The organism is Brevundimonas intermedia (assembly GCF_004614235.1).
Classification (GTDB): Bacteria; Pseudomonadota; Alphaproteobacteria; order Caulobacterales; family Caulobacteraceae; genus Brevundimonas; species Brevundimonas intermedia_A.
Window position 1 is genome coordinate 840,559 of the sequence record NZ_SPVH01000006.1, and the last position, 53,544, is coordinate 894,102.

Annotated in this window: 61 protein-coding genes, 1 other RNA gene and 1 pseudogene (1 of these 63 only partly in view); 28 read left to right on the forward strand and 35 right to left on the reverse strand. The window is 67.2% G+C overall.

The window, feature by feature from the left end; translation table 11 throughout:
* Nucleotides 1-88 precede the first annotated feature (88 nt).
* A complete protein-coding gene (locus EGY25_RS10390) occupies nucleotides 89-790 on the reverse strand; it encodes an HAD family hydrolase (RefSeq protein ID WP_135194898.1) in 702 nt (233 codons plus the stop codon).
* Between the two features lie 41 nt (nucleotides 791-831).
* Here EGY25_RS10390 and EGY25_RS10395 point away from each other — a divergent pair, with 41 nt between their 5' ends.
* Both EGY25_RS10395 and EGY25_RS10400 read left to right on the forward strand, forming a co-directional pair.
* The gene (locus tag EGY25_RS10395; RefSeq protein ID WP_135194899.1) at nucleotides 832-1,542 is read left to right on the forward strand and encodes an SDR family NAD(P)-dependent oxidoreductase; all 711 of its coding nucleotides are present in this window, start codon (nucleotides 832-834) and stop codon (nucleotides 1,540-1,542) included.
* 61 nt (nucleotides 1,543-1,603) lie between these two features.
* Nucleotides 1,604-2,890 carry a S41 family peptidase gene (locus EGY25_RS10400; protein WP_245159432.1) on the forward strand — a complete coding sequence of 429 codons (1,287 nt, stop codon included), beginning with the start codon at nucleotides 1,604-1,606 and terminating at the stop codon, nucleotides 2,888-2,890.
* Between the two features lies 1 nt (nucleotide 2,891).
* Here the strand turns inward: EGY25_RS10400 and EGY25_RS10405 are convergent, their stop codons facing one another.
* The 7 genes from EGY25_RS10405 to tkt form a co-directional block, all read right to left on the reverse strand.
* A complete protein-coding gene (locus tag EGY25_RS10405) occupies nucleotides 2,892-3,128 on the reverse strand; it encodes a YbdD/YjiX family protein (protein ID WP_135194900.1) in 237 nt (78 codons plus the stop codon).
* Nucleotides 3,121-5,208, reverse strand: coding sequence for a carbon starvation CstA family protein (locus EGY25_RS10410; RefSeq protein WP_135194901.1), 2,088 nt, complete (start codon nucleotides 5,206-5,208; stop codon nucleotides 3,121-3,123). Before EGY25_RS10410 ends, EGY25_RS10405 begins: the two co-directional genes overlap by 8 nt.
* A gap of 258 nt (nucleotides 5,209-5,466) precedes the next feature.
* Nucleotides 5,467-6,663 (reverse strand): formate-dependent phosphoribosylglycinamide formyltransferase, encoded by a 1,197-nt coding sequence (purT, locus tag EGY25_RS10415; protein ID WP_135194902.1) that lies wholly within the window; start codon nucleotides 6,661-6,663, stop codon nucleotides 5,467-5,469.
* A gap of 5 nt (nucleotides 6,664-6,668) precedes the next feature.
* A complete protein-coding gene (locus EGY25_RS10420; protein WP_135194903.1) occupies nucleotides 6,669-7,061 on the reverse strand; it encodes a VOC family protein in 393 nt (130 codons plus the stop codon).
* Nucleotides 7,058-7,909, reverse strand: coding sequence for an alpha/beta hydrolase (locus tag EGY25_RS10425; RefSeq protein WP_245159433.1), 852 nt, complete (start codon nucleotides 7,907-7,909; stop codon nucleotides 7,058-7,060). The genes EGY25_RS10420 and EGY25_RS10425 overlap by 4 nt, the downstream gene beginning before the upstream one ends.
* Nucleotides 7,906-8,682 (reverse strand): hypothetical protein, encoded by a 777-nt coding sequence (locus tag EGY25_RS10430; protein ID WP_135194904.1) that lies wholly within the window; start codon nucleotides 8,680-8,682, stop codon nucleotides 7,906-7,908. The genes EGY25_RS10425 and EGY25_RS10430 overlap by 4 nt, the downstream gene beginning before the upstream one ends.
* Nucleotides 8,682-10,673, reverse strand: a complete 1,992-nt coding sequence (tkt, locus tag EGY25_RS10435) for a transketolase (RefSeq protein WP_135194905.1) — start codon at nucleotides 10,671-10,673, stop codon at nucleotides 8,682-8,684. Before tkt ends, EGY25_RS10430 begins: the two co-directional genes overlap by 1 nt.
* Before the next feature lie 95 nt (nucleotides 10,674-10,768).
* On the opposite strand from tkt, the gene EGY25_RS10440 reads away from it, so the two are divergent.
* The 7 genes from EGY25_RS10440 (at nucleotide 10,769) to EGY25_RS10470 (ending at nucleotide 13,798) form a co-directional block, all read left to right on the forward strand.
* The gene (locus EGY25_RS10440; RefSeq protein WP_135194906.1) at nucleotides 10,769-11,032 is read left to right on the forward strand and encodes a hypothetical protein; all 264 of its coding nucleotides are present in this window, start codon (nucleotides 10,769-10,771) and stop codon (nucleotides 11,030-11,032) included.
* Nucleotides 11,032-11,352 (forward strand): cell division protein ZapA, encoded by a 321-nt coding sequence (locus EGY25_RS10445; protein WP_135194907.1) that lies wholly within the window; start codon nucleotides 11,032-11,034, stop codon nucleotides 11,350-11,352. Before EGY25_RS10440 ends, EGY25_RS10445 begins: the two co-directional genes overlap by 1 nt.
* 71 nt (nucleotides 11,353-11,423) lie before the next feature.
* Nucleotides 11,424-11,586: non-coding RNA, 6S RNA (gene ssrS, locus EGY25_RS10450), on the forward strand.
* Between the two features lie 145 nt (nucleotides 11,587-11,731).
* Nucleotides 11,732-12,289, forward strand: coding sequence for a 5-formyltetrahydrofolate cyclo-ligase (locus tag EGY25_RS10455; RefSeq protein ID WP_135194908.1), 558 nt, complete (start codon nucleotides 11,732-11,734; stop codon nucleotides 12,287-12,289).
* Between the two features lie 7 nt (nucleotides 12,290-12,296).
* Nucleotides 12,297-12,557: a type II toxin-antitoxin system VapB family antitoxin gene (gene vapB, locus EGY25_RS10460; protein WP_280643949.1), complete on the forward strand. Its 261-nt coding sequence runs from the start codon at nucleotides 12,297-12,299 to the stop codon at nucleotides 12,555-12,557.
* A 3-nt stretch (nucleotides 12,558-12,560) separates the two neighbouring features.
* Nucleotides 12,561-12,980: a type II toxin-antitoxin system VapC family toxin gene (locus EGY25_RS10465; RefSeq protein ID WP_245159434.1), complete on the forward strand. Its 420-nt coding sequence runs from the start codon at nucleotides 12,561-12,563 to the stop codon at nucleotides 12,978-12,980.
* A complete protein-coding gene (locus EGY25_RS10470) occupies nucleotides 12,977-13,798 on the forward strand; it encodes a TIGR00282 family metallophosphoesterase (RefSeq protein WP_135194910.1) in 822 nt (273 codons plus the stop codon). Before EGY25_RS10465 ends, EGY25_RS10470 begins: the two co-directional genes overlap by 4 nt.
* Before the next feature lie 4 nt (nucleotides 13,799-13,802).
* Here EGY25_RS10470 and EGY25_RS10475 read toward each other — a convergent pair whose 3' ends face one another.
* From EGY25_RS10475 to purL, 9 genes and pseudogenes are all read right to left on the reverse strand, one after another.
* Nucleotides 13,803-14,879: a glycosyltransferase family 4 protein gene (locus tag EGY25_RS10475; RefSeq protein ID WP_245159435.1), complete on the reverse strand. Its 1,077-nt coding sequence runs from the start codon at nucleotides 14,877-14,879 to the stop codon at nucleotides 13,803-13,805.
* 63 nt (nucleotides 14,880-14,942) lie between these two features.
* The gene (locus tag EGY25_RS10480; protein ID WP_245159436.1) at nucleotides 14,943-15,515 is read right to left on the reverse strand and encodes a tyrosine-protein phosphatase; all 573 of its coding nucleotides are present in this window, start codon (nucleotides 15,513-15,515) and stop codon (nucleotides 14,943-14,945) included.
* Nucleotides 15,512-16,102 carry a COG4705 family protein gene (locus EGY25_RS10485; RefSeq protein WP_209308031.1) on the reverse strand — a complete coding sequence of 197 codons (591 nt, stop codon included), beginning with the start codon at nucleotides 16,100-16,102 and terminating at the stop codon, nucleotides 15,512-15,514. The genes EGY25_RS10480 and EGY25_RS10485 overlap by 4 nt, the downstream gene beginning before the upstream one ends.
* Nucleotides 16,103-16,154: 52 nt before the next feature.
* Nucleotides 16,155-16,298: pseudogene (locus tag EGY25_RS16955) on the reverse strand (hypothetical protein); the annotation flags it as partial.
* Nucleotides 16,299-16,357: 59 nt separating this feature from the next.
* A complete protein-coding gene (locus EGY25_RS10490) occupies nucleotides 16,358-17,752 on the reverse strand; it encodes a cytochrome P450 (RefSeq protein WP_135194912.1) in 1,395 nt (464 codons plus the stop codon).
* Nucleotides 17,753-17,780: 28 nt separating this feature from the next.
* On the reverse strand, nucleotides 17,781-18,095 hold the full coding sequence (locus EGY25_RS10495) for a type II toxin-antitoxin system RelE/ParE family toxin (RefSeq protein WP_135194913.1): 315 nt from the start codon (nucleotides 18,093-18,095) through the stop codon (nucleotides 17,781-17,783).
* A gap of 5 nt (nucleotides 18,096-18,100) precedes the next feature.
* Nucleotides 18,101-18,358 carry a ribbon-helix-helix domain-containing protein gene (locus EGY25_RS10500; RefSeq protein WP_209308032.1) on the reverse strand — a complete coding sequence of 86 codons (258 nt, stop codon included), beginning with the start codon at nucleotides 18,356-18,358 and terminating at the stop codon, nucleotides 18,101-18,103.
* Between the two features lie 575 nt (nucleotides 18,359-18,933).
* Nucleotides 18,934-19,371, reverse strand: a complete 438-nt coding sequence (locus EGY25_RS10505; protein ID WP_135194914.1) for a DUF305 domain-containing protein — start codon at nucleotides 19,369-19,371, stop codon at nucleotides 18,934-18,936.
* Nucleotides 19,368-21,584 carry a phosphoribosylformylglycinamidine synthase subunit PurL gene (purL, locus tag EGY25_RS10510; protein ID WP_135194915.1) on the reverse strand — a complete coding sequence of 739 codons (2,217 nt, stop codon included), beginning with the start codon at nucleotides 21,582-21,584 and terminating at the stop codon, nucleotides 19,368-19,370. Before purL ends, EGY25_RS10505 begins: the two co-directional genes overlap by 4 nt.
* Nucleotides 21,585-21,694: 110 nt before the next feature.
* Here purL and EGY25_RS16565 point away from each other — a divergent pair, with 110 nt between their 5' ends.
* Nucleotides 21,695-21,835: a hypothetical protein gene (locus EGY25_RS16565; protein ID WP_167762534.1), complete on the forward strand. Its 141-nt coding sequence runs from the start codon at nucleotides 21,695-21,697 to the stop codon at nucleotides 21,833-21,835.
* Nucleotides 21,832-22,083 (forward strand): Tat pathway signal protein, encoded by a 252-nt coding sequence (locus tag EGY25_RS10515; protein WP_135194916.1) that lies wholly within the window; start codon nucleotides 21,832-21,834, stop codon nucleotides 22,081-22,083. Before EGY25_RS16565 ends, EGY25_RS10515 begins: the two co-directional genes overlap by 4 nt.
* A gap of 160 nt (nucleotides 22,084-22,243) precedes the next feature.
* Here the strand turns inward: EGY25_RS10515 and EGY25_RS10520 are convergent, their stop codons facing one another.
* Nucleotides 22,244-23,041, reverse strand: coding sequence for a hypothetical protein (locus tag EGY25_RS10520; RefSeq protein ID WP_135194917.1), 798 nt, complete (start codon nucleotides 23,039-23,041; stop codon nucleotides 22,244-22,246).
* A 74-nt stretch (nucleotides 23,042-23,115) separates the two neighbouring features.
* On the opposite strand from EGY25_RS10520, the gene EGY25_RS10525 reads away from it, so the two are divergent.
* Nucleotides 23,116-23,541 carry a hypothetical protein gene (locus tag EGY25_RS10525; RefSeq protein ID WP_245159437.1) on the forward strand — a complete coding sequence of 142 codons (426 nt, stop codon included), beginning with the start codon at nucleotides 23,116-23,118 and terminating at the stop codon, nucleotides 23,539-23,541.
* A gap of 58 nt (nucleotides 23,542-23,599) precedes the next feature.
* Nucleotides 23,600-23,803 carry a hypothetical protein gene (locus tag EGY25_RS10530; RefSeq protein WP_135194918.1) on the forward strand — a complete coding sequence of 68 codons (204 nt, stop codon included), beginning with the start codon at nucleotides 23,600-23,602 and terminating at the stop codon, nucleotides 23,801-23,803.
* 96 nt (nucleotides 23,804-23,899) lie between these two features.
* On the opposite strand, the gene purQ is transcribed toward EGY25_RS10530, so the two are convergent.
* The 8 genes from purQ to purC all read right to left on the reverse strand — a co-directional run bounded on the left by purQ (nucleotide 23,900) and on the right by purC (nucleotide 28,185).
* Complete coding sequence (gene purQ, locus EGY25_RS10535) at nucleotides 23,900-24,562, reverse strand: phosphoribosylformylglycinamidine synthase subunit PurQ (RefSeq protein ID WP_135194919.1); 663 nt, start codon at nucleotides 24,560-24,562, stop codon at nucleotides 23,900-23,902.
* 33 nt (nucleotides 24,563-24,595) lie between these two features.
* The gene (locus EGY25_RS10540) at nucleotides 24,596-24,826 is read right to left on the reverse strand and encodes a hypothetical protein (protein ID WP_135194920.1); all 231 of its coding nucleotides are present in this window, start codon (nucleotides 24,824-24,826) and stop codon (nucleotides 24,596-24,598) included.
* 37 nt (nucleotides 24,827-24,863) lie between these two features.
* A complete protein-coding gene (locus EGY25_RS10545) occupies nucleotides 24,864-26,072 on the reverse strand; it encodes an MFS transporter (protein WP_135194921.1) in 1,209 nt (402 codons plus the stop codon).
* Nucleotides 26,073-26,124: 52 nt separating this feature from the next.
* Entirely contained in the window at nucleotides 26,125-26,604 is a 480-nt protein-coding gene (locus EGY25_RS10550) for a YbhB/YbcL family Raf kinase inhibitor-like protein (RefSeq protein WP_135194922.1), read from the reverse strand.
* Between the two features lie 96 nt (nucleotides 26,605-26,700).
* Complete coding sequence (gene purS, locus EGY25_RS10555; RefSeq protein WP_135194923.1) at nucleotides 26,701-26,937, reverse strand: phosphoribosylformylglycinamidine synthase subunit PurS; 237 nt, start codon at nucleotides 26,935-26,937, stop codon at nucleotides 26,701-26,703.
* On the reverse strand, nucleotides 26,937-27,221 hold the full coding sequence (locus EGY25_RS10560; protein WP_135194924.1) for a virulence factor: 285 nt from the start codon (nucleotides 27,219-27,221) through the stop codon (nucleotides 26,937-26,939). Before EGY25_RS10560 ends, purS begins: the two co-directional genes overlap by 1 nt.
* Nucleotides 27,221-27,427, reverse strand: a complete 207-nt coding sequence (locus EGY25_RS10565; protein ID WP_135194925.1) for a DUF5397 family protein — start codon at nucleotides 27,425-27,427, stop codon at nucleotides 27,221-27,223. Before EGY25_RS10565 ends, EGY25_RS10560 begins: the two co-directional genes overlap by 1 nt.
* Nucleotides 27,427-28,185 (reverse strand): phosphoribosylaminoimidazolesuccinocarboxamide synthase, encoded by a 759-nt coding sequence (gene purC, locus EGY25_RS10570; protein WP_135194926.1) that lies wholly within the window; start codon nucleotides 28,183-28,185, stop codon nucleotides 27,427-27,429. The genes EGY25_RS10565 and purC overlap by 1 nt, the downstream gene beginning before the upstream one ends.
* Nucleotides 28,186-28,474: 289 nt before the next feature.
* Here purC and EGY25_RS10575 point away from each other — a divergent pair, with 289 nt between their 5' ends.
* On the forward strand, nucleotides 28,475-28,798 hold the full coding sequence (locus tag EGY25_RS10575) for a DUF1476 domain-containing protein (RefSeq protein ID WP_209308033.1): 324 nt from the start codon (nucleotides 28,475-28,477) through the stop codon (nucleotides 28,796-28,798).
* A 184-nt stretch (nucleotides 28,799-28,982) separates the two neighbouring features.
* Here the strand turns inward: EGY25_RS10575 and EGY25_RS10580 are convergent, their stop codons facing one another.
* The 5 genes from EGY25_RS10580 to purB all read right to left on the reverse strand — a co-directional run bounded on the left by EGY25_RS10580 (nucleotide 28,983) and on the right by purB (nucleotide 33,112).
* Nucleotides 28,983-29,615 (reverse strand): fasciclin domain-containing protein, encoded by a 633-nt coding sequence (locus tag EGY25_RS10580; RefSeq protein WP_135194928.1) that lies wholly within the window; start codon nucleotides 29,613-29,615, stop codon nucleotides 28,983-28,985.
* 106 nt (nucleotides 29,616-29,721) lie between these two features.
* Nucleotides 29,722-30,564 (reverse strand): formyltetrahydrofolate deformylase, encoded by an 843-nt coding sequence (purU, locus tag EGY25_RS10585; RefSeq protein WP_135194929.1) that lies wholly within the window; start codon nucleotides 30,562-30,564, stop codon nucleotides 29,722-29,724.
* Nucleotides 30,565-30,576: 12 nt separating this feature from the next.
* Complete coding sequence (locus tag EGY25_RS10590) at nucleotides 30,577-31,080, reverse strand: DNA-deoxyinosine glycosylase (protein ID WP_135194930.1); 504 nt, start codon at nucleotides 31,078-31,080, stop codon at nucleotides 30,577-30,579.
* Nucleotides 31,077-31,808, reverse strand: coding sequence for a 2OG-Fe(II) oxygenase (locus EGY25_RS10595; RefSeq protein WP_135194931.1), 732 nt, complete (start codon nucleotides 31,806-31,808; stop codon nucleotides 31,077-31,079). The genes EGY25_RS10590 and EGY25_RS10595 overlap by 4 nt, the downstream gene beginning before the upstream one ends.
* Before the next feature lie 5 nt (nucleotides 31,809-31,813).
* A complete protein-coding gene (gene purB, locus EGY25_RS10600) occupies nucleotides 31,814-33,112 on the reverse strand; it encodes an adenylosuccinate lyase (RefSeq protein WP_135194932.1) in 1,299 nt (432 codons plus the stop codon).
* 154 nt (nucleotides 33,113-33,266) lie between these two features.
* Here purB and EGY25_RS10605 point away from each other — a divergent pair, with 154 nt between their 5' ends.
* Genes EGY25_RS10605 through EGY25_RS16860 form a run of 3 tightly spaced genes read left to right on the forward strand, consistent with a single transcriptional unit; the run spans nucleotide 33,267 to nucleotide 34,463 of the window.
* The gene (locus tag EGY25_RS10605) at nucleotides 33,267-33,587 is read left to right on the forward strand and encodes a DMT family transporter (RefSeq protein ID WP_135194933.1); all 321 of its coding nucleotides are present in this window, start codon (nucleotides 33,267-33,269) and stop codon (nucleotides 33,585-33,587) included.
* A 30-nt stretch (nucleotides 33,588-33,617) separates the two neighbouring features.
* Nucleotides 33,618-34,274: a glutathione S-transferase family protein gene (locus EGY25_RS10610; protein WP_135194934.1), complete on the forward strand. Its 657-nt coding sequence runs from the start codon at nucleotides 33,618-33,620 to the stop codon at nucleotides 34,272-34,274.
* A gap of 57 nt (nucleotides 34,275-34,331) precedes the next feature.
* Entirely contained in the window at nucleotides 34,332-34,463 is a 132-nt protein-coding gene (locus EGY25_RS16860) for a hypothetical protein (protein WP_280643950.1), read from the forward strand.
* Here the strand turns inward: EGY25_RS16860 and EGY25_RS10615 are convergent.
* Together EGY25_RS10615 and EGY25_RS10620 are read right to left on the reverse strand one after the other, a co-directional pair.
* Nucleotides 34,460-36,145, reverse strand: coding sequence for a lytic transglycosylase domain-containing protein (locus EGY25_RS10615; protein ID WP_135194935.1), 1,686 nt, complete (start codon nucleotides 36,143-36,145; stop codon nucleotides 34,460-34,462). The genes EGY25_RS16860 and EGY25_RS10615 overlap by 4 nt on opposite strands.
* 84 nt (nucleotides 36,146-36,229) lie before the next feature.
* Nucleotides 36,230-37,042, reverse strand: coding sequence for a uracil-DNA glycosylase (locus EGY25_RS10620; protein WP_135194936.1), 813 nt, complete (start codon nucleotides 37,040-37,042; stop codon nucleotides 36,230-36,232).
* A gap of 195 nt (nucleotides 37,043-37,237) precedes the next feature.
* On the opposite strand from EGY25_RS10620, the gene EGY25_RS10625 reads away from it, so the two are divergent.
* The 9 genes from EGY25_RS10625 to EGY25_RS10665 all read left to right on the forward strand — a co-directional run bounded on the left by EGY25_RS10625 (nucleotide 37,238) and on the right by EGY25_RS10665 (nucleotide 50,338).
* Entirely contained in the window at nucleotides 37,238-38,893 is a 1,656-nt protein-coding gene (locus EGY25_RS10625; RefSeq protein WP_135195615.1) for an electron transfer flavoprotein-ubiquinone oxidoreductase, read from the forward strand.
* A 206-nt stretch (nucleotides 38,894-39,099) separates the two neighbouring features.
* Nucleotides 39,100-40,965: a tetratricopeptide repeat protein gene (locus EGY25_RS10630; protein ID WP_135194937.1), complete on the forward strand. Its 1,866-nt coding sequence runs from the start codon at nucleotides 39,100-39,102 to the stop codon at nucleotides 40,963-40,965.
* A gap of 5 nt (nucleotides 40,966-40,970) precedes the next feature.
* Nucleotides 40,971-41,843 carry a 4-(cytidine 5'-diphospho)-2-C-methyl-D-erythritol kinase gene (locus tag EGY25_RS10635; protein ID WP_135194938.1) on the forward strand — a complete coding sequence of 291 codons (873 nt, stop codon included), beginning with the start codon at nucleotides 40,971-40,973 and terminating at the stop codon, nucleotides 41,841-41,843.
* A gap of 208 nt (nucleotides 41,844-42,051) precedes the next feature.
* Nucleotides 42,052-42,972 carry a fasciclin domain-containing protein gene (locus EGY25_RS10640; protein ID WP_135194939.1) on the forward strand — a complete coding sequence of 307 codons (921 nt, stop codon included), beginning with the start codon at nucleotides 42,052-42,054 and terminating at the stop codon, nucleotides 42,970-42,972.
* Between the two features lie 112 nt (nucleotides 42,973-43,084).
* Nucleotides 43,085-43,978 carry a glycine--tRNA ligase subunit alpha gene (locus tag EGY25_RS10645; RefSeq protein WP_432417372.1) on the forward strand — a complete coding sequence of 298 codons (894 nt, stop codon included), beginning with the start codon at nucleotides 43,085-43,087 and terminating at the stop codon, nucleotides 43,976-43,978.
* Nucleotides 43,975-44,355, forward strand: coding sequence for a hypothetical protein (locus EGY25_RS10650; RefSeq protein WP_135194941.1), 381 nt, complete (start codon nucleotides 43,975-43,977; stop codon nucleotides 44,353-44,355). Before EGY25_RS10645 ends, EGY25_RS10650 begins: the two co-directional genes overlap by 4 nt.
* Entirely contained in the window at nucleotides 44,355-46,565 is a 2,211-nt protein-coding gene (gene glyS, locus EGY25_RS10655; RefSeq protein ID WP_135194942.1) for a glycine--tRNA ligase subunit beta, read from the forward strand. The genes EGY25_RS10650 and glyS overlap by 1 nt, the downstream gene beginning before the upstream one ends.
* Before the next feature lie 338 nt (nucleotides 46,566-46,903).
* Complete coding sequence (gene ppdK / locus EGY25_RS10660) at nucleotides 46,904-49,582, forward strand: pyruvate, phosphate dikinase (protein WP_135194943.1); 2,679 nt, start codon at nucleotides 46,904-46,906, stop codon at nucleotides 49,580-49,582.
* Between the two features lie 228 nt (nucleotides 49,583-49,810).
* Nucleotides 49,811-50,338, forward strand: a complete 528-nt coding sequence (locus EGY25_RS10665) for a porin family protein (RefSeq protein ID WP_135194944.1) — start codon at nucleotides 49,811-49,813, stop codon at nucleotides 50,336-50,338.
* 72 nt (nucleotides 50,339-50,410) lie between these two features.
* Here EGY25_RS10665 and EGY25_RS10670 read toward each other — a convergent pair whose 3' ends face one another.
* Entirely contained in the window at nucleotides 50,411-50,671 is a 261-nt protein-coding gene (locus EGY25_RS10670; protein WP_135194945.1) for a hypothetical protein, read from the reverse strand.
* Between the two features lie 144 nt (nucleotides 50,672-50,815).
* Between EGY25_RS10670 and EGY25_RS10675 the strand changes: the two genes are divergently transcribed.
* Both EGY25_RS10675 and EGY25_RS10680 read left to right on the forward strand, forming a co-directional pair.
* On the forward strand, nucleotides 50,816-52,009 hold the full coding sequence (locus tag EGY25_RS10675) for a M48 family metallopeptidase (protein WP_135194946.1): 1,194 nt from the start codon (nucleotides 50,816-50,818) through the stop codon (nucleotides 52,007-52,009).
* Between the two features lie 39 nt (nucleotides 52,010-52,048).
* A complete protein-coding gene (locus EGY25_RS10680) occupies nucleotides 52,049-52,510 on the forward strand; it encodes a DoxX family protein (protein WP_135194947.1) in 462 nt (153 codons plus the stop codon).
* A gap of 3 nt (nucleotides 52,511-52,513) precedes the next feature.
* On the opposite strand, the gene EGY25_RS10685 is transcribed toward EGY25_RS10680, so the two are convergent.
* On the reverse strand, nucleotides 52,514-53,544 hold the 3' portion of the coding sequence (locus EGY25_RS10685; RefSeq protein WP_135194948.1) for a beta-ketoacyl-ACP synthase III. It continues 121 nt past the right edge of the window; 1,031 of the gene's 1,152 nt are visible here — the last part of the coding sequence; its start codon lies beyond the right edge, outside the window — the gene reads right to left on this strand; its stop codon occupies nucleotides 52,514-52,516.

A 53,544-nucleotide genomic window follows, 5' to 3' on the forward strand; every position in this document is an offset into this window, starting at 1 on the left:
GTCCCCGCAGAGCCTGGCCCTGCGACGCTCACGTCTGCTTGTCGGTTAAGCGGCCCGTTTAGAGAGGGAGGGGCGGGGGGGCAAGACCTTATGCGTCCGCGCTCGCCGCGATCCAGTCGGGCAGTTCGCCGATGCGGGCCAGGGAGACGTAGCGGGGCTCGTTCACGGGGGCGTCGGCCAGTTCGTGGGCCCAGGTGACGTGGTAGGGGATGTGGACGCCGAAGGCGCCGGCGGCGATGGCAGGCAGGACGTCGGACTTCATCGAATTGCCGGCCATGACGGCGTCGGCGGGACCTGTTCCGTGGCGGTTGAAGACGCGGTCGTAGGTGGCGCGGTCCTTCTCGGACACGATCTCGACGGCGCTGAACCGGTCGCCAAGGCCCGAGGCGGCCAGCTTGCGTTCCTGGTCCAGCAGGTCGCCCTTGGTGATCAGGACCAGGCGGTATTTCTCGGACAGTTCGGCGATGACCTCGTCCACGCCGGGCAGGGTCTCGACGGGGTGGGCCAGCATCTCGCGGCCGGCCGCCAGGATCTCGCGCACGACATGGGGCGGGGCCTCGCCGCCCGTCAGCTCCATCGCCGTCTCGATCATCGACAGGGTGAAGCCCTTCACACCATAACCATAGAGGCGCAGGTTGCGCTGTTCGGTCTCGGCGAGACGCGCCTCGATGGTCGGCGTGTCGCCGTGATCGGCCAGCAGATCGACGAACCGCGCATGGGTCAGGCGGAAGATCGTCTCGTTGTGCCAAAGGGTGTCGTCGGCATCGAGGCCGACCGTGGTGATGCTCATGCCGCGCCCCTATCATGGGATGAATGCGGAGGGGAGACGCGATGAACGGATCGGCAGTGGTGATCGGGGCGACGGGCGGCATCGGCCGGGCGATGGTCGAACGGATCGTGAGCGGCGGAGCGTTCGAGACGGTCTGGGCCGCGTCGCGGTCGGGCGCGGACGTGGCGGGCGCGCAAGGCCTGGCTGCCGATCTGGAGGAGGAGGCTGGGCTGGCCCGCGCCGCCGAACGGATCGGCCAGGGGGCGGCGCCGACCCTGATCGTGGTCGCGACCGGCGTGCTGCACGACGGGTTTCAGCCGGAGCGCAGTCTGCGCCAGCTCGATGCGGATCACATGCTGCGGGACTACCGGGTCAACGCCGTCGGACCGGCGCTGGCGGCCAAGCACCTGTTGCCATTGATGCCGCGGGATCGGCGGGCGGTGTTTGCGGCCCTGTCGGCGCGGGGGGGGTCGATTTCTGACAATCGGCTGGGCGGCTGGCACGCGTATCGTGCATCCAAGGCGGCGCTGAACATGATCCTGCGCAATCTGGCGATCGAGATGGGGCGCAGCCACCCGCAGGCGGTGATCGCCGGCTTGCATCCCGGCACGGTGGACACGGGTCTGAGCGCGCCGTTCCAGAAGGGGGTGGCCGAGGGGCGGCTGTTCACGGCCGACCATTCCGCAGAGCGGCTGCTGGCGGTTCTGTCGGGCCTGACGCCGGCCGACAGCGGCGGTGTCTTCGCCTGGGACGGGGCGCGGGTGCCGGAATGACGCGCCAATAACGCGCAGTCGTGACTTGAGCCAAAGGGGCGTCTGGCGTCAGATGCCGTCCATGCGCGTCAGAGTTTCCGTCCGGCTTTTCAGCCTCTTGTTGCTCGGCCTGCCGTTGAGCGGGCCGGCAGCGGCCCAGCCGGCCGGCGCTACTGTGTCTATCCAGTCCATGGCCGCGCCCCAGACGCGAGACCGCGCGCGCCTGAACCAGCGGGTGTTCGACCGGGTGTGGAGCGAGGTCCGGCGCGGCTATTACGACCCGACCCTGCACGGCGTGGACTGGAATGCGGCGCGGGTGCAGTTCCGGCCCCAGGCCTTGGCGGCGACCGACGAGCGGGGGCTGTATCGGGTCATCAACGTGATGCTCGATTTGCTGGACGACGGGCACGCCGCCGCCAGTCCGCCGGCTGCGGTTCGGCGCCAAGAGGCCCAGTTCGCGCGGCGCGCCGTCATGGGCCTGACGTTGATGCGGGGCGAGACGCCCGACGACTGGACCGTCGAACGCATCCGGCCCGGTTCGCCGGCCGAGGAGGCGGGGGTGCAACTGGGCTGGTCGCTGAACTCGGTCGATGGTCGGCCCTGGGGGCCGGATGTCGAGACGCACGAAGGACAGCCGGTGCGACTGGTCCTGACGGACGAGAAAGGCCAGCGGCACGAGACCGCCCTGACCCCGCGCGTGATGGACGCGGTCGAGCCGTTCACGGCGGACAAGTCACGACCGGGCGTGCTGGTCCTGCGGGTCGAGCAGTTCGACAAGGGGCTGGGCGCGTGGATGGGCAGCGAGTTGGAAGGCCTGCCGGCCGATATCGACGTGGTGCTGGACCTGCGCGGCAATCCGGGTGGTCGTTTGATGGAGGCCGAGGCCGTCCTGACCTGTTTCCTGCCCGCCAATCAGGCCTGGGCCACGCGGCGGGGACGCAGCGGCCGGGCGGTGGTGCTGCGGGCGGCGGGCGACTGCGGCGATCGACGCGATCCCTTGGCGAACGACGTCGCGGTGCTGGTGGACCAGGGCAGTCGCAGCGCGGCGGAACTGACGCCGGCGGCCCTGCAGGAGGCGCGGCGCGGGATCGTGGTCGGCGAGAAGACGGGGGGATCGGTCCTGATCGCGCAGGAGACCAACCTGCCCGACGGTGGGAAGCTGACGCTCAGCCGGGCGGACTTCGTGACCTCGGGCGGCATGCGGCTGGAGAAGCGGGGCGTCACGCCCGACATCGCCGCGCCGCGCACCGTGGCCCAGCGCCGCGCCGGCGACGACCCCGCGCTGGAGGCCGCCATCGCCGCGCTTCAGGCGGAGGATCGGGATAACCCAGATAGGGCCAGGGCCGACACCCCCGCCAGCGGCATCTAGATCAGCAGCATTTGAAGCCGCCGGCGCCGCCGAAACGGCGCTGTTCGTGCAGGCGGAAGAAGGCCGTCTTGTCCAGCGGCGGCTGGTCGGCGTGGGTCGCGGTCGCATGGGCGACGTAGGCGTCGTAGTCCGGCTGGCCGATCATGGCGCCCGCCGTGCGCCTGACGCCGCGACCCCACCGCAGGGCGGTGTCGCGGCACAGGCAGAGCAGGTCGTCCTGGGTTTGAGGACTAGGCACGGGCGATGTCCGCCGCTTCGTCGGCCGGCGTCAGGTCGTGCGCTTCGGGATATTCGCGCACGGTCGGCCGGTTGTTGCGGTAGGCCTTGCGGCACGCCAGCACGCCGTAGATCACCATGGTGACCACCACGAACAGGAAGCCCGCCGTCAGCGTGGAGTTGACGTAGTCGTTGACGATGATGCGGTGCATGTCGCCGATGCTCTTGGCCGGGGCGATCAGCTCGCCGGCGCCCAGGGCCTCCTGATACCTGCGGGCGTGGGCCAGGAAGCCGATGCGGACTTCCGGGTGGAACAGCTTCTGCAAGCCGGCCGTCAGGGTGCAGATCAACAGCCAGGTCGCCGGGACCATGGTGACCCAAGCGTATCTCTCGCGCTTCATCTTGAACAGGACGACGGTGCCCAGGATCAGGGCGACGGCGGCCAGCATCTGGTTGGCGATGCCGAACAGAGGCCACAGGCTGTTGATGCCGCCCAGCGGATCGACCACGCCGGTGTAGAGGAAATACCCCCACAGGCCGACCGTCAGGGCCGTGGCGACGACGTTGGCGCTCCAGGACTTGGTCTCGCGCATCTTGGGCACGGCGACGCCCAGCAGATCCTGGATCATGAAGCGGCACACGCGGGTGCCGGCGTCGACCGTGGTCAGGATGAACAAGGCCTCGAACAGGATGGCGAAGTGATACCAGAAGGCCATCATGGCCTTGCCGCCGATGACGCTGGACAGGATGTGGGCCATGCCGACCGCCAGGGTCGGGGCGCCGCCCGCGCGCGACAGGATCGAGTTCTCGCCCACGTCTCGGGCCAGTTGCTCAAGCTCTCCGGGGGTGATGTGGAAGCCCCACTGGGCGACCGCGGCGGCGGCCGAGACCGCATCGTTGCCGATGATGGCGACCGGGCTGTTCATGGCGAAATAGACCGCCGGGTCCAGCACCGTGGCGGCGATCAGGGCCATGACGGCGACGAAGCTTTCGCACAGCATGGCGCCGTAGCCGATCAGCGGGATCTGATTCTCGTTCTCAAGCAGCTTGGGCGTGGTGCCCGACGAGATCAGGGCGTGGAAGCCTGAGACCGCTCCGCAAGCAATGGTGATGAACAGGAAGGGGAACAGGGCGCCGGCGAAGACAGGGCCGGTGCCGTCGATGAAGGGGGTGATGGCCGGCATCTGCAGGTGCGGACGCACGATCAGGATGCCGATGGCCAGGGCCACGATCGCGCCGATCTTCAGGAAGGTCGACAGATAGTCGCGCGGCGCCAGCAGCAGCCAGACCGGAATGACCGAGGCGATGAAGCCATAGACCATCATCAGGATGGCCAGGGTCGGGCCGGTCAGGGTGAAGGCCGGGCCCCAGAACGGATCGGCCGCGACATGGCCCCCGCCGATGATGGCCAGGATCAGCAGGACGACGCCGATGACCGAAATCTCGCCCACGCGGCCGGGCCGCAGATAGCGGGTGTACAGGCCCATGAAGATGGCGATGGGAATGGTGGCGGCGACGGTGAAGGTGCCCCACGGGCTTTCCGCCAAGGCCTTGACCACGACCAGGGCCAGAACGGCCAGGATGATGACCATGATCATCAGCACGCCGACCTGGGCGATGATGCCGGGGATGGTGCCCATCTCGGTGCGGATCATGTCGCCCAGCGACTTGCCGTCGCGACGGGTGGACATGAACAGGACGATCATGTCCTGCACCGCGCCCGCCAGAACCACGCCGACCAGGATCCACAGCACGCCGGGCAGATAGCCCATCTGGGCGGCCAGCACCGGCCCGACCAGCGGCCCCGCGCCGGCGATGGCGGCGAAGTGGTGACCGAACAGGACGTTGCGGGGCGTCGGCACATAGTCCAGCCCGTCATTGCGGCGCATGGCCGGCGTCAGACGCGCGGCGTCCAGCTTCAGCACCTTGTTGGCCAGGAAGCGGGCGTAGAACCGATAGGCGATGGCGTAGGTGCAGACGGCGGCGACAACCATCCAGACCGCGCTGATGCTCTCGCCCTGATGCAGGGCGATGACGCCGAGGGACACGGCCCCCAGTATGGCGATGGCGCCGAAAATTATGGGTGTGCTGAGTTTGCCCACGACAGATCCCTCCCGGCCGGCTGACTGCGGCCCTCGCCGTTGGTTTGCACCACAATGCGGGACAAGGCCAATCGACTAAAGTCGTAGAAATGCAGGATCACAAGTCTCCTCCCTGCGGAGCGGGGAGGTGGCGCGGCTCCTTCGCGCCGTGACAGAGGGGTTCTGCGACGCATCACAGGCGTTTGTGGGACTTCAAGAGCCCCTCCACCACGCTTCGCGCGGTCCCCCTCCCCGCAAAGCGGGGAGGAGACGATGGTGCTAAGCCCGGACCACCTTGACCCGCCCGGCCGCTTCGCGCGCCCGTTCGCGGGCTTCATCGACGTCGGCGCCGCGGGCGGTGGCGACGCCCATGCGGCGGCGGTCGAAGGCTTCGGGTTTGCCGAAGAGGCGCAGGTCGGCGGTGGGGACGGAGAGGGCTTCGGCGACGCCTTCGAAGGCGACGCCCTGGGCCTCCAGGCCGCCGTAGATGACGGCGCTGGCGGCGGGTTCGCGCAGGGTGACGTCGACGGGCAGGCCCAGGATGGCGCGGGCGTGGAGGGCGAACTCGCTCATCGTCTGGCTGGCCAGGGTGACCAAGCCCGTGTCGTGGGGGCGGGGCGAGACCTCGGAGAACCAGACCTGGTCGTCCTTGACGAATAGTTCGACGCCGAAGACGCCGAGACCGCCCAGGGCGTCCGTGACCTTGCCGGCGATGTCTTGCGAGGCGGCCAGCGCTGCGGGGGTCATGGCCTGGGGCTGCCAGCTTTCGACGTAGTCGCCCTTGACCTGGCGGTGGCCGATGGGGGCGCAGAAGTCCGTGCGGGTCGACCCGTCGGCGGCGCGCGAGCGGACGGTCAGAAGCGTGATCTCAAAATCGAAGTCGATGCGGCCCTCGACGATGACGCGGGCGCCGGCGACGCGGCCGCTGTCTTGCGCATAGGTCCAGGCGTCGGCGATCTCATCGGCGCTTTCGACGAAGGATTGCCCCTTGCCGGACGACGACATGACCGGTTTGACGAAACAGGGGTAGCCGACGGTTTCGGCGCCGGCCGCCAGTTCCTCGGCGCTGCCGGCGAAGGCGTAGGGGCTGGTGGGCAGGCCCAGGTCCTCGGCGGCCAGGCGGCGGATGCCCTCGCGGTTCATGGTCAGTTGCACGGCGCGGGCGGTGGGGATGACCACGGCCATGCCGGCGGCCTCGATGTCGGTCAGGACCTCGGTGGCGATGGCCTCGATCTCGGGCACGATGAAGTGCGGGGCCTCGGCCATGATCAGGCCGTTCAGCACCTGGGGGTCGGTCATGGGGATGACGTGGCTGCGGTGCGCCACCTGCATGGCCGGGGCGTTGGGATAGCGGTCCACGGCGACGACCTCGACGCCCAGCCGCTGAAGCTCGATAGCGACCTCCTTGCCCAGTTCGCCCGCGCCCAGCAGCATGACGCGGACAGCGGTGTCGGAAAGCGGGGTGCCGAGTTTCATCGCGGTCAGGCTCCGGTAGCGGGTTCGATCAGGTCCCAGGCGTTTCCGTAGAGGTCTTCGAAGACCGCCACCTTGCCATAGGTCTCATGTCGCGGGGTTTCGCGGAAGTGAACGCCGGCGGCAAGCCAGGCGGCGTGGTCGCGCATCAGGTCGTCGGTTTCGAGGAACAGCCAGACGCGGCCGCCGGCCTGGTTTCCGACCTGGGCCTTCTGGGCGTCGGTCGTGGCGCGGGCGAGCAGCAGGCTGGTTTCGCCGCCTTTGGGGGTGACGCGCACCCAGCGTTTGCCGCCGCCCATGTCGGTATCCTCGCTGAGGTCGAAACCCAGCGTGCCGACATAGAAGGCGATGGCCGCGTCATAGTCGTGGACTAGCAGGCTGACGGCGCCGATACGGCTCATGGGGCCGGAACCGCATAGAGGCGGCGGAAGGCGTCCAGCGCGGCGCCGTGGTAGATGGTGGCGTGGGTCTCGGTCGGGCGGGGCGTGAAGCTCCAGCTCAGGCCGGGCAGGGCGTGGTCGCGCAGATTGGCGGTCAGGACGTCCATAGGGGCCTGCATCTCGGGGCCCTCGTCGCCCAGGGTCAGGATCAGGGTGCGGGGGTCGTTCGACTGATCGCGCAGGCGGGCGCCGGACTGACGCGCCAGAACGCCGCCGTCCCACCACAGGCTGGGGCTGACGGCGACATAGGCGTCGAACATCTGCGGTTCCTTGAGAAAGGTCTCGACCACGAACAGGCCAGCGAGGGACTCGCCCATCAGCGCCGTCTCGCCGCTGGTGCGGAAGCGGGTTTCGACGAAGGGCTGGACCTCTTCGGCCACGAAGCGGCGGAAGCGATCCGAATGGCCCTGGGTCGGATAGCGGGCGATCAGGTCGGGATCTTGCGTCGGCAGGGCCAGTTCGTTGCGACGATCCACCGAGGCGATGCCGACCACGATCACGTCGCGGGTCGTGCCGGCGACGGTCCCGAGCTGGGCCAGGCCCGAGATGTGGTGGAAGTCCTGATCCTGACCGCCGTCCAGGACATAAAGGACGGGGTAGGTCTGGCCGCTGTCGGCATAGCCGGGGGGCAGCCAGACGTTGATTTCCCGCGTCGCGCCCATGATGGCCGAGGGCAGGGTGTAGGACCGGCCGATGACGATGGGGGTTTCGGCGGGGGTTGCTTCCGAGGCAGTCTGGGCGAGAGCGATGGTCGGCAGGACGCTCAGGCCCGCCGACAGGGCCAGGGCGCGCAAGGCAAGGGCTATCAAATCGGCAACTCCGAAGAATGAGCCGCCCAACCCCTGTCGCGTTCGGCGGCGTCGATGGCGTCGACCAGTTCGTCGGCAGCGCCCCGTCGGCGCAGTTCTTCGGTCGGCATGATACTGCTCTGGGCGCAGGCGGCGTCTTGCCCCATCAGAGCCGGCGCGATGGCCAGGCCGCCTCGCTCGGCGTCCAGCCAGATGCGAAGTCCGCCCGTTTGGGACTGGTCGAGGATGCGCCCCCCACAGTTCGCGCGTGTCTGGGCGTCCATCGACGCCAGAACATGTTCGGCATGCCAGGCGATCAGCACCTTGGATCGCACGGTGGCCTCGTAGACAAAATCCAGGGTGTCGGCCTGGTCCCGAGGCTCGATCAGTTCCAAGGGCAGAACATTCGACCAGTCGATCGTGTCGCCGGTGGTCAGGTCGTAGGTCATCCGCAGCTCGGTGGCGTTAGGCGGGGCGTCGCTGCAGGACGCGACATCGTGGATCACAAGGCTGGCGAACCTGGGGCCGGACATGGGGACCGAGACGCGGCGCGACCACTGCGACCGTTCAGGCGCGGTCGCCATGCAGTGCGTCCGCTCGGACGCGCCGGTATCGTCCAAAGCGCCGGTCAGGTGTTCGAATTGCCGCGCGGCGCGGTCGTCGCCGGTCAGTCGGGGCAGGACTTCGACGCCCTCGACCGTATCCGGCCGTCCGATCAGGCGGCTGGCGGGGGCCTGACTCTCCGATGCGCCACCGATCAGCAGCAGGAAGGTCAGGCCCGCCGAGGCGATCATTACAGCCGCGCCTTGACCGCCGCGACGACGGCCTCGGCGGTGATGCCGAACTTGTCGTACAGGACTTCGGCTGGGGCCGAGGCGCCGAAGCCGGTCATGCCGATGAAGGCGCCGTCTTCGCCGATGAACCGTTCCCAGCCCTGTTTGATCGCGGCTTCCACCGCAACGCGCACGGTGCCGCGGCCGATGACCGAGGCCTGGTAGGCGGCGTCCTGTTGCTCGAACAGTTCGAAACAGGGGACGGAGACGACGCGGGTCGGCGTGCCTTCGGCTTCCAGCGTCTCGGCGGCCTTCAGGGCGAGGGCCAGTTCCGTGCCGGTGCCGAACAGGGTGGCCTTGGCCTCTCCGTTCGCCGCCTTGATCTCATAGGCGCCCTTGGCTGACAGGTTCTCAGTCGCCGCGACGGTGCGGACGGCCGGGGTCTTCTGGCGCGACAGGGCCATGGCCGAGGGGGCGGTCTTGGTCTCCAGCGCGATCTTCCAGCATTCCATGGCCTCGACCGTATCGGCGGGGCGGAAGACCAGCAGGTTGGGGATGGCGCGAAGCGCCGCCAGGTGTTCGACCGGCTGGTGCGTCGGGCCGTCCTCGCCCAGGCCGATGGAATCGTGCGTCAGGACGTGGATGGCGCGGACGCCCATCAGGGCGCCCAGGCGGATGGCCGGTCGGCTGTAGTCCGAGAAGACCATGAAGGTCCCGGCGTAGGGGATGACCCCGCCGTGCAGGGCCAGGCCGTTCATGGCAGCGGCCATGCCGAACTCGCGGATGCCCCAGTTGACGTAGCGACCCTCATACGACGGCGCGTCCAGGATCGGGGTGCCGGCGACGAAGGTGTTGTTCGAGCCGGTCAGGTCGGCCGAGCCGCCGACCAGTTCGGGGATGGAGGCGAAGACCTGGTCCAGGGCGGCGCCCGACGACTGGCGCGTAGCCTGGGCCGGCTGGGTCTCGATCAGTTCGGCGATCTTGGCGTTCAGGGCGTCGAAGGCGCCCTCGGGCAGGTCGCCCTTCATGGCGCGGGTGAAGTCGGCGGCCTGGGCCGAGGCGGCGAGGCGGGCTTCCCACTTCTTGCGGTCCTTGGCGCCGCGACGCCCGACCTTGGCCCAGGCGTCGGCGATGGTCGCCGGCATTTCGAAGGGTTCGTGATCCCAGGCCAGGCCCAGACGGGTGGCGGCGATCTCGGCGGCGCCCAGGGCCGCGCCGTGGGTCTTGTGGCTGCCTTCCATGGTGGCGGCGCCCTTGCCGATCTTGGTCTTGCAGGCGATCAGGGTCGGCTTGTCCTGACGCGTGGCCCATTTCAGGGCGGCCTTGATGGCGTTCATGTCATGGCCGTCGATGGCCTTGACCGCCCAGCCGGCGGCCTTGAAGCGGGCCTTCTGGTCGGTGGCGTCGGACAGGGAGACCTTGCCGTCGATGGTGATCTCGTTGTCGTCCCACAGGACGGTCAGCTTGTTCAGGCGATAGCGGCCGGCCAGGGCGATGGCTTCCTGGCTGACGCCTTCCATCAGGCAGCCGTCGCCGGCGACGACCCAGGTGCGGTGGTCGACCAGGTCGTCGCCGTATTTGGCGGCGAGGTGACGCTCGGCCATCGCGAAGCCGATCGAGGTGGCCAGGCCCTGGCCCAGGGGGCCGGTGGTGACCTCGACGCCGGGCATGTGGCCGTATTCCGGGTGACCGGCGGTCTTGGAGCCCCACTGGCGGAAGTTCGACAGTTCTTCCTTGGTCGCGGCCTTGTAGCCGGTCAGGTGCAACAGGGCGTAGATCAGCATCGAGCCGTGGCCCGCCGACAGGATGAAGCGGTCACGGTCGGCCCAGTCGGGGCGCGACGCGTCGAACTTCAGAAACTTGGAAAACAACACCGTGGCGACGTCGGCCATGCCCATGGGCATGCCGGGGTGGCCCGACTTGGCCTTCTCGACCCCGTCCATGGCGAGGACGCGGATGGCGTTCGCCATCTGCTCGGGCGTGGCCTTTGGTGCGGTTTTGGCGTCGGTCACGGTGGAGACCTCTGTATGGGACGGCGGAAAAAGGGGGCGCGCCGCTTTACCCCGGCGCGTCCTCGGGTTCTATACGCAATTTGAAGGAGCGACCGATGGCAGACGCCACCACGGCCGCACGGGCGCGTATCGACCGCGCCTTGGCCGAACTGGAACGCAAGATCCTGGAGCTGAAGGCGCGCCCCGCCTCGGCGCCCGCGATTGCGGACGACGACCTGTTCGCGCCTCGTCCTTCGGATTCGGGGGCCGCCGATCAGCGCGTCGCCGAGTTGGAGGCCGCAGGACGCGAGGCCTCCGACGCCCTGGCTCGCGCGGCCGAGGCCGTGCGCGGCGTGTTGGCCGAAAGCGAGGCCGGCTGATGGCGACGGTGACGGTAGAGGTCAACGGGCGGCCCTATGCGGTGGGGTGCGCCGACGGGCAGGAGGAGCGGGTCCGCATCCTGGCCAAACAGTTCGACAACCAGGTGCGCCAGGTGGCCCAGGACGTGGGGCATGTCGGGGACCTGCGGCTGTTCCTGATGTCGGCCCTGATTCTGGCCGACGAACTGCACGAGGCGCGCCTGAACGGCGGCAAGGCGGGGCCGTCCACCCTGGCCCCGGCGCCGGCCTCGACGGACGGGGTCGCCGAGGCGCTGAACGCCGTCGCCGCCCGGATCGAGAAGATCGCCCAGGGCATCTGATCGGTATCTGATCAAAGATTCGACGCAGGCTGGCGCAAGCCGAGGCGAAGGCCTATCTTGCTCGACGGCGGGTCTTGCTGCGGCCCACGTCGAAGGCATACATTTCCTCGCGACCTTAATTCACTCAAAGGGATCTGTCCCTGTCCGGGCTTGAGGGCCTGGGCATATGGAGCCCACCTGGCTACCCAGGTTCGAGAGGATTTAAACGCCCTTCACGGTTCTTGCGGCGCCGCCAACCTCTCTCTTTTTTTGTGTTATCGCTCGCCGCGCGGCGGCTCGCTGCTTGAGCACGTTTGTGCGCTATCTCTTGCGATGCGGTCGCTCCCTGCTGGAGCGCGCGCATCTCGCTTTGTTTGACGCGTCGGATAGGGGTGGCCTAATGATTCAGGACAAGCATGAGCTGCGGTCCGCCGCACGGGCGCTACGCAAACGGTTGGCCGAGACCGATCCCCTGGCGGCCTCACGCGCGGCGGATCATGTGGACGCCCTGCCGCCCGCCGAGATCGTCGCCCTCTATCGCGCCATGGGGTCCGAGCTGGATGCCGACGCCCTGGCCGTGGCGCTGGAGGCCGCGGGCCGTCGGCTATGCCTGCCGGTGGTGGTCCAGCGCGACGCCCCCATGGAGTTTCGCGCCTGGTCGCCGGGCGAGCCGCTGGAACTGGACGCCGCCGGATGCCCCGCGCCCCTGCCGCTGGCGCAGGTCGTCACGCCCGACCTGATCCTGACGCCCCTGCTGGCGTATGACGATCGGGGTGGGCGCCTGGGTCAGGGCGGCGGCTATTACGACCGCACCTTCGCCGCTCGCCCCGACGCGCTGCGCATCGGCTTCGCCTATGCCGGCCAGAAGGTCGAGCGGCTTGAGCTGGAAGCGCATGACATCCGACTGCATGGGGTTCTGACCGAGGCGAGCTACGCGGACTTTGGCATATCCCATTGACATATACGTGCCGCCAGCCGATATCGACGCCATGAGCCCCCCGCTGAAAGCCACGGTCTTCAAGTCCAATCGCTCGCAGGCTGTGCGGCTGCCCAAGGCCGTGGCCTTTCCCGACGACGTGAAGGAGCTTCGCGTCATCAAGGAGGGCAAGAGCCTGCGCCTGGTGCCGGTGAACGCATTGTGGGACGACTTCTTCGACCGGCCCGGCATCCCGGACTGGCCGGATCGCGAGCCTCAAGGCGAATGGCCGGAACGTGAGCCGCTCTGAGTGATGGACTACCTGCTTGATGCAGATATCTGCATCCACGTATTGCGCCGGCGCGCGCCGGACCTGCGTGAGCGCTTCGCAGCATCCGTTGGTCGGATCGCCCTTTCCACCGTCACCCTCACGGAGCTTTTGGTAGGCGTCGCCAAGTCTTACGATCCAGGTATGCGGCACGAAGAACTGCTGCGGTTCCGTTCCCGACTTGACCTTCTGGACTTCGACGAAGCTGCCGCAGCCCATGCATCGGATATCCGCGCGAGCTTGGAACGCAGCGGCCAGAAGATCGGGCCGCTTGATACTCTATTGGCCGGCCAGGCACGTAGCCTTGGCCTTACGGTCGTAACGGCGAACGTCCGGGAGTTCTCGCGTGTCGAGGGCCTGCTGGTCGAAAACTGGCTTGGCCAGGGACAAGGCTTTCACGAATGAGACTGGCATTTTTCGGGGACGTCATCGGCAAGTCCGGCCGTGACGGGATCAGCGATCATCTTCCGGGCCTGAAGCGCGACCTGAAGCTCGACTTCGTGGTGATCAATGCGGAGAACGCCGCAGGCGGGTTCGGCATCACCGAGAATACGGCGCGCGAGCTGTTCATGGCCGGCGCCGACTGCCTGACGCTGGGCAACCACAGCTGGGACCAGCGCGAGGCCCTGACCTATATCGTGCGCGAGCCGCGCCTGATCCGGCCGGCCAACTATCCGCGCCTGATGGATGCGCCCGGCGCTGGGGCAAATCTGTTCGAGACCCATTCGGGCCGCACCGTCCTGGTCATGAACGTGCTGGGCCGGGTGCATATGGACCCGATGGACGATCCGTTCGGCGCGGTTGAGCGCGAGCTGGCGGCCGCGCCTCTGGGCGCCGTAGCCGACGCGGTGATCGTCGACATGCATGCCGAGGTCACGTCCGAGAAGATGGCCATGGGGCATTTCTGCGACGGTCGCGCTTCGCTGGTCGTCGGCACCCACACCCACGTCCCGACTGCCGACTGCCAAATCCTGCCCGGCGGCACGGCCTATCAGACCGACGCCGGCGGTTGCTGCGACTATGACAGCGTCATCGGCAACGAGAAGGAAGAGCCGCTGCGGCGCTTCACCACCCGCATCTCGGGCGGGCGCTACATGCCCGCGTCCGGGCCGGCGACGGTGTGCGGCGTGTTCGTGGAGACGGACGACAAGACCGGGCTGGCGACGCGCGTCGAGCCGATCCGCGTCGGCGGGCGCCTGTCCCAGGCGGTGCCGGTGCTCTAAGGCGTCAGGCGGCGCCCCGGCGGCGTTCGATCAGGGTGCGGCGAACGGCCTGAAGATTCGCCGCACGCCGCTGGGGCGTATGGGTCGCCAGGACATAGGCCTGGCCCGCGCGCGCCAGGGCCAGCCGTTCCTCGGGCGTCGAGATCAGCCGTTTCATCGCCGCCGCCAGCGTCCGGGGCGTCACCGCATCGACATATAGGGCGTGCGGCCCGCTGGCTTCGCGCAGGCCGCCTCGGCCGGAGGAGATCAGGGCTGCGCCAGCCGCATGGGCCTCGATCGCCGTCAGTCCGAACGGCTCGTCCCAGACGGACGGCGTCAGGGCGATGGCCGCCGACTGCATCCGTCGCCGGACCTCGGCCAAGGGCGCGGACTTCAGCACCTCGACCCGGTCGCCATAGGGTTCCAGCGGCGCGACGTGCCGGGCCGCCCAGCGCGCGTGGTCGTCCCAGTCGTTCAGCATCAGCACGGCGCGCCAGTCGGGGTGGGCGTCCAGCACGGCGGGCAGGGCGGCGCACAGGACATCGACGCCCTTCTCAGGCATGGCGCGCCCGGCGAAGGCGATCACCGGTTCTCGGTTCTCGGGCGAGGCCAGCCAGGCGCTCGCTTCGATGGGGTTGGGCACGGCGAACGCCCGGTCGTCCAGATCGGGGAAGGTGCGCACGAAGGCGTCGCGCTCGGCTATGCTGACGAAGACCAGGCCGTCCAGACGCTCATAGCGCGCTCTGTAACGCCAGCGGTCGATGGGGTGGCGCGGCGGGCGCAGGGCGTTGTGGCGATAGAGCAGGTGGGGCGTGCCGGGCAGGGCCTGCTGCACCGCCATCGCCTGTTTCACCTGCTGATGATGTTCGATCACGTCGGGTCGAAAGGCCCGCAGCCGTTCGATCAGGGTGGGAATGCGGATGCGGCCGGGGGGCAGGGCGTCCACGCCCGGCGCATTGTGATCGTCCGCCCCGCTACAGCAGAAGATGCGCGTCTCGCCGCCCTGATCGACGCCCGCCATCGTCCGCACGACGGTCTCCATCGAGTTGGGCTGGGCTTCGGAAAACAGGCATCCCGGAGGGAGCAGGACGGCGGTGCGCAAGGGCGAGTTCCGATGGGAGGACCGCGCGCCTTATAGACAGTTCATGGCGGGACGGCGACGCTTCTAACTGTTGGGATAGCCCAGTTCCGGCTCCATCCGCTCAAAGATGCGGTTCATGGCGTAGGCGTCCAGATTGGGCAGGGCGATATGGCCGAAGCGCAGCGACAACTGGTCCTCGGCGCGCGTCTCGCCGCCTCGGGATACGGCGGCGACGTAGAAGGCCGACGCCAGACCCGTGCGATCCGATCCGCCGGCGCAGTGGATCAGCAAGGGTTTCGGCGCATCGCGCATGATGGCGATCAGGGTGTGGACCTCCTGCGGCGTCAGTTCTTCCTTGGACGACATGCGGAAGTTGATGTGCTGGATGCCCAGGCGACGACTGTCGGCGACCTCGTCATCGTACCAGGGCGAGCCGGGGTTGGGACCGCGCAGGTTCAGCACGGTGCGGATGCCGTGCTGGCGCTCCATCCGGTCCAGCAGTCCGGGACGCGGCTGACCGGCGCGATAGAGCTCGCCGGGAATGACGGTGTGGACATTGCCGCTTAAAGCGACGGTGCCGATGTAGGCGATCAGGCAGACGAGGGCGATCCCGGCCGAGATCAGCCCCAACTTCAAGGGTGAGACGCGGCGGATCACGCGGAGCGCGCTCCGGTGAACCATTTGCGATAGTCGGCGGTGGTGGCGATCAGCAGCATCACGAGCAGGCCCAGCAGCGCCGCCGTCGATCCGATGGCGCCCAAGTCCAGCCCGCCCTTGGCGTGCGATTTCGTCAGCAGGTCGCCCATGGTCGCTCCAAAGGGTCGGGTCAGGACGAAGGCGATCCAGAACAGGACGGTGGTTGAGATGCTGGTGAACTTCCAGACTAGGATGGTCAAGGCGACGCCGCCCGAGATCAGGACATTGCTCCATAGATAACCCAGGCCCGAGGTGTCGGCCAGAAAGTCGCCCAAGGCCGTCCCCAGGGTGTTCGAGGCCAAAATCGCCAGCCAATAGAAGATCTCCACCTCCGGCTCGCGGATATGATCGACCTTCAGCGAGCCATAGGTCAGCCGCCAGGCCGTCAGCACGGCGATCAGGACACAGGCGATGATCGTCGCGCCCGTGGCGTAGCCCAGGCCCAGGCTGCGATCCATGAAGTCGGACAGGGTCGTCCCTGCCGTGCTGATGGGCAGGATCACCAGCCAGTAGAGGGCGGGATGAAATCGCTTCGCGCGCAGCTGCATGCAGGGTGATCACGAAGAAGCCCAGCAGGATCAGCGAACTGACGGCATAACCGACCTTCAGCGTCATCGACACCAGGTCGCCGCCGGTCTCTCCGACCGTGGTCGCGCAGATCTTCATCAACCAGAAGGCCAAGGTGACCTTCGCCACCTTGTCCACCGCCGCGGCGGCAGACGGTTCAGCGGGCGTGGTGCTCATCGTGGCGATCCGGTTTCGACGTCCCACGACGCGCCGTCTTTGCGGCCAAGATTGGGCTGTCAGACGGCCCGGCGCCGCGCCCTCAGCCGCAGTCGCATCGGTTCGCGGCTGCGCAGGGTGATCTGGTGCACCGGGCGGGGTTCGACGGTGGTCAGGGCCTCGACCTCGGCGGCGCGCAAGATGGCGGCCAGGGCGATCATCGCCTCCTGGATGGCGAAGGCGGCGCCGATGCAGACGCGGGGCCCGGCGCTGAAGGGGATGTAGGCGTAGCGGTCGATGGACTTGCGTTTCTGGGGCAGAAAGCGTTCCGGCTTGAAGGCGTCGGGGTCGTCCCACAGCAGGCTGTGGCGTTGCAGGATCCAAGGGGAGATGATGACGGTGGTGCCGGCCTTGATCGGCTGGCCGCCGATCTCGTCGTCGGCCAGGGCCTTGCGCGCCATGGTCGGGGCGGGCGGGAACAGGCGCATGGTCTCGTCCAGCACGGCGCGGGTCCAGGGCAGGGCGTCGGCCCATTTGGGATCGGAGACGTCGAAGGCGTCGGCCTCGGCCTGGAGCCGAGCCAGGTATTCGGGCTGGCGCGACAACAGGTGCAGGGTCCAGCCGAGGGCGCGGGCCGTGGTCTCGTGCCCCGCCAGGATGAAGGTCAGGATGTTGGCGGCGACTTCTTCATCGCTCAATCCGGGTCCGCCGTTCTCGTCGCGGGCCAGCAGCAGGGCGCTGAGCAGGTCGGCGGGCGGGGCGTCTCCGGTCTCGATCCGGGCGCGGCGCGCCTCGACCAGTGTGGTGACGCGCTGTTCGAAGAAGCGGGCCGAGCGGAAACTGGCCAAGCGGCCCAGGCGCGGGGCCCAGTCCGGGGCCCCCAGCACGTCCAGCGGGTCGATGCGGGCGCCATTGGCCAGGAATTGGTTCAGGGCGCGCTCGAACCCGCGCGCCTCGCCGCCCAGCTCGTCCGAGAACATGGTGGCCGACAGGATGTCGAAGGTCAGGCCGGACATCTCGCTGTCGATATCCAGCACGCGTCCCCGCGCCGACAGGGACCAGCCGGCGACGCGGGCCTGGCAGACCTCGGCCATGCGGGCGTTCAGCGTCGCCATCTTGGCGGGGGTGAAGAGCGGGGCCAGGATGCGGCGGGCGCGGCGCCAGGTGTCGCCCTCGGTCAGCAGCAGGCCTTCGGCCAGCATGGGGCCCAGCACCCGGCGTTGCAGGTCGCCCTTCTCATAGTTGGCGGCGTTCTCGGTCAGGACGTGGCGGACGCCTTCGGGGTGGCTGACCACCAGGATCTCGCCGAAGGCCGAGTTGCCGTGCAGTTGCGGCTCGGTGAAATGCCGCTCGGACCACATCTGGATCGGGTCGCGCCAGCTGATCCACAGGAAGGGCAGCAGCGACAGGGGCTTGCCCTTCCGCCGGGGCGGTATGGCGGGGCGGAAGATGGTGTCGGCCGTCGTCGCGTCCATAGGACCGTCCCTTAAGCAGATCGCCGGTTCAGCCGGGCGCATCGTCCCTGAAACGTTCGATCTGGTGCATGCGTTCATGCAGGATCGTCACGATCCCGACGGCGCCGTCCGACAATACGCGCCAATAGACGTAGTGGTGTTCACGGCGGACGTAGAAGCCCTCGACGCCGAACTCGGCCGGGATGGTGCGCCATGCGACCCGGCGGGCCGCAATGTCCTCGAAACAGGCGAACAGGCGACGGATGTAGGCCTGCCCTTGCGCCTCGCCCCAGGTCTCGCAGCTGTAAGTGTAGATGTCGTCGAGCCGACGACTGGCCGCTTCCTGAATGCGAAAGTCGGCCACGGCGCTCAGCGTCGGGCGTTGCGGGCGAACACGGCGTCGGCGTCCAGAGCCGTATAACTGGACTCAGGGGCAGCGAAGGCCGTCTTCAGTTCGGCTTTGAGCCGTTCGAAACTTGCGGCCTCGACCCGCTCGCGGTCGCGTCTGATCAGATCGCGGACGTATTCGCTGACGTTCTCATAGGCGCCGTCCTTGCCCACGTTTTGTGAAACGAACTCACTCAACGGGCCGGTGACACGGACATTCAAGGTCATAGAGTTCGGCATGACGCTCTCCTCGTCCTCAATATGAGGAATATTGAGGACGTTGCAAGTGGCGTCTAGCCTGTCCTGATGTCAGCGAGGGCGCGACGCCCTGGCGATGGCGCCGAGCAACCGCGACATATCTTCAGCGGCCGAATCCTTCGCGCGTTGGCTTGAGGACGCGGGTTTCGAAACCGGGGCCGTCGGCGCCGCTGGAGCCGTTTGAGAGGCTCTCTTCTTTTCGCGTCGCTCGAACAGAAAGCGTTGAAGACCCCAGACAAGGTGAGGCGTCCACGGCTGGCCGCAGGCGGTTGTCTTCCCCGCCTTGTTCAGCAGGCCGGCGACTTCGTTGGGTCGGGTGAAGCCGCCCTTGAAACAGGCGCGGAGCAGAGGGTCGAGCTCATCCAGAAACGCCTCCTTGGAGCGATCGCGAAAGGCGAAATGCTTCAGCTCGTCTCTTGTGATCTGTGACGGCTTGGACGACGGGCGTCCGGCAGGCCGCTCCGGCTTCTGCGCCCGAGAGCGTCCCGTCGGCGCCGCCTTGGCCTTGGAGGGACCCGCCCTTTTTCCACCGCCGAGATAGGATCCCTTGGCCACGCTCAGTTGGCCGGCGCGGATGTCGGCGCCCAGGCCTTCATTTCGGCGATCTCGCGCGTCTGAGTATCGACGACGCTCTGGGCCATGCGGCGGATGTCGGGGTCGCGGCTGTCGCGCAGGGCGACTTCGGCCATGGCGATGGCGCCCTCGTGATGGGCGATCATCTTGGCGACATAGGCCTGGTCGACGGTTTGGCCCGATGCGGCGGCCATCTTCTCGTGCATCTCGGCTTCGGACGCGGCGAAGGCCTGATCGCCGGGCGTAGGGCCGGCCTTGGCGTGACCGGCGTGGGCGGCGGCCTGAGTCTCGGCCGTGGTGCGGGTCGCCGCCGCATGGTTGGCGGCCGACGTGTCGCGCAGCGCCTGCTCCACCGGGTCGCCGCCGCCGTCGCAGGCGGCCAGCAGACCGAGCAGAGCAAGCGGTGCGAGAACGCGGATCATGCGGCGTCGCCCAGCCAGCCCGGCATCCAGCCCTCGTGCCATTCGCGCAGGTGGGCGACGGGGATGCTGAACAGATCAGTGGACCCGAAGGCGTCGCCGCCCGCACGGCCGACGACCGAGGCGTGCAGCCCCGCCTCGCGCGCCTTGGCGATCAGAGCGTCGGCGTCAGGCACGGCGACCAGATAACGGGCCTGGTCCTCTCCGAACAGGAAGATATGGGCGTGGGCGGCGCTGGAGGCGTCCAGGGTCACGCCGACGTCGGAGGCCAACGCCAGGTCGGCGGCGGCGCCGATCAGGCCGCCGTCGGACAGGTCGTGGACCACGGTCAGGTCGCCGGCCTCGATCAGGTCGCGCACGAAGTCGCCGGTCTTCTTTTCCAGCTTCAGATCGACGGGCGGCGGGGCGCCGTCCTCGCGGCCCAGGACCTCGCGCAGATAGATCGACGCGCCCAGTTCGCCGACGGTCTGGCCGATCAGGACCAGGGTGTCGCCCTCGGCCATGGTCGAGAAGTTGGTGACGACGTCATAGTTGGGCAGCAGGCCGACGGCGCCGACGGTCGGGGTCGGCGGAATGGCGACGCCGTTGGTCTCGTTATAGAGCGACACGTTCCCGCTCACGACCGGGAAGACCAGTTCGCGGCAGGCCTCGGCCATGCCGTCGATGGCGCGGACGATCTGGCCCATGATCTCGGGGCGCTGCGGGTTGCCGAAGTTCAGATTGTCGGTGATGGCGATCGGGCGCGAGCCGACGGCGGTCAGGTTGCGCCAGGCCTCGGCCACCGCCTGCTTTCCGCCCTCATAGGGGTCGTTCTGGACATAGCGGGGGGTGCAGTCGCTGGTGACGGCCAGACCCTTGTCCGTGCCGTGGACGCGGACCACGCCGGCGTCGGCGCCGGTGGCTGAATCCTGCAGAGTGTCGGCCATGACGTGGCGGTCGTACTGTTCCCAGATCCAGCGCTTGGACGCCATGTCGGGGCAGGCGATCACCTTCATCACCGCATCGGCCCAGTTTTCGGGCGCGGGGATGTCGGCGGGGTTCAGTCGGGGATGCAGTTCCGGCTGGACCCAGGGGCGGTCGTACAGGGGGGCGTCGTCGAACAGGGGGGCCAGGGGCACGTCGCAGACGGTCTCGCCATGATGCTTCAGCACCAGACGGCCGGTGTCGGTGGTGACGCCGATGGTGGCGGCGTCCAGGCCCCACTTCTTGAAGATGCGTTCGCCGTCGGCCTCGCGGCCGGGCTTCAGGACCGCCAGCATCCGCTCCTGGCTTTCCGACAGCATCATCTCATAGGCGCTCATGCCCTCTTCGCGCTGGGGCACGGCGTCCATGTTCAGCTCGATGCCGACGCCGCCCTTGCCGGCCATCTCGACCGAGGAGGAGGTCAGGCCCGCTGCGCCCATGTCCTGGATCGCGGCGACGGCGCCCGAGGCCATCAGCTCCAGCGTCGCCTCGATCAGCAGCTTCTCGGCGAAGGGGTCGCCGACCTGGACGGTGGGGCGTTTCGATTCCGACTCGTCGTCGAACTCGGCCGAGGACATGGTCGCGCCGTGGATGCCGTCGCGGCCGGTCTTGGAGCCGAAATAGACCACCGACAGGCCCGCCGAGGGGGCGGCCGAATAGAAGATGCTGTCCGACTTGGCCAGGCCGACGCACATGGCGTTGACCAGGATGTTGCCGTTGTAGCCACGGTGGAAGTTGGTCTCGCCCGCCACGGTCGGCACGCCGACGCAGTTGCCGTAGCCGCCGATGCCCGAGACGACGCCCTTGACCAGGCGTTTGGTCTTTTCGTGCGACGGGTCGCCGAAGCGCAGGGCGTTCAGCAGGGCCACCGGGCGCGCGCCCATGGTGAAGACGTCGCGCATGATGCCGCCCACGCCCGTCGCCGCGCCCTGATAGGGTTCGATGTAGGAGGGGTGGTTGTGGCTCTCCATCTTGAAGATGCAGGCGTCGCCATCGTCGATGTCGATTACCCCGGCGTTCTCGCCCGGACCGCAGATGACGCGGTCGCCGGTGGTGGGGAACTTGCCCAGGTGGATCTTGGACGATTTGTACGAGCAGTGCTCGGACCACATGACCGAGAAGACGCCCAATTCGACATGGTTGGGCTCGCGGCCCAGCCGGTCGAGGACGACCTGATATTCGTTCGGGGCCAGGCCGTATTCGGCGGCCAGTTCGGCCATCGACTTTTCGGGGGTCTTTTGCGGAGCGCTCATGGGCGGCGCTTCTAGCCGCAGATGGGCCAAATGTCAGCCCGCCCGGCGCAAGATCGGGGAACATCGAACATCTCAGACGGTTGATTCCTACGACAGCCACAGGAGCCATCATGACCGACACGCCCATCGACCCCGCCGCAACACCCGAAGACGAGGATCTGCCCGAGATCGCCGCCGACGACGCCGGCGCGTCCGCTTTGGCCGAAAAGGCCCAGAAACAGGCCGACGACACCGAGGAGGACGCGGCATGAGCAAGCCTCACACCGACCGCATCACGCCGGCCTCCGGTCAGCAGATGGATCGCTCGAATGATCCCGAAACGACGGCGGAGATGGACGCGGCTGCGCCGGAGGCCGCAATGGCCAGCCGTCGTCAGCGTCTGACGGGCTCGGCGGTCGGGGTCGGCAGCGTGGGTTTCGATGAGGACGGAGCCTTCGACGTCGGCGCCGACGATCACGAGCCCCAAGATGACGCTGTCACAGATACGATCAAACCCTGATCAGCCTCCTTTCCGCTCATCCCGGCGAAAGCCGGGACCAAGCGCTTTGGGCGCAAGTTGCGTGAGACCAAAGGTCAGAGGTCATCCGAGGCACTGGTAGATGCGAAAGAACTGGGTTCCGGCTTTCGCCGGGATGAGCGGGGAGTGAAGGGTCCGAGCCTTAGCGGGCGCGTTCGACGCCCGGCCGCAGGCGGAAGGTCAGCAGCAGCCCGCCGACCAGCAGGATGATGGCGCCGGCCAGGGCCGTGAAGGCGACGGCGGGCTTGTCCGCCTGTTCGGCGACGAAGGCGCCCAGCAGGCCCCAGGCCGTCGGCAGCGGGTAGGCCATCGTCCGCAGCACCGCCGTGACCGCCAGGGCGACGACCACGACCGCCACGATGGCGACGATGGCCCACAGGCTGGGCGACAGGGCGGCGGGCAGGGCGTCGAAGGCCGTCACCGTCGTGATTAGATTCAGCGGCGCGGCCACCGTCAACCAACCGGCCAGGGCGGCCAGCGGCCAGACCAGCAGGATACGCTCGCGGTCCATCAGCCTCAGCGCGCGGATATGGCCCGACACCGCCAGCAACGGCAGCAGCAGGGCGATCAGCGAGGCGAAAATCACCCCCACGCTGGCGGCCTTCAGGTTCATGGCCGCCACGATGATCCAGAAGCCGATGCCGAAGAAGGCGACGGCGGACGGCAGGCCCATCCGATTAAGCAGGGGGCTTTCGCCCGTTTGAGGCAGGGCCTGGCGGATCGCATAGGCCAGGATGCCCACATAGATCAGGCCCCAGATCGAGAAGGCGTATCCGGCGACCCTCAGGGTGGTGTTCCCGTCGGCGGCGAACTCGGCTTGGTTCAGGCCCAGCCCGGCCAGGTTCTGAACCAGGGGCACGACGATGGCGAACAGGGCGGCAGCCAGGACGACCAGGCGCCGGGTGCGCTGGCGCGGTGTGGGGCGGATGATGGAGGACATTCGGGTTCCAGTGCGACGCTTGTCGCCCCTTTACGCGCCGGACCGCCAGAAGGTTCATCCATCACGCTATAAAAGTGAAGCTTGCATTGGCGTTCGACGGCCTCATCCTGCGTGACATGACGATCAAGGCTCGCCTTCTTTGCCTGTGCCTCACCGCCTTCGCCGCCGTTGCGGTGGCAGGCGAGGGGCGGGCGCAGACCGCATCGACCCTGACCGCGCCCGTCCAAGCGGCATGGACCCGCGTCCGTTCCGCCCTGACGCCCCAGCAACAGGCCAATGAGGTTCGGGCTTTCATGGCGGCTCTGGCCTCGGCCAATGGTCGGCCGACCCTGCCGCCGCTTGATGCCCGCGACATCGCCTCGGGTCGTGCGGTGTCGCTTGACGACCCCGCCCTGCTGCTGCGCCCACAGGCGCACGAGATCACTCTGACTGTCGGTGGTCAGTTCCTGATCTTCCGCCCCCTGTCGCGCGCCAGCCTGGAGCCGTTTTTCGGTCGATAGGAACAATCGCCGCGACCGAACGGTTGTCAGGGTCAGCCTTCAACACAGGAAGACCCCCATGGCCGATCCCGACACCGACAACGACACGCCCTCGCTCGAAGACGAGGTCGAAGCCAACCGGGCCATCGAACAGGGCCTCGGCGTTGGCGCGCGCGAGCTGGCCGCCCAGCGCGAGCCCGGCGAAAAGGCGTCAGACGATGCAGACCAAGACGACCGGGCCGCCGACCTTTCCGACGGTCGGGCTCAGGTCAAGGATATCTGAGACCCGCTTCAGGGCTCCATCTTGAAGTTGACGGCGAAGCGGATCATGCGGACGGCCAGGGGCGTCGTCGCTGAGCCCGCCAGCCCGCGGTCACCGTCAAGCGGCGGCGTAGATGCTCTGGAACAGCGTCGCGCCGTCGGCCGAGCCTAGTTCGGCCTCGAAGGCGCGGTCCGGGTGGGGCATCATGCCAAGGACGTTGCCGCGCGCGTTCTGGATGCCGGCGATGTCGTTGACCGAGCCGTTGGGGTTGTCGACGTAGCGGAACACGACCTGTCCCTCGCCCTCGATCCGGGCCAGGGTCTCGGCGTCGGCGAAGAAGTTTCCGTCGCCGTTGCCCTGGGTCATCGTGACTTCGGCTTGGCCCTCATAGCCGGCGGTGAAGCGGGTCTGGCCGTTGGCGACGGTCAGGGCGATGGGCTTGCAGACGTATTTCAGGCCCTTGTTGCGCAGCAGGGCGCCGGGCAGCATTCCGGCCTCGCACAGGATCTGGAAGCCGTTGCAGATGCCGACCACGGCGACGCCGTCGTCCGCCGCCTTCTTCACCGCCTGCATCACCGGCGATTGGGCCGCCATGGCGCCGCAGCGCAGATAGTCGCCGTAGGAAAAGCCGCCGGGAATGACGATCAGGTCCAGGCCCGACGGCAGTTCGGTGTCTGCGTGCCACACCATGGAGACGGGCTCGCTGGTGGAGCGTTCGACGGCGACCTTGCAGTCGCGATCACAGTTGGAACCGGGGAAGACGATGACGGCTGCGCTCATGGCGCGGCCCTCTAGCACCGTTTTCGGGAAATGTCAGTGCGCGGGTTCGAGAAGACCTAGGCGCGTTTCGATCCGGCCGAGACGGGCGTCGTGACGATCGACGATCTGATAGATGTTCGCGATGTCCTGACCCAAGCCAGTGATGTGGGTTCGGATAGCCTGAAGCTCGCCCTTCACGTCCCGGATGTCCGCTTTCACGGATCCGAGGTCGTGCTGCATGGACTTCAGCACTTCGTAGATCAGGTCATTGGTCACTTCGGCCATGTCTCATCCTAACAGAATCGCTGGCGGAGTGAAACGCTCAGGTTGAAGCCGTCACGCGCGACCGACCCGTCAGCCAGGCGATCAGGAAGATGGCGAACCCGCCCAGCGACAGGCCCACGCCGACCCAAGCGGTCGAGGTCCAGCCGTAACCCGCCGCGATGGCCATGCCGCCCAGCAGGGGGCCGATGGCGTTGGCGGTGTTGAAGGCCGAGTGGTTCAGCGCAGCTGCCAGGGTCTGGGCGTCGCCGGCGACGTCCATCAGTCGCGTCTGCAACACCGAGCCCAGGCCGCCGCCTCCGCCGATCAGGAAGACGACGCCCATCACGGCCCACAGATTCGACGCCGCCATGGGATACAGCGCCAGAGCCGCCGCGCTCCACAGCAACAGGCCGCCCGCCGCCTTGAACCCCACATGGTCGGCCGCCCAGGCGCCCAGGATGTTGCCCAGGAACATGCCGACGCCGAAGACGGCGAAGACCCAGGGCAGCACCTCGGCCCCCACGCCCGTCACCGCCTGCAGCGTCGAGGCCAGATAGGCGTAGACCGCAAACATGCCGCCGAAGCCGACGGCGCCGACGCCCAGCGTCAGCCAGACCTGTCCCCGCTTCAGCGCGCCCAGCTCTCGCCAAGGGCTGGCGTCGGGGTGGGCCGGATCGCGCGGGGCGAACAGGGCGACCAGCGCCATGGTGATCACCGCCAGCACGCCCACGATGGCGAAGGTCCAGCGCCAGCCATAGGCATGGCTGATGATGTTGACGACGGGCACGCCCAACACCGTCCCGACCGTCAGCCCCATCAGGATGGTCGAGACGGCGCGTGTGCGGAAATGCAGCGGCACGATGGAGGCGGCGACCAGGGCCGCCACTCCGAAATAGGCCCCGTGGGGCAGGCCGCTGAGGAAGCGGAACACCAGCATCCAGCCGTAGGTGGGCGCCAAGGCGCTGAGCACATTGCCGACGGCGAACAGGGCCATGAAGCCGATCAGCAGATGCCAGCGCGGCAGCCGCGCCCCCAGCACCGCCAGGATCGGCGCCCCCACCACGACGCCTGCGGCATAGGCGCTGATGACATGGCCGGCGGTCGGCGCATCGACGCCCAGGCCTGCGGCGAAGTCGGGCAGGATGCTCATGGCCGCGAACTCGGTCACGCCGATGGCGAACCCACCCATGGCCAGGGCGATCAGCACGAGTGCGACCGCCCCGCGCGAGCGGATGGGAAGGGCGGTGTCGAGGGCGGCGTCTGTCATGTTGCGCTGCAAACTAATCAGCGTTCATGACACCACAAGGGCGGCCGGCCGATCAGCCCTTGTTTTCGTAGGTCGCCGTGATCGACGCCTTGGCGAGGGTGTGGAAGTGCAGATTGAAGCCGAACACGGCGCCCGAGTTGTCGGCCGTGACGTCCAGGCTTTCCACATCCACGGCGAAGACGGTGAAGATGTAGCGGTGCGGACCATGGCCGGGAGGCGGGGCGGCGCCGCCGAAGCCGGCCTGTCCATAGTCGGTGCGGCCCTGGATGGCGCTGTGCGGCAGGTGGCCGCCGGACGATCCGGCCCCGCTGGCCAACTCGGTCACATCGGCAGGGATGTTGGCCACGGTCCAGTGCCAGAAGCCCGAGCCGGTCGGCGCATCGGGATCGTAGCAGGTGATCGCATAGCTCTTGGTGCCCTCCGGCGCCCCGGACCAGGCGAGGTGCGGGGACAGATTGCCCTTGGCGTGAACCTGGGCGTCCGGCAGCACGCCGCCGTCCTGAATGTCGGTGGAGGTGAGGGTGAAGGTCATTGGCGCTCCGTCAATCAAGCCGTCTGCTAAACTGGCGTCGATGTCGAAGGATGCAACCGTCTCCTCCCCCATGAAATGGGGAGGAGACGACAGATTTTAAGTCGCCTCGATGCGGTAGCTTTCGATCACCGTATTGGCGAGCAGTTGCTCGCACATTTTCTTGGCTTCGGCCTGCGGGTCTTCGGCGCCGGTGAGGTCGAACTCGATCAGCTTGCCGACGCGGGCGTTCGAGACGCCCGACCAGCCCAGACCCTGCAGGGCGCCTTCGACGGCCTTGCCCTGGACGTCCAGGACGCCGGGCTTGAGGAAGACGTGAACCTTGATTTTGGCCATCAGCCGTTGCCTTTCATGAAGGGGGTGAAGTCGGACCATTGTTCGATGCGGAAGGCTCGAACATCCCGAACACATTGTGGGAACCACGTCAGCGCCTTCAGCGCGTTCATGGTTTGAAGCAGATTAGCCAGGTCCTCGACCTCGGTGACGTAGACGCTGCCCTGGATGCGAGCGAAGCCGTAGCGCTTGAGCGTGCGGCCGATCTCGTCATAGGCCTGGGTCACGCCTTTCGGGTGGACGGCTTCCGTTTCTGCCACCGCCAGGTCGAAAGCGATGGCGAACATCAGGCCCTGGGATCCTGTCGGGCGGCAGCGGCGGGATAGGTCAGTTCCTCGCCGCTTTGGACGACACGAATCCTAACCCTGTCGTCGCCGCTGGGACCGAGGATTTCGTAAAGGGGGCCTTCTGCGCCGAAGTGGCGAAACCGTGCGACGCCCGTCATATCGACGTCGTGGGCGAACACGGCTCCGGTCTCTTCGACGCTGCTCATCAATGCAGGCCGCCCTGGATCACCGTCGGCATGCCTTTCATGATGCCCAGGCGACGCGCGACTTCGGTATAGCTTTCGATGACATTGCCGAGATCGCGGCGGAAGCGATCCTTGTCCAGCTTCTCGCCGGTGGTTGTGTCCCACAGGCGGCAGCTGTCGGGGCTGATCTCGTCGGCCAGCAGCACGCGGCTGAAGTCGTTTTCCCAGACGCGGCCGAACTCGATCTTGAAGTCGACCAGGGTGATGCCGACCGCGCTGAACATGCCCGACAGATAGTCGTTCACGCGCACGGTCATGGCCAGCATGTCGTCCAGTTCCTGGGTCGAGGCCCAGTTGAAGGCGGTGATGTGCTCTTCGGTGACCATCGGGTCGTTGAGCTCATCCTTCTTGTAGTAGAATTCGATGATCGAGCGGGGCAGGGGCGTGCCTTCCTCGATGCCCAGGCGCTGGCTCATCGAGCCGGCGACGATGTTGCGGCAGACGACTTCCAGCGGAATGATCTCGACTTCGCGGATCAACTGCTCGCGCAGGTTCAGGCGTTTGATGAAGTGGTTGGTCACGCCGATGCCGTTCAGGCGCGACATGATGAATTCGCTGATCTGGTTGTTGACCACGCCCTTGCCTTCTAGGACCGCCTTCTTCTGCGCGTTGAACGCGGTGGCGTCGTCCTTGAAATACTGGATCAGGGTGCCGGGCTCGGGTCCTTCGTACAGGATCTTGGCCTTGCCTTCGTAGATCTTCTTGCGCTTGCTGTTCATGGTCCGGTCCCGGCTTACGGGCGCCCTCCAGAAACAAAAATCGCGCGGCCATTTTTGGATGGGGAAGACCCGGTCCTGGCGGCGCGTTTCGGAATCGTTCGGGCAGTCAATCTCGTTCGGCGTCTCCTTAGCCGAAGGCGGGCCTCGATACAAATGAGGATGGCGACGCGCGGATTGGATGGGGACAGGATGTCCACCCGACTGAAGTCAGGTTGCGTTCATGGACGGGCGGTCTATAGACGGCGCTTGCCCCGACGTTAGCGGGGTGGACGGAGCTTTGCTGAGCGAAATGACGACCTTCGACGATCGGGAAAAGGCCTTCGAGGCTAAATACGCCCTCGATCAGGAGCAGGAATTCAAGGCCATCGCCCGGCGCAACCGGATGCTGGGCCTGTGGGCTGCCGAAAAGATGGGCCTGTCGAGCGAGAGCGCGGATCAATACGCCGCCGCCGTCGTGCGCGCCGATTTCGAGCAGCCGGGCGACGAGGACGTGTTCCGCAAGGTCGCCGGCGACTTCAAGGCCTCGGGCCTGTCGGTGTCGGAAGGTGAGATTCGCTCCAAGATCGACGAGCTGGCCTCGATCGCCCGCGAAGGCATTCGCGCCGGCGAATAAGTCCTAGGCCTTCGGGCTGATCCGAGAATTCGAAAGGGCCGCACCCGGGGGAAAGTGCGGCCCTTTCTTTTCGCCGGGGACGTTGGGGGATGTCTTACCCGGCGTAGTGTGCGTCTCGCGCCCTTGAAGAACACGAGCGCCGAGATTTGGTTTCAGGCGTTCCCGCCCGAAACCAAATTATTTTTTACGGCATCAGAACCGTGTCCACGACGTGGACCACGCCGTTGGATTGACCCACGTCGGCCTGGGTGATGGTGGACGTGCCGCCCTTGGCGTCGGTGATGACCCAGGTGTTGTTCGGGCCGGCCGAAACCTTCAGCTCTTCGCCCTGAACCGTCTTCAGCGTGGCGGTTCCACCGTTGGCCTGGGCCTGGGCGGCGATGTCGGCGGCCGTCAGGCGACCGGCGACCACGTGATAGGTCAGGATCTTGGTCAGGTCGGCCTTCATCGCCGGCTGCATCAGGCTGGTGCGCGTCGCCTCGGGGATCTTCTCGAAGGCGGCGTTGTCAGGCGCGAAGACGGTGAAGGGGCCGGGGCCCTGCAGCGTCTCGACCAGACCGGCGGCGGTCACGGCCGACACCAGGGTGCTGAGGTTCGACGCCTTGGACGCATTGGCGACGATGGTTTCGTTGGGGCTCATGGCGGCGCCGCCGACCATCGGATCGGTCGCGGGGGCCATGGCGGCGCCTTCGGCAGGAGCCATGGCGGTCGATTCCGCCGGGGTCGTGGCGGCCGGTTCGTTGTTGCCACAGGCGCCCAGCGCCATCAGCGCGCCACCGGATACGGCGACGAGCATGAGATTGCGAAGATTGGTCATTGTGTTTCGTTCCCTTTGGGCCGCTCTCAAGGCGGTAACGGGAATGTTACGCGCGAAAGCGCACAATGGATGCATGCCGCGCGACAAGACATCGCAGCTTCACCATTCAGTCTTCGAACACCACCGTCTTTGTGCCGTGCAGCAAAACGCGGTCTTCCAGGTGGCGACGCACGGCGCGCGCCAGGACGCGGCGCTCGATATCTCTCCCCTTGCGGATCAAATCTTCGGGCGTGTCGCGGTGGCTGATCCGTTCGACGTCCTGTTCGATGATGGGGCCTTCGTCCAGGTCGGGGGTGACGTAGTGGGCGGTGGCGCCGATCACCTTCACCCCGCGCGCATGAGCCTGATGGTACGGCCGGGCGCCCTTGAAGCCGGGCAGGAAGGAGTGGTGGATGTTGATGCAGCGTCCCTCCAACTTGCGACTGAGATCGTCGGACAGGATCTGCATATAGCGCGCCAGCACGACCAGCTCGGTGCCCGTCTCCTCGATCAGCCGCAGCAGTTCGGCCTCCTGCGCCGGCTTGTCCGCGGCGCTGACCGGCAGGTGATGGAAGGGCAGATCGCCCAGATCGACATGGCCGATCTGTTCGCGGGGATGGTTCGACACGACCGCCGTCACCTGCATTGGCAGTTCATCGATGCGCCACCGGTAAAGCAGGTCCGCCAGGCAGTGATCGAACTTGGAGGTCAGGATCATCACCCGGCGCGGCGCGGAACCGCGCAGGGTCCAGTCCATGGCGAACCGCTCGGCTAACGGTGCGAAGGCTGCGCGGATCGCCGCCTCCGGATCGCCGTCCGCCGGTTCGAACACCACCCGCATGAAGAAGGTGGCGCTGGAGGCGTCGCCGAACTGTTGCGCGTCGGAGATGTTGGCGTCCCGCTCCAGCAGGAAGGCGGAAACGGCGGCGACGATGCCGTGGCGGTCGGGGCAGGATAGGGTCAGGATCATCTGGCGGCAGGCTTATCCGGGGAGAAACTTCCCCAGTATGGCCCAGCTGTCCGCCTTTGCCGACAAGGATATTGCATGGGCCGGGCTGGACGACGGCAGATCGACCAGGGCGACGCCCTCCAGATCGCGTAAGATTCGCCGGCCTAGCTTGGCCGCCAGCCCGCCGTTGAAGGCCACGGCACGCAGGTTCGGCAGGCTTTCGACCAGACCCCGCAGATCAGCCGCCTCGGGCGAACGGATCGCCGCGTCCAGACTGCCAGACCGTTCCGCCGAGGCGATCACGTCCCACAGACCGACGCCGCGCGCCTTCAAACGTTCCAGCCGTTGCTCATAGGGCAGGGCGGCCAGGTCCTCGCCCAGCACGCCGCCGATCAGCGGCCAGAAACCGTTGCGCGGATGGGCGTAATAGCGTGCGGCGGCCAGCGAGGCCGCACCCGGCAGGCTTCCAAGGATCAGAACCTGGGCATCCGGGGCGACGACGGGTTCAAAGGCGCGCTTTCGCCCGGCGTCGGTCATTTGACCGGCGGGTCGTCGCGCAGCCAGCCGGTGATCGAGCGTCGCTTGCCGCCGGCGTATCCCGCCACCGGCGCGACGGAGTGCATGCGGGGCGTCTTGAACACGGTCCAGACGTTGAAGCCGGGTTTGAGGCCGCGCTCGATGTCGCCGTTCGCATCGTGGAACATCAGCTGACCGCCCCAATCCGAGCGCCAGTCGCGCGAGAGGCCCAGCGTATAGGCCGCACGACGCTGACCCTGATCGGTGTCGTCGTGCAGGGTCAGGAAGTCGCCGGGGCGAAACCAGGTGGCCTGGGCGTCGATCTTCGTCAGGGCGGTCTCGCCGGTGACCGCCTTGGCGAACTCGATGAAGGGGGTGTCGTTGAAGAACTGGATCAGGACGTGGGTCGCATGACCTGGGTCCTGACCCGTCAGGAAGACCTTGATGACGGGATAGGCCAGATAGACGAAGGAGAAGCCGTCGCGGCCCTTGTGCAGGGCGGCCTGGACGCGCGCGTTCAGTTCGTCCCGGCCCAGCGCCGCCATCTCTTGTGGAGATATCAACTCCCCGCCCTTCGCCGTGGGCAGGGCGAGGCTCCAGGCCGTGTCGTGTTCCAGCGCCAGCGCCAGCCATTCGGCGCTGGCCTCATCCAGCAGGTCTGGCACCTGCACCATGCCGTCGCGCGCATAGGCCGCCGCATAGTCGCGGGGGTCGAGCCGGGGATTGAGCCGGATCGTGCGCTCGCTCATGGCCTTTAGTCTCCGAACACCCGCTTGAACACCACGTCCACGTTCTTGGTGTGATAGTCGAGGTCGAACAGGGCTTCCAGTTGTTCGGCGGGCAGGGTGACGCGCGCGTCGGCCTTCAGGAAGTCGATGAAGACCCCTTCGCCGCGCCAGACCTTCATGGCGTTCTCCTGCACGGCGGCATAGGCGTCTTCGCGCGAGATGCCCGCCTGGGTCAGGGCCAGCATGACCCGTTGCGAGTGAACCAGACCGCCGAGGCGGTCGATGTTCTTTTGCATGTTCTCAGGATAGACGTTCAGCCGTTCGACCACATTGGCCAGGCGTTGCAGGGCGAAGTCCAGGTGGATGGTGGCGTCCGGGCCGATGCCGCGCTCGACCGACGAGTGGCTGATGTCGCGCTCGTGCCACAGGGCGACGTTCTCCATCGCGGGCGTCACGGCCGAACGGACCAGACGGGCCAGGCCGGTCAGGTTCTCGGTCAGGATCGGGTTGCGCTTGTGCGGCATGGCCGACGAGCCCTTCTGGCCCTTGTCGAAGAACTCTTCCGCTTCCAGCACCTCGGTGCGCTGCAGGTGACGGATCTCGACGGCGAGGCGTTCGACCGAACTGGCGATGACGCCCAGGGCGGCGAAGAAGGCGGCATGGCGGTCGCGCGGGATGACCTGGGTCGAGACCGGCTCGACCTGAAGCCCCATCTTGTTGGCGACATATTGCTCCACCGCCGGATCGACGTTGGCAAAGGTGCCGACGGCGCCGGAGATGGCGCAGGTGGCGATCTCTTCCTTGGCGGTGATCAGGCGGCGCTTGGCGCGCTGGAACTCGGCATGATAGCCGGCCAGCTTCAGGCCGAAGGTCACCGGCTCGGCATGAATGCCGTGGCTGCGGCCGACGGTCGGGGTGTATTTATGTTCCTTGGCGCGGGTCTCCAGCGCGGCCAGCACCCGGTCGACGCCGTCGATCAGCAGGTCCGACGACCGGGCCAGCTGGACCGCGAAACAGGTGTCCAGCACGTCCGACGAGGTCATGCCCTGGTGCAGGAAGCGGGCTTCCTCGCCGACGATTTCCGACACATGGGTCAGGAAGGCGATGACGTCGTGTTTGGTGGTGCGCTCGATCTCGTCGATGCGGTCCGCGTCGAAGGTCGCGTCCTTGCCCTTGGCCCAGATGGCGTCCGCTGCGTCCTGCGGGATGACGCCCAGCTCGGCCATCTTGGTGGCGGCGTGGGCCTCGATCTCGAACCAGATCTTGTACTTGGTCTCTTGCGACCAGATGGCGGCGGCGACGGGGCGGGAATAGCGCGTGATCATGGGCCGGTCGTGTCGGTCTCAAGGGCTTCAGAGTCAAGGTTCGTCGCTTGACTTCCCGCCGGCCTGTCCCAGATCATCGACCTAGAGGACGACCTCTCCCTTCATCGGGCATGACCGCCGGGACGACCCGGCTCGCCATGCAAGGGAGAACGTCATGGCCTGGATATTCCTTCTTTTCGCCGGCCTACTCGAAGTCGTCTGGGCTTTTTTGATGAAGGCGTCGGCCGGTTTCACCAAGCCGTGGCCGACCGTCGGCATGCTGGTCTTCATGATCGGATCGTTCGGCCTGCTGTCGATGGCGATGAAAACCCTGCCGCTGGGCACGGCCTATGCGATCTGGACCGGGATCGGGGCGGTGGGCGCCTTCGTGGTCGGGGCGGTCTTCCTGGGCGAGCCGCTGACGCCGCTCAGGATCGCCGGGGTGACGCTGATTGCCTCGGGCCTGGTTGTGCTGAAGCTGGCGTCCAGCCATTGATGGTCGCCACGTTTCCAAGGTGAGGACGACATGGAACTGGTGATCGGCGACAAGGCCTATTCGACATGGTCGTTGCGACCCTGGCTGGTGCTGAAACACTGTGGCGCGTCGTTCGACGAGATCGTCGTGCCGCTGAACCAGCCGGACACTGATCGCCGCCTTCGTGAGCATTCGCCATCCGGCCTCGTGCCGGTGTTGAAGGTCGATGGCGAGGTCATCTGGGACTCGATGGCCATCGCCGTGTGGGCGGCGGAACGCTATCCCGAGGCGCGGCTCTGGCCCGCCGACGCCCATGCGCGCTGGCTGGCGCGGTCTGCGGCCTGCGAGATGCACGGCGGTTTCAGCGCCTTGCGGACCGCCTGTTCGACGGGCCCCGATCACTGGATGGTCGGCCCCAGCCGGGCCCCCGCGCCGCAACATCCGGGATTGGACAAGGATCTGCGCCGCATCGTCGAACTGTGGCGCGGCATGCGCGACCGGTTCAGGGGCGGCGGGCCCTATCTGTTCGGAGAATGGTCTGTGCCGGACGCCTTCTTCACGCCGGTCGCTGCCCGCATTCGCCATTTCCAGCTGGACTTGGCGACCCACGGCGATGACGGGACGGCCCAGGCCTATGCTGACACCCTGCTGGCACATCCGGATTTTCTTCAGTGGGAGGCCGACGCCTTGGCTTCGACGGGGGCTTAACGGGCGAAAACCATCCCGGCTGACGCGGCGTTAAGCGGACGCCGTTATCCGTTGGGAATGAAAAGCCCGACCCTCCCGACCGATCCGACCGAAACCGCGTCGCGCGGCATTCATCCGGTCATGGGTTATGGTCTTGCGGCCCTGATCGGCGCGGCCTTCTGGGCCAGCCTGCTGTTTACGGTCTTCTAGCGCGCGCCGGCGACGGTGGTCGCTTCAGCGATCAGCACCGGCTCGGCTTGAGGCGGAGGCGCGACATAGTCCAGGGTCATGGGCACGGACCGCGCGCCCGACGCCAGGGCGTCCAGCGTCTTCAGCGGGCCGCCGAACAGGCGCTGATAGATCCAGTAGCTGGCCATGACCTTCTCGACGTAATCGCGCGCCTGGGGCACGTCGATGGTCTCGATCAGCAACAGGGGGTCGGCGTCCGGCCCCAGCTTGCGCACCGCCGACAGCATCGGCCCCGGTCCGGCGTTGTAGGAGGCCACGGCCCGCAGCAGGTCGCCCTGGAAGGCCGGCAGGGCCAGCATCCGGTTGATGTAGGTCTGGCCCAAACGCATGTTCACCGCCGGGACCAGCAGCTTGGACGGGTCGGAAACGAAGGTGCGATCCCCCGTCATCTCGGCCGCCGTCGTCGGCATCACCTGCATCAGCCCATAGGCGCCGACGCTGGAGCGGGCGTTGGGATTGAAGTCGGTTTCCTTCAGCGCCAGCGCATAGACCAGCGCCTTCTCGATGACGAAACCGCCTTCGGGCGCAAGGTCCGGCATCGGATAGCGTGTGGCGTCGATGCGCGTCGCATCCGCATTGCCGACAGGCATGATGGCGCGCGCCAGGGCCGTCCACATCTTGGCGGCGTCGCCGACGGCGGTGCGCAGGCCGGAACGCAGCTCGGTCTCGGCGTCGGCGCGCCGTCCGACCTCGTAGAAGGCGACGGTGCGCTTGGCGCGGGCGTCGGCCTGGACGAAGGCTTCCAGCGCGGTCGGCTCGACGACGGCGCTCTGGGGCACATAGGCGGCGCGGCGCAGGCGCGGCTCGGCCTCATAGGCGCGCGGGCCCATGTTCTCGATCGTCGGCTCCTCGCCCAGCTGACGCAGGGCGATCTGGCCATAGAAGGTGGCGGGCCACTGGGCCGACAGGCGCAGATAGTCGGTCACCCGATCCTGACGGCCCGACTGGCCGGCCGCGCGCGCGGTCCAGTAGGCGGCGCCGGCGCGAACCCAGGGGTCTTCGGTGGGATCGTTGGCGACGCGTTCGAAGGCGGCGAAGGATTCGTGGAACTGGCCCAGCCGCCATTCGGCCAGGCCGACCGTCCACCAGTCGCCGATCTGGCGGCCCATGGCCGAGGCGCCGGTCAGGTCGTCGTTGTTGTAGGCGACGCGCGCCGCCTTCGCCGGATCGTCGACCCCGCCGCCGCCCGAGACAGCCGTCACCAGACTGTTCCAGGTGCGACCGATCACGCCGCCGGGCCGCACCGGCTCGGGCGCGCCGTCGGGCCGGCGACGCAGGGCCAGCGTATAGACGCGGTCCGCGCACGGCAGGTCGGAATAGGTCTCCAGCCAGGCCGTCAGCTCTTCGTAGGTGGCGACGTGGTCGGGGTGGAACAGGCTTTCGAACTCGACCTGACCCAGCAGGACCCGGTCCTGCGCCTGGCGCGCCGAGGCGCGGGCGGTCTCGATGTCGCCGCGTCGCAGGGCGTCGAAGGCGGTGGTGTAGGAGATGCGGTCCGCAGAGCTGAGCGCAGAGAGTCGATTGGAACCGGCGCTCGATTCGGCGGTTAATGCGTAAGGCGTTTCGGCGATGGCCGCGCCCGCCAAGGCGCTGAAAGCAATAGTAAGCGTCGGCGCGAGGAACGCGCGGCGGAACAGAAACATAAGCGGCGGCCCCCTCGTTGGCGACGCGCGTCAGATACAGGCGCGTGTATGGCGATCGGTCGTCAGCATGCCAGCATGCCGCGATTAGCCTTGTTCTTCAACCGAGTCCGTTTCAAGGCAAACGGCCAGCGACAGCAGGTCGCTCCACACCTGACGCTTGGCCTGGGGCTGACGCAGCAGGAAGGCCGGATGCAGGGTCGGCATGACGGGGGCGGACACCGCACCCTCCGCCAGACGCCATTCCTTCCAATTGCCGCGCAGCTTCATGATCCCCTCTTCGGCCTGGAGCACGGACTTGGCCGAGGCCGCGCCCAGCAGCAGGACGGCCTTGGGCTGCAACAGAGCGAAGGCGCGCTCGACGAAGGGGGCGCAGACCGACTGCTCCTGCGGGCTGGGCGTGCGATTGCCGGGCGGGCGCCAGAAGACGGTGTTGGTGATGAAGACCTTGTCGGTCAGGCCTGCCGCCGCCAGCATCCGGTCGAGAAGTTGACCGGCCTTGCCGACGAAGGGCTGACCCATCCGGTCTTCGTCCCCGCCTGGGCCTTCGCCGATGATCAGGACCGAGGCGTTGGGATTGCCGCGCCCGAAAACCGACTGGGTCGCGCCCATGCCGCGCAGGGGGCAACCCTCGAACGCCGCGACGGCCGCCGCCAGATCCTGAAGCGTCGCCGCGCCCGCCGCCAGTCGTCGCGCCTCGGCGATGGCGTCCTCGGCGTTGGCGCCGACCAGCGGCATGACGACCGAGGCGGTCGCCTTCTGCACGGCTTTGACCGCCGGCGGCGGGGCCACATGGGTGTGGTCGACGGGCGCATCGCCATAGCAGGCGTCCACCCCCGCATCCCGCCAGAAGGCGAGCAGGCTTTCGACTGCAGCGATGTCATGGGGTTGCGCGTTCATGTCTCGGGCTACCGATAAGCCTTGACCGCCCTCGCGTCACCTTCCGATAAGCGGCATAACCACACAGACAACCGGGATTCAGGGGAAATCATGGCCGAAGAAGCCATCGAAGGCGGCGCGGAGAATGCCCGTCAGGAAGCCATCATCGACAATCTGCCGCCGCTGGAGGCGCTGGACGGCGTCGAACGCGAGGTCATGGAATACGATGTCGTGATCGTCGGCGGCGGCCCGGCCGGCCTGTCGGCCGCCATCCGCCTGAAGCAGCGGGCGGAAAAGGACGGCAAGGAAATCACCGTCGCCGTGCTGGAAAAGGCGGCCGAGGTCGGCGGCCATATCCTGTCGGGCGCGGTCATCGATCCCAAGGCGCTGAACGAGCTGTTCCCCGACTGGAAGGAACGCGGGGCGCCGCTGGAGACGCCGGTCACCAAGGACAGATTCCTGCTGCTGGGTCCGCAGGGCGAGGCGTCCCTGCCTATGCCCCTGTTGCCGCCCTTCATGCACAACCATGGCTGCTACATCGCCTCGCTGGGCAATGTCACCCGCTGGCTGGGCGAGCAGGCCGAGGCCCTGGGCGTCGAGGTCTATCCCGGCATGGCCGCCAGCCATGTGGTCTGGGAAGAGGAGACGGGTCGGGTCAAGGGCGTGGTCGCCGGCGTGTTCGGCATCGACCGCGAGGGCAAGCCGACCGACGATTTCCAGCCGGGCATCGAATTGCACGGCAAATATGTCTTCATCGCCGAGGGCGTGCGCGGCTCCCTGGCCAAGACCATCATCGCCAAGCACAGGCTCCAGGACGGCAAGTCGCCCCAGAAATACGGCATCGGCCTGAAGGAGCTGTGGCAGGTGCCCGCCGAACAGCATCAGCCGGGCCTGGCCCAGCACACGACCGGCTGGCCCCTGGACGAACACACCGGCGGCGGCAGCTTCCTGTATCACTTCGGCGACCGCTACGTCGCCGTCGGCTATGTCGTTCACCTGAACTACAAGAACCCGTTCCTGTCGCCGTTCGACGAGTTCCAGCGGTTCAAGCACCACCCGTCCATCGCCCCGCACCTGGAAGGCGGCACGCGCATCTCGTACGGCGCCCGCGCCATCACCGAGGGCGGGTTGCAGTCGATTCCGAAGCTCAGCTTCCCCGGCGGCGTCCTGATCGGCTGTTCGGCCGGCTTCGTGAACGTGCCCCGGATCAAGGGCAGCCACAACGCGATGAAGACCGGCATGCTGGCCGCCGACGCCGCCTATGACGCGGTTCAGGCCGGACGCGGCGGCGACGAACTGGTTGAATACCAGACCGCCTTCGAAAAGAGCTGGGTCTACAAGGAACTGTCGGTCGTCAAGAACGCCAAGCCCCTGCTGAGCAAGTTCGGCACGACCCTGGGCGGAGCGTTCGGCATGTTCGATATGTGGTGCCGGACCCTGCTGGGCGGCTGGTCGCCGATCCCGACGCTGAAGCACGAAAAGACCGACGCCGCCTCGACCGAGCTGGCCGCGAACCACAAGGAAATCCGCTATCCCAAGCCGGACGGAAAGCTGTCGTTCGACAAGCTGTCGTCGGTGTTCATCTCCAACACCAACCACGCCGAGGACCAGCCCGCGCACCTGAAGCTGCTGGACCCGTCCAAGCCGATCCAGGTCAACCTGCCCAAATACGGCGAACCGGCGCGGCTGTATTGCCCGGCGGGCGTCTACGAGGTCGTCTATGCAGACGAGGTCGCCAAGACCGATCCGCGTTTCGTCATCAACGCCCAGAACTGCGTCCACTGCAAAACCTGCGACATCAAGGACCCGTCGCAGAACATCGTCTGGACCACGCCCGAGGGCGGCGGCGGCCCGAACTATCCGAACATGTGACGGAATAACCCCTTCAACCCGCTCATCCCGGCGAAAGCCGGGACCCAGTGCTTTCGCATCGTCCGTGCGTCGGATGACCACCGGCCTCCGACATCAGGCGCCTTTCGCCCAAAGACCTGGGTCCCGGCTTTCGCCGGGATGAGCGGAGTGGGGTAGCAATCATCTGTCCTCTTGCGGGGGCGGGTGAAAGCGTGAAGGGTCGAGGCATGATCGCCTCCCGTTCGCGCCTCTTCGCCGCCTCCCTGACCGTTCTCGCCCTGGCCATGGCCGGGCAGGCTGCGGCCCAGCAAATGCCCACACCGACCACGCCGGCTCAGGACGGCCCGACCGCCATGCCGCCGGCCGTCATCGTGGAGCCGGGGCCTCCCGCTTCGGGCCAGGACGCCGCGCCCGATCCCTTCATCATCATCACCGATACCCCGGTCACGCCGCCCATCCCTGCGGTCTGGGCGCCGATCCCCACGAACGCCGAGGGCCGCAGCGCCTATGGTCTGTATCTGGCGGGCAAGCTGGCCCTGATGCAGGGCGAGGGCGCGACCGGCTCGGACTATCTGGCCCAGGCCGAGCAACTGGTTCCCGAACAGCCGCGCGTGCGCGAACAGGCCTTCACCTCGGCCCTGCTGACCGGCGATCTGGACGTGGCGGCGGCGCTGGCGCCCACCGATGCGACGGCCTCGCCCGCCTTCGTCGAGGGCGGACGCCTGGTCCGGCTGGTTCAGGACTTCGTGCGCGGCGACGCCAGGACGCCCAACGCCGCCCTGGCCCAGCAACCCATCGGCGCCCCCCATGCCCGCGCCGGCCTGCTGGTCGCGCCGTGGATCGCGGCGGCGGCCGGGGACTGGAGCCGCGCGCTTCAGCCCGCGCCGATCAGCGGCGATCCCCTGACCCTGGCCTTCGCCCGGATGAACCGCGCCGCCCTGCTGGAAAAGCGCCGCGACTATGCCGAGGCCGAGGTGGAGCTGAAGGCCGCCGCCGACGTGGCCGGTGTCGGAGCCCTGTTCAAACGCCCCTATGGCGAGTTCATGGAACGGCGCGGCCGTCGCGACGACGCCATCGCCCTGTATGAAGCCGCGATCGCGGTTCAGCCGGTCGATCCCGGCGTCGTCCGCGCGTTGCAGCGGGTGCGCGACGGCGGCCGGCCCCCGGTCCTGCCCGACTTCCGCGAAGGCGCGGCGCAGGGCCTGATCACCGCCGCCGCCCAGGCCTCGGCCGAACGCGGCAATGAGTTCGCCGCCGTCTATCTGCGGCTCGCCCAGAACCTGCACGATGACGACGAGACCGAGTTCCAACTGGCCCAGGTCCTGTCGCGCGCCGGCCTGAAGTCGGCCGCCCGCAGCGCCCTGTCGCGCGTCGGAACCGACGATCCCCAACTCTACGCCGCCGCCCGCGCCCAGCTGGCCATCGCGCTGGAAGAGGACGGCCAGTCGGACAACGCCCTGGCCGAACTGCGGCGCGCCGCCGCCGCCAGCCCCGACGACCGCCGCATCGCCCTGGTCCTGGCGGGGCAGTTGATGCAGCTGAAACAGCATGACGAGGCGCTGACCCTGCTGGACGGGCCGGTGCTGAACACCGCTGATCAGGGCGCCAGCGTCCACTTCCTGCGCGGCGCCGCGTATGAGGCCCTGGGCCGCACGCCCGAGGCCGAGGCCGAGCTATGGGCCGCCCTCCAGACCGCGCCCAACGACGCCGACATGCTGAACTATCTGGGGTATCTGTGGGTCGACAAGGGCCTGCGGGTCCAGGAGGGCGCCGAGATGATCGCCCGCGCCCATGCGCTGGAGCCCGACAACGGCAACATCCAGGACTCGCTGGGCTGGGCTCAGTTCAAACAGGGCCAGTTCGAAACCGCCGTCGACACCTTGGAGCAGGCCGTCGACAAGGAGCCCGCCAACGCCGAGATCAACGACCACCTCGGCGACGCCTATTGGCGGGTGGGCCGCGAACGCGAGGCCGTCTGGCTGTGGAACCGCGTCCTGGTGCTGGAGCCGGAACCCGAACGCCGGGCCGATGTCGAGCGCAAGATCGCCAATGGGCTGGACGGCGCCGCGCCTGCGCTGGGCGTCTCTCAATAGTTTCCATGCTTGTGCTGACCGCCCTGGCTCCGGCCAAGATCAACCTGTTCCTGCATGTCGGGGCGGTGGACGCCGACGGCTATCACCCTCTGTCCAGCCTGGTCGCCTTCGCCGATGTGGGCGATCAGGTTTCTGTCGAGCCGGCCGACAGCCTGTCCCTCGATTTGACCGGGCCGTTCGGCGAGGCGCTGGGCGCTGCGCCCGACAATCTGATCCTGCGCGCGCTTCGGCGCCTGGGCGAAGTCGCGGGAACGGGCGAACCTAGGCTGAAGGTGACGTTGGACAAGCGTCTGCCCATCGCGGCCGGGTTGGGCGGCGGGTCGTCCGACGCGGGGGCGGTGCTGAAGCTGGCGCGTCAGGCCCTGTCGCTGGACATCGACGACGCGGCGCTGGAAGCGGTCGCCGGCGTCGTCGGCGCGGACGGCCCCATGTGTCTGCGCATGCGCACCGCCTGGGCCGAGGGCAGGGGAGATGTGCTGACCGACGAGCCGCGCCTGCCGCCGCTGGCGGCCGTCCTGTTCAACCCCGGCGTCCCGTCGCCGACCGGCGCCGTCTATCGGGCCTATGACGCCGTGCCGGTGCGTTCGGCCGACCGACCGGATCCGCCACACGACTGGTCCGTCGCCGCGGTCATCGACTGGCTGTCGGTTCAGCGTAACGACCTCCAGTCCCCCGCGCTGGCCCTGACGCCCGCCATCGCGGACGCCCTCGCCTCTGTCTCCGCCACGCCCCAAGTCGCCCTGACCCGCATGTCCGGCTCGGGTGCGACGGTGTTCGGCCTGTATCCCACCGAGGCAGCGGCACAGGCGGCGGCGCGAGCGCTCGCCGCCGCTCATCCCCACGCCTGGGTCACAGCAACGCGCCTGGCCGTTCAGTAGCGTTCGAGCTTTGTGGCCGAATACTGGCCATTCGCCCTGTGGAACGCCGATATCGCCAAGGTCTCGCCTTGATCATCACAATCGTTACGAATTGTTTCGACACCTCGGAACCAGATCACGGTGTTCTGATTTGAGTCCGCAGTTCCGATGACTGGAACGGGTCGCCGCTCCCCTCATGGCGATCCTCAAACAGAAAAAGGATACCGTCATGCTTCGTGCAAAACTGCTTGCCGCAACCGCCGTGGTCACCCTGATGGCCGCTCCCGCCTTCGCGCAGGACGTCACCCCGCCAACCTCGCCCGCCCCGGCCGAGGCCCCGGTGCCGCAGAGTGATCCCTCCATGCCTGCCGCGCCCGCGTCGTCGTCGCCGGCCGCTGAAGCCGCAGCGCCGGCTGCGACGGATGTCGCCCAGGCCGCCACGCCGGCCGCCGGCGAGACCGTGGTCGACAAGCTGAAAGCGAGCGGCCAGTTCACCACCCTTCTGGCGGCCCTCGATGCGGCCCAACTGACCGACACCCTGGCGACGCGCCCGGCCATTTCGATCTTCGCCCCGACCGACGCGGCCTTCGCCGCCCTGCCGGAGGCCGACCGCACGCGTCTGATGGATCCGGCCAACGCCGCCGAACTGCGTCAGCTGCTGCTCTATCACGTCATCGTCGCCGACGTGACGCCCGACCAGATCATGGGCAAGAAGGGCGGCGTGCCGACCGCCGCCGAGAGCCAGGTTCTGCTGGACGGCACCGGCTCGGCCATCAAGGCTGACGGCGCGACCGTGGTCAGCGCTGAGCTGGACGCCTCGAACGGCGCCATCTTCCCGATCGACCAAGTCCTGAACCCGGCGAACTCCATGGCCGCCATGGGCGATGAAGAGGCCGCCGCCCCGGCTGAAGCCGCTACTCCGGCTGAAGAGGCGGCACCTGCAGAAGCCGCCGCCCCGGCTGAAGAGGCCGCTCCGGCCGCTCCGGCGACGGCCCCGACGGGTGAGCCGGCTGCTGCGACCACCACCACGGCCTCGCCCCCGGTCGCCAACCCGACCGATGGTCAGGTCGATACCTCGGCCACGCCCCCGGTCGATGCGGCCGATCCCGCCGCTGACGGCGGCGACGAAGCCAACCCGACTCCCCAATAAGTTGGGGCGATAATACGGGTCACCCACGCGCTCGCTTGGTAGCGTGTTGAAGCGGAAGGCGGCGGGCCCTATGGTCCGCCGTCTTTTTTGCACCCCTCCCCACGAGCCCGATTTGACCACCTCGACCGAGCCGCTCGCGTTTCAGGACCTGATCCTGACGCTCCACCGCTACTGGGGCGAGCAGGGCTGCGCCATTCTTCAGCCCTATGATATCGAGGTCGGGGCCGGCACGCTGCACCCCGCCACCGTCCTGCGCGCGCTCGGCCCCAAGCCGTGGAAGGCCGCCTATGTCCAGCCCAGCCGCCGCCCCGGCGACGGCCGCTATGGCGAGAACCCCAACCGTCTCCAACACTATTACCAATACCAGGTCATTCTGAAGCCGAACCCGGACAATCTTCAGGAACTGTATCTCGGCTCGCTGGCGGCGATCGGCATCGATCCGAAGCTGCACGACATCCGCTTCGTCGAGGACGACTGGGAGAACCCGACCGTCGGGGCCTGGGGCCTGGGCTGGGAGGTCTGGTGCGACGGGATGGAGGTGACGCAGTTCACCTATTTCCAGGGCGTTGGCGGCATCGAGGTCGATGTGGTCTCAGGCGAGCTGACCTACGGGCTGGAGCGTCTGGCCATGTATGTCCAGGGCGTGGACAACGTCTACGATCTCAAGTTCACCAAAGAAGGCCTGACCTATGGCGAGGTCTTCCTGGAGAACGAGCGCCAGCAGTCCGAGGCCAACTTCCACGGCTATGACGTGGACGGGCTGAAGCGCCGGTTCGAGGACATGGTCGCCGAGGTTTCGCGCCTGCTCGACATGCGCGGCCCGCAAAACCAGCCCCTGGTCCTGCCCGCCTATGACCAGGTGCTGAAGGCCAGCCACCTGTTCAACCTGATGGACGCCCGCGGCGCCATCGCCGTCGCCGAACGCCAGAGCTACATCGGCCACATCCGCGACCTCTGCAAAGCCTGCGCCCTGGCCTATGTCGAAAATGAAAAGGCCGCGTCGTGAGCACTGTTTCTGGAATCCTCTCCTTCGATCTGGCCGACATCAATCTGGAGCAGCACCCCGGCGAGGCGATCTCGCTGTTCTCCAGCGGCCGTGTGGAAATCGAAGGCCAGGAGTCGTGGGCCGAGGTTCGCATCGTCCGCCCCGCCGATGATCTCAGCAGCCATCTGACTGCCCAGCCCGGCGGCTGGCGCGGCGTGGTCGTGGTCAGCGACAAGTGGTTCGGCATCCTGCAGAACGCCTTTTTGGCCCCGCGCCCCTTCCTGCTGAACATCGCCTTCAGCGCAGAGCCGGGTGCGGCCGACGCGCCGCTGGCCCTGCGGGACGTCGCCCTTACCCTGATGCGGTCTGCCGCCACGACCGAAGAGTCCGCCGACTGATGCCCCAACTTCTTCTCGAAATCTTCTCCGAAGAAATCCCCGCCCGAATGCAGCAGGGCGCCGCGCGCGACCTGGAGCGCATGGTCTCCGACCGGCTGAAGGCCGCCGGCCTGACCTGGGACGCGCTGACGACCTATGCCGGTCCTCGCCGTCTGACCCTGGTGATCGACGGCTTGCCCGTCGCCACGCCCGACCGCGAGGAAGAGGTCAAGGGCCCGCGCGCCTCGGCCCCGGAACAGGCGCTGGAAGGCTTCCTGCGCAAGACCGGCCTGACCCGCGATCAACTGACCGAGCGCGACGGCGTCCTGTTCGCCGTCCTGTCGTCCAAGGGCCGCGCCACGACCGATCTGGTCGCGGAGACGGTGGACCATGTCGTCCGCACCTTCCCCTGGCCCAAGTCGATGCGCTGGGGCTCCGGAACCCTGCGCTGGGTCCGTCCGATCAAGCGCATCCTGTGCATCTTCGACGGCAAGGTCGTGCCGTTCGAGATCGACGGCATCCCATCCGATGCGATCACCGAGGGCCACCGCTTCATGGGCTCGGGCCAGCCGCTGAAGGTCAGCGACTTCGTCGACTACCGCGCCCAACTGGAAAAGAATTTCGTCCTGATCGACGCAGCCGACCGCAAGCTGCGCATTCTGGAACAGGCCAAGGCCGCCTGCGCCGCGCGGGGTCTCGCCTTGGTCGATGACGACGGCCTGCTGGACGAGGTGGCGGGTCTCGCCGAATGGCCGACCCCGATCCTGGGCGACATGGACCCGCAGTTCCTGGCCCTGCCGCCCGAGGTCGTGCGCCTGTCGATGAAGGTGCATCAGAAGTATTTCGCCGTCCGCGATCCGTCAAAAGACGGCCTGGCCCCGAACTTCCTGGTCGTCGCCAATGTCGAGGCCACCGACGGCGGCAAGGCCCTGGCCGCCGGCAACAGCCGCGTCCTGTCCGCCCGTCTGAACGACGCCCGCTTCTTCTGGGATGAGGACCAGAAGGTCGGCTTCGACGCCTGGAACGCCAAACTGTCCGGCGTCACTTTCCACGCCAAACTGGGCACGCTGGCCGAACGCGTCGAGCGCATCGCGGCGCTTGCCCGCGAAATCGCGCCCCTGGTCGGCGCCGACGCCGACGAAGCCGAGATGGCGGCGCGCCTGTCCAAGGCCGACCTGCTGTCGGGCATGGTCAGCGAGTTCCCGGAACTGCAGGGGATCATGGGCGGCTATTACGCCCGCCTCGCCGGTCACTCCGACGCCGTGGCCGACGCCGTCCGCGACCACTACAAGCCGCAAGGCCCCGCCGACACGGTTCCGACCGCGCCCGTCACCGTCGCCGTCGCCCTGGCCGATAAGCTGGACACCCTGGTCGGCTTCTTCGCCATCGACGAAAAGCCCACAGGATCGAAGGACCCGTTCGCGCTGCGGAGAGCGGCGTTGGGTGTGATCCGGTTGATGCTGGAGAACGGTGTCCGGGTGAGCATTGAACGACAGTCAATTCATGCTGGCCGCCGTTTGATGGCTCAATTGCTAAACTCGGCCGAAGCGCACGTGAGCGGACGTTTGGACTTCCTGCGCTCAACTGGTGACTTGTCGGACGACGGTTTGTTGCAGCAGCTAACCGCGTTGTCGGCAAAGGCTGCCGGCTTGTTGGGCGTCCAAACTGTTGACCAGACGCCGCCCGTTGAATGGGAACTACAACGTAGCTCTGGTTTGATGGCCTTCTTCGCCGACCGCCTGACCGTACTCCTGCGCGACCGGGGGCAGCGCCACGACCTTGTCGCCGCCGTCTTCGCCCTGGGCGACGACGACCTCGTTCGCATCGTGCGCCGCGTGGAAGCGCTGGCCGCCTTCCTCGCCACGGACGATGGGGCCAATCTGTTGGCCGGCTACAAGCGCGCCTCCAACATCCTGCGCGCCGAGGAGAAGAAGGGGCCTGTCCCGACCGGCATGGTCCAGACCGGCCTGCCGAACCAGCCCGAGCCCGAGACCGTCCTGGCCTTCGCCGTCGGCGCCGCCCGCACCGCCGTCGAGGCCGCGCTGGAAACCGAGGACTTCGCCGCCGCCATGACGGCCCTGGCCCGGCTGCGGGCGCCGGTGGACCGGTTCTTCGAGGACGTGTTGGTCAACTCCGACGTCCCCGCCGAACGCGACAACCGCCTGAAGCTGCTGGGCCAAGTGCGCGACGTGATGGGCCGGGTGGCGGACTTCGGTCAGATCGCGGGCTGATCCTTCACCTCCCCGTCGGCGAAGGCCGACGGGGAGGACAGGCGATCGCGTCAGCGAGCGCCAGGTGGGGGCGACGGGGGTGTCTGAAGCTGTCGTGGTCATCACCATTGTCGGAATCGCCCCCTCCTGATCGCTGCGCGATCTGTCCTCCCCACGCGCCTTCGCGCGCGGGGAGGTGAGGCGGCGCGGCCTCTCCGGGCGAGCTGTCAAGAAACCGGTTACCCCCTCACGCATTGTTACATCCGCCATGGTCAAGCCGGTTCCTCCGCGCTAGATCGTGCTGCATGTGCGAGCGGGGGCAACCTGCCGGACGATCCGAAAAGCTCAGGGACTGCAATATGACCAAGTGGGTGTACGGCTTCGGCGGAGGCTCCGCCGACGGCGACGCGTCGATGAAGAACCTTCTCGGGGGCAAGGGCGCCAATCTGGCGGAAATGTCTTCGCTGGGTCTGCCGGTCCCGCCGGGCTTCACCGTCACCACCGAGGTCTGCACCCACTATTACGCCAACGGCGAGACCTATCCCGCCGATCTCGAAGCCCAGGTGAAGGCCGCGCTGGATCAGGTCGAGGGCATCGTCGGCAAGACGTTCGGCGATGTGAACAACCCGCTGCTGGTCTCGGTCCGCTCGGGCGCGCGGGCCTCGATGCCGGGCATGATGGACACCGTCCTGAACCTGGGTCTGAACGACCAGACGGTCGAGGGTCTGGCCACACTGTCGGGCGACCGCCGCTTTGCGTTCGACAGCTATCGCCGTTTCATCACCATGTATTCGAACGTGGTGCTGGGCCTCAGCCACGACGATTTCGAAGAGGTGCTGGACCAGCACAAGGACCGGCTGGGCGTCACCGTCGACACCGACCTGAAGGCCGAGGACTGGCAGAAGGTGGTCGCCGACTACAAGGCCGTGGTCGAGCGTGAGCTGGGCCATCCCTTCCCGCAGGATCCCAAGGACCAGCTGTGGGGCGCCGTGGGCGCCGTCTTCGCCAGCTGGATGAACGACCGGGCCAAATTCTATCGCCGCATGCACGACATCCCCGAGAGCTGGGGTACGGCCGTCAGCGTCCAGTCGATGGTGTTCGGCAACATGGGCGAGACCTCGGCCACCGGCGTGGCCTTCACCCGCAACCCTTCGACTGGCGAGGCGCGCCTGTACGGCGAGTTCCTGATCAACGCCCAGGGCGAGGACGTGGTCGCGGGCATCCGTACGCCGCAGTCCCTGACCAAGATCGGCCGCGAGGAGATGGGCGAGACCGCTCCCTCAATGGAAGAGGCCATGCCCGAGGTGTTCGGTCAGTTCGTCACGGTGGTGAACACCCTGGAGAGCCATTACCGCGACATGCAGGACATCGAGTTCACGGTCGAACAGGGCCGGCTCTGGATGCTGCAGACCCGCAACGGCAAGCGCACGGCCAAGTCGGCGCTGAAGATCGCCGTGGACCTGGCGGCCGAGGGCGTGATCACCCAGGAGGAGGCCATCAGCCGGGTCGAGCCGTCGGCGCTGGACCAGCTGCTTCACCCGACGCTGGACCCCGATGCCGCCCGCACCGTGGTCGCCGCCGGCCTGCCGGCCTCGCCCGGCGCGGCGACGGGCAAGATCGTCTTCGACGCCGACGAGGCCGAACGCATGTCCGGCCTGGGCGAGGCGGTCATCCTGGTGCGCGAGGAAACCAGCCCTGAGGACATTCACGGCATGCATGCGGCGCGCGGCATCGTTACGGCCCGCGGCGGCATGACCAGCCACGCCGCCGTCGTGGCGCGCGGCATGGGGCGGGCCTGCGTCTCCGGCGCCGGCGAGATTCACATCGACGAGGCCAAGGGCACCTTCACCGCGCGCGGCCGCACCTTCAAGACCGGCGAGATCATCACCATCGACGGCTCGAAGGGCGAGGTGCTGGACGGCGCCGTGCCGATGATCGAGCCCGAACTGACCGGCGACTTCCAGACCCTGATGGCCTGGGCCGACAAGGTGCGCCGCCTGAAGGTGCGCGCCAACGCCGAGACGCCGCTGGACGCCAAGACCGCGCGCGGTTTCGGCGCCGAGGGCATCGGCCTGTGCCGCACCGAGCACATGTTCTTCGACGACACCCGGATCGCCGCCGTGCGCGAAATGATCCTGGCCGACGACGAGGCCGGGCGCCGCACGGCCCTGGCCAAGATCGCGCCGTTCCAGAAGTCGGACTTCGTCGAACTGTTCGAGATCATGGCCGGCCTGCCGGTCACGGTGCGCCTGCTGGACCCGCCGCTGCACGAGTTCATTCCCCATACCGAGGAAGACATTGACGCCCTGGCCGCCTCTTCGGGCATCGACGCCGACAAGCTGAAGCGTCGCGCCAAGGAGCTGCACGAGACCAACCCCATGCTGGGCCACCGCGGCTGCCGCCTGGGCGTCGCCTATCCCGAAATTTACGAGATGCAGGTCCGCGCCATCATCGAGGCGGCGCTGGAGGTTCAGAAGACGTCGGGTCAGGCCCCGCTGCCGGAGATCATGCACCCGCTGGTCGCCCTGGGTCTGGAAATGAAGTTCCTGCGCGAACTGACCGACCGCACCGCCAAGGCCGTGTTCGAGGAAACGGGCGAGAGCATCGACTATCTGGTCGGCACCATGATCGAACTGCCGCGCGCCGCCATCCGCGCGGGGGATTTGGCCGAATACGCCCAGTTCTTCAGCTTCGGCACCAATGACCTGACCCAGACGACCTTCGGCATCAGCCGCGACGACTCGGGGCGGTTCCTGCAGGCCTATCTGGACAAGGGCATCTTCGAGACCGATCCGTTCGTGCGTCTGGATCAGGACGGCGTCGGCGGTCTGATCGAGATCGCGGCCGAGCGGGGACGCGCGGTGCGGCCCGAGGTCAAGCTGGGCATCTGCGGCGAACATGGCGGGGATCCGTCGTCGATCGCCTTCTGCGAGAAGGCCGGTCTGGATTACGTCTCCTGCTCGCCCTACCGCGTGCCCATCGCGCGGTTGGCGGCGGCGCAGGCGGCGCTGAACGTGGAACGCGAAAAGGACCGCTAGGCCTTCTGCACAGCAGGATCATGAAAAGGGCGGCCTCTACAGAGGCCGCCCTTTTTCTTTGTCACAAAACCGCCAACCTTGGCGGAACGACGTATGTGTCCCTGCGTCCACAGGCATTCGTAGTGTTTCGCAGCCTCTGGAACAGATGAAGCCCTGACCTATTTAAGCTGTCGCTGGATGGGGCTGATGATCGGTTTGGTCATCACATCTAGGAGTTAATAAGAAACAATGCGTAACATTCTTCTCGCCGCCGTCGCCGTTTCCGCAATCGCTGCTCCAGCCTTTGCTCAAACCAATCCCGAGCCGCGCGGTTACGGCTCGCTGGGCTACACTCATCTTGAAGGCGACGCTGCAACGACGGGCGCCGTTACGGGTCGTCTGGGCGTAAACCTGAACCGTTACATCGCCGTCGAGACTGAAGCCTCGGTCGGTGTGAAGGACGACGACTTCACCGCTGCGGGCGTCGATGGCTCGATCAAGCATGAGTGGGACGCCGCCGGTTATGTGGTCGGCAAATATCCGGTGGGCGACAAGCTGGAGCTGTTTGCGCGCGGCGGCTACGGCCACACCGAGCTGAAGCAGGAGTTCCCGGGCGCCAACACCGACGTGGGCGGCGACAGCTGGAACTACGGCGCCGGCGCCAACTACTACCTGGATGGCGTGAACGGTGTGCGGGCCGACTGGACGCGTCGCGACTACCGTGACGATGCGGGCGAGGCCGACGCCTATTCGGTCAGCTACATCCGTCGCTTCTGATCTTTAGGGTCAGCTAGAACGACGAAGGCGCGCTCCGTAAGGGGCGCGCCTTTCGCGTTCAGGACAATGATGTCAGGCGAAGTCGCCCGCGAGGGCCCAGCGCTGCGAGCCTTCGCCGAACGGACGCACGAACCAGTCGCGGTACTGTTCGAAGGTCTCGATGATCTTCTGGCGCAGATCGGGCGGATTCACCGCCTCGCCGCGCTGACGTTTCATCGCCGCGACGCAATCGACCACCATATTCTGGTGGGCCGAACCGCCCATGCTCTTCAGCACGGCGGCGATATCCTTGGCCAAGCTTTCCAGCACCTGCTTCGGTGTCATGTGAGCCATCTGGGAGATCCCCTGTTCTCGACAATCGAATGCGTTGCAAAATACTGTGACAGTTTCAAGCGTGACGGCGCAAGAATCATCATGGATGGGAATTAACCTGACATAACGCGGGTCACGCGCTTTGGTTCTCTTAAGGGAGAAACCATGAAGAATTTCGATCCGGCGGTCGCCACGGCCCAGTGGCTCGCGACCCTGTCGCCTCAAGAGACGGCCCGCGCCGTCGCCTATACCCACGGATCGCACTGGCTGATCCTGTGGAGTTTCCTGGTTTCGGCCCTGGTCGCCTGGATCATCGTGCGCACCGGCCTACTGGTCGCCATTCGCAGCCGGATCGAGCGCCGCCGTCGCCGGCCGCTGATGGCCAGTTTCGCCGTCGCCCTGGTCTATTCGGTCATGAGCTGGGTTCTGACCCTGCCGTGGTCGATCTATGAAAGCTGGTATCGCGAGAAACAGTATGGCCTGAGCAGCCAGGCCCTGGGCGGCTGGCTGGGCGAGGCGGCGATCGGGGCGGCCATCTCGGTCGTCGTGACCGCGCTGCTGCTGGTCGCCATCTACGCCCTGATCCGGCGCGCGCGAAAGTTGTGGTGGGCCTGGGCGTCCGGGGTGACGGCGGCCTTCATCGTCATCGGCCTGGTGATCTCGCCCCTGGTGATCGAGCCGATCTTCAACACCTATACGCCTGCGCCGAACGGCCCGGTGCGCGACGCCGTCGTGGCGCTGGCCAAACAGACCGGCACGCCGTCGGACAAGATCTTCATCTACGACGGCTCCAAACAGTCCGACCGCTACACCGCCAACGTCTCGGGCCTGTTCGGCACGGCGCGCGTGGCGATGAGCGACACTATGTTCAAACAGAACGCGGACCTGGCCGAGGTGCGCGGCGTCGTCGGCCATGAAATGGGCCACTATGTTCACGCCCATGTCCTTTGGATGGTCGGGGTGTTGGTGCTTCTGTCGGCCCTGGCCTTCTGGCTGACGGATCGGCTTTATCCGCTGGCGCATCGCCTGCTGAGGGCAGATCGGGTGGGCGACATCGCCGATCCCGCCGGCCTGCCGGTGCTGGCCCTGGTCCTGGCCTTCCTGGGCGTGCTCGCCACCCCGGTTTTCGCCACGATGACGCGGACGATGGAGGAAGACGCCGACCAGTTCTCGCTGGTCCACGCCAATGAACCCGACGGCCTGGCCAAGGCCCTGATCAAGACCGCCGAATACCGCGCCCCGTCGCCCTCGGCGGTCGAGGAGTTCCTGTTCTACGATCACCCCAGCGTCGAGAACCGCGTCCGTCGGGCGATGGAATGGAAGGCGACGCATTCGCCGGGGCAACCGCCCAGGCCGTGAGGCATTGAAGGCTCCGCCATCCAGCGGAGCTTTTTTCTGATGATCGACCTCTATCGCAGCTTCGGCCTGGGCATCCCGGCGCTGATGGACATTGCGCCCCTGATCGCGCGGGTCGTGGTCGGGGGGATGTTCTTCCTGTCCGGCTTCTACAAGCTGTTCACCCCGGCCCAGGCCGAGAAGATGCAGAAGACGATGGTCGAGGCCGGCATCGCCGCGCCACGCCAGACCGCCCGGTTCGTCTCGGTGTGCGAGTTCGCCTTCGGCGCCCTGCTGATCATGGGCCTGTTCACCAGCCTGGCGGCGCTGGTGCTGCTGATCATTAGCCTGGTCGCCCTGGTGACGGTGGCGTCAAAATCGGTCGAGGGGACCAGCTTCGGCTATCGCCTCTCCAGCTATTTCGACCTGCCGGAGACCCTGCTGATGGTGATCCTGATCTGGCTGATCGCCAATGGGCCGGGGCTGTGGAGCCTGGACTTCGTCCTGTTCCTGCCCCGGCTCTAGGAGTTAGGCGCGCTTTCTGACGAAGACCGTCCCGGCGGAATAGCCGGCGCCGAAACTGCAGATTAGGCCCGTGTCGCCCGCCTCGAACCCGTCGTTGTGCAGGTGGAAGGCGATGATCGAGCCCGCCGAGGAGGTATTGGCGTAGTCGTCCAGGATGATGACGTTTTCGTCCGCCGAGGGCTCGCGGCCCAGCACCTTCTTGCCGATCATGGTATTCATGTTGATGTTGGCCTGGTGCAGCCACAGCCGCTTCAGCGCGTGCGGATCGAGGCCCAGTTCGCCGGCGTGATCCACGATCATGTCCGACACCATCGGCACCACGTCGCGGAAGACCTTGCGGCCCTGCTGGATGAACAGCTTGTCGTTCTGGACGCTGTCGTCGGCGGCCGGCGTGTCCAGATGCGCGGTGTCGCGCGCATTGCGGTTCAGGAAGCCGAAGTTGTTGCGGATATTGTTCGAGAAGGTGGTCTTCAGCCGTGTGCCCAATACGTCCCAGCCGCCCGGTCCCGCCGTCTCTGACGATTCCACGATCACCGCCGTCGCCACGTCGCCGAAGATGAAATGGCTGTCGCGGTCGGTGAAGTTCAGGTGGGCCGAACAGACCTCGGGGTTGACCATCAGCACCGCCTTGACCGAGCCGCCAGCGATGAAGTCCGTCGCCGTCTTGATGCCGAAGGTCGCCGAGCTGCACGCCACGTTCATGTCGAAGGCGAAACCCTCGATCCCCAGAGCCTGCTGCACCTCGATGGCCATGGCGGGATAGGCGCGCTGCATGTTGGAGGCGGCGCACAGGACGGCGCCGATCTCGCTGACCGGCTTGCCCCAGGCCTCGATCGCCTGGCGGGCGGCCTTGACCGCCATTTCGGCCAGGATGGAAATCTCGTCGTTGGAGCGTTCGGCCAGGTTCGGGGCCATCCGCTCGGGGTCGATGATCCCGGCCTTGTCCAGCACGAACCGGCTCTTGATGCCCGACGCTTTTTCGATGAACTCGGGCGAGGAATGGGCCTTGGCCTCCAGTTCGCCGGCCTCGATCT

Bases quoted from the DNA above. Each gene is read 5' to 3' on its own strand.
- EGY25_RS10390 (WP_135194898.1), bottom strand. From the start codon at position 790: ATGAGCATCACCACGGTCGGCCTCGATGCCGACGACACCCTTTGGCAC.
- EGY25_RS10395 (WP_135194899.1), top strand. From the start codon at position 832: ATGAACGGATCGGCAGTGGTGATCGGGGCGACGGGCGGCATCGGCCGG.
- EGY25_RS10400 (WP_245159432.1), top strand. From the start codon at position 1,604: ATGCGCGTCAGAGTTTCCGTCCGGCTTTTCAGCCTCTTGTTGCTCGGC.
- purT (WP_135194902.1), bottom strand. From the start codon at position 6,663: ATGAAACTCGGCACCCCGCTTTCCGACACCGCTGTCCGCGTCATGCTG.
- EGY25_RS10420 (WP_135194903.1), bottom strand. From the start codon at position 7,061: ATGAGCCGTATCGGCGCCGTCAGCCTGCTAGTCCACGACTATGACGCG.
- EGY25_RS10430 (WP_135194904.1), bottom strand. From the start codon at position 8,682: ATGATCGCCTCGGCGGGCCTGACCTTCCTGCTGCTGATCGGTGGCGCA.
- EGY25_RS10440 (WP_135194906.1), top strand. From the start codon at position 10,769: ATGGCAGACGCCACCACGGCCGCACGGGCGCGTATCGACCGCGCCTTG.
- EGY25_RS10445 (WP_135194907.1), top strand. From the start codon at position 11,032: ATGGCGACGGTGACGGTAGAGGTCAACGGGCGGCCCTATGCGGTGGGG.
- EGY25_RS10455 (WP_135194908.1), top strand. From the start codon at position 11,732: ATGATTCAGGACAAGCATGAGCTGCGGTCCGCCGCACGGGCGCTACGC.
- EGY25_RS10465 (WP_245159434.1), top strand. From the start codon at position 12,561: ATGGACTACCTGCTTGATGCAGATATCTGCATCCACGTATTGCGCCGG.
- EGY25_RS10470 (WP_135194910.1), top strand. From the start codon at position 12,977: ATGAGACTGGCATTTTTCGGGGACGTCATCGGCAAGTCCGGCCGTGAC.
- EGY25_RS10485 (WP_209308031.1), bottom strand. From the start codon at position 16,102: ATGCAGCTGCGCGCGAAGCGATTTCATCCCGCCCTCTACTGGCTGGTG.
- EGY25_RS10490 (WP_135194912.1), bottom strand. From the start codon at position 17,752: ATGGACGCGACGACGGCCGACACCATCTTCCGCCCCGCCATACCGCCC.
- EGY25_RS10500 (WP_209308032.1), bottom strand. From the start codon at position 18,358: ATGCCGAACTCTATGACCTTGAATGTCCGTGTCACCGGCCCGTTGAGT.
- EGY25_RS10505 (WP_135194914.1), bottom strand. From the start codon at position 19,371: ATGATCCGCGTTCTCGCACCGCTTGCTCTGCTCGGTCTGCTGGCCGCC.
- purL (WP_135194915.1), bottom strand. From the start codon at position 21,584: ATGAGCGCTCCGCAAAAGACCCCCGAAAAGTCGATGGCCGAACTGGCC.
- EGY25_RS16565 (WP_167762534.1), top strand. From the start codon at position 21,695: ATGACCGACACGCCCATCGACCCCGCCGCAACACCCGAAGACGAGGAT.
- EGY25_RS10515 (WP_135194916.1), top strand. From the start codon at position 21,832: ATGAGCAAGCCTCACACCGACCGCATCACGCCGGCCTCCGGTCAGCAG.
- EGY25_RS10520 (WP_135194917.1), bottom strand. From the start codon at position 23,041: ATGTCCTCCATCATCCGCCCCACACCGCGCCAGCGCACCCGGCGCCTG.
- EGY25_RS10530 (WP_135194918.1), top strand. From the start codon at position 23,600: ATGGCCGATCCCGACACCGACAACGACACGCCCTCGCTCGAAGACGAG.
- purQ (WP_135194919.1), bottom strand. From the start codon at position 24,562: ATGAGCGCAGCCGTCATCGTCTTCCCCGGTTCCAACTGTGATCGCGAC.
- EGY25_RS10540 (WP_135194920.1), bottom strand. From the start codon at position 24,826: ATGGCCGAAGTGACCAATGACCTGATCTACGAAGTGCTGAAGTCCATG.
- EGY25_RS10545 (WP_135194921.1), bottom strand. From the start codon at position 26,072: ATGACAGACGCCGCCCTCGACACCGCCCTTCCCATCCGCTCGCGCGGG.
- EGY25_RS10550 (WP_135194922.1), bottom strand. From the start codon at position 26,604: ATGACCTTCACCCTCACCTCCACCGACATTCAGGACGGCGGCGTGCTG.
- purS (WP_135194923.1), bottom strand. From the start codon at position 26,937: ATGGCCAAAATCAAGGTTCACGTCTTCCTCAAGCCCGGCGTCCTGGAC.
- EGY25_RS10560 (WP_135194924.1), bottom strand. From the start codon at position 27,221: ATGTTCGCCATCGCTTTCGACCTGGCGGTGGCAGAAACGGAAGCCGTC.
- EGY25_RS10565 (WP_135194925.1), bottom strand. From the start codon at position 27,427: ATGAGCAGCGTCGAAGAGACCGGAGCCGTGTTCGCCCACGACGTCGAT.
- purC (WP_135194926.1), bottom strand. From the start codon at position 28,185: ATGAACAGCAAGCGCAAGAAGATCTACGAAGGCAAGGCCAAGATCCTG.
- EGY25_RS10575 (WP_209308033.1), top strand. From the start codon at position 28,475: ATGACGACCTTCGACGATCGGGAAAAGGCCTTCGAGGCTAAATACGCC.
- EGY25_RS10580 (WP_135194928.1), bottom strand. From the start codon at position 29,615: ATGACCAATCTTCGCAATCTCATGCTCGTCGCCGTATCCGGTGGCGCG.
- purU (WP_135194929.1), bottom strand. From the start codon at position 30,564: ATGATCCTGACCCTATCCTGCCCCGACCGCCACGGCATCGTCGCCGCC.
- EGY25_RS10590 (WP_135194930.1), bottom strand. From the start codon at position 31,080: ATGACCGACGCCGGGCGAAAGCGCGCCTTTGAACCCGTCGTCGCCCCG.
- EGY25_RS10595 (WP_135194931.1), bottom strand. From the start codon at position 31,808: ATGAGCGAGCGCACGATCCGGCTCAATCCCCGGCTCGACCCCCGCGAC.
- purB (WP_135194932.1), bottom strand. From the start codon at position 33,112: ATGATCACGCGCTATTCCCGCCCCGTCGCCGCCGCCATCTGGTCGCAA.
- EGY25_RS10605 (WP_135194933.1), top strand. From the start codon at position 33,267: ATGGCCTGGATATTCCTTCTTTTCGCCGGCCTACTCGAAGTCGTCTGG.
- EGY25_RS10610 (WP_135194934.1), top strand. From the start codon at position 33,618: ATGGAACTGGTGATCGGCGACAAGGCCTATTCGACATGGTCGTTGCGA.
- EGY25_RS16860 (WP_280643950.1), top strand. From the start codon at position 34,332: ATGAAAAGCCCGACCCTCCCGACCGATCCGACCGAAACCGCGTCGCGC.
- EGY25_RS10615 (WP_135194935.1), bottom strand. From the start codon at position 36,145: ATGTTTCTGTTCCGCCGCGCGTTCCTCGCGCCGACGCTTACTATTGCT.
- EGY25_RS10620 (WP_135194936.1), bottom strand. From the start codon at position 37,042: ATGAACGCGCAACCCCATGACATCGCTGCAGTCGAAAGCCTGCTCGCC.
- EGY25_RS10625 (WP_135195615.1), top strand. From the start codon at position 37,238: ATGGAATACGATGTCGTGATCGTCGGCGGCGGCCCGGCCGGCCTGTCG.
- EGY25_RS10630 (WP_135194937.1), top strand. From the start codon at position 39,100: ATGATCGCCTCCCGTTCGCGCCTCTTCGCCGCCTCCCTGACCGTTCTC.
- EGY25_RS10635 (WP_135194938.1), top strand. From the start codon at position 40,971: ATGCTTGTGCTGACCGCCCTGGCTCCGGCCAAGATCAACCTGTTCCTG.
- EGY25_RS10640 (WP_135194939.1), top strand. From the start codon at position 42,052: ATGCTTCGTGCAAAACTGCTTGCCGCAACCGCCGTGGTCACCCTGATG.
- glyS (WP_135194942.1), top strand. From the start codon at position 44,355: ATGCCCCAACTTCTTCTCGAAATCTTCTCCGAAGAAATCCCCGCCCGA.
- ppdK (WP_135194943.1), top strand. From the start codon at position 46,904: ATGACCAAGTGGGTGTACGGCTTCGGCGGAGGCTCCGCCGACGGCGAC.
- EGY25_RS10665 (WP_135194944.1), top strand. From the start codon at position 49,811: ATGCGTAACATTCTTCTCGCCGCCGTCGCCGTTTCCGCAATCGCTGCT.
- EGY25_RS10670 (WP_135194945.1), bottom strand. From the start codon at position 50,671: ATGGCTCACATGACACCGAAGCAGGTGCTGGAAAGCTTGGCCAAGGAT.
- EGY25_RS10675 (WP_135194946.1), top strand. From the start codon at position 50,816: ATGAAGAATTTCGATCCGGCGGTCGCCACGGCCCAGTGGCTCGCGACC.
- EGY25_RS10680 (WP_135194947.1), top strand. From the start codon at position 52,049: ATGATCGACCTCTATCGCAGCTTCGGCCTGGGCATCCCGGCGCTGATG.